This is a genomic window from Pseudomonas sp. PLB05, assembly GCF_021106615.1.
Lineage (GTDB): Bacteria > Pseudomonadota > Gammaproteobacteria > Pseudomonadales > Pseudomonadaceae > Chryseomonas > Chryseomonas benzopyrenica.
Window position 1 is genome coordinate 672,036 of record NZ_JAJOHO010000003.1, and the last position, 56,338, is coordinate 728,373.

Here is a 56,338-nt window from a genome sequence, read left to right on the forward strand (position 1 = left end):
TATCCAGGATCAGGTGGGAGCAGCCGCGATCCAGGGCTTCGCTGCGGACCGCCGCCAGCAGCCGTCCACCCAGGCCGTCGCGCTGACGGGCCGGCTGCACGACCAGATCATCGACATAGAGGAAGCGGCCGTAGAGCAGATTCTCCAGCTCGCGATACCCGGCCAGGCCGACCACCTCGCCCTCCTCCAGGGCGGCCAGCAGCCGGTAGCCCTGGGCCGCCTGGCGCTGGAGTTGCGCCTGGTAACGTTCGGCATCGTCCAGATGCGGGCGCAATATCCGCATCAGCGTCAGGCTGGCCAGGCACAGCGGATGATCGGGCAACAAAGGCTGGAAGGTCAGGGGCATGACGGCTGTCTCCGGGAAAGATGACCCCACTTTAGGCAGCCGATGGCCTAGGCTATAGAGCCAAGAAAGATACAAACGACCAGGCCATGACCCTCACCGCTGCCCTCGACAGTCGCCTCGCCCTGCCGCTTTACCGGCAGCTCTATCAGCGCTTTCGCCAGGCGCTGGACGAAGGGCGCCTGCGACCCGGTGACCGGGTGCCTGCGATGCGCGCCCTGGCGGCGGAGCTGAACGTGGCCCGGGGAACGGTGGAGATGGCCTACCAGCAGCTGATCGCCGAAGGCTTTCTGCTGCCGCGCGGTCCGGCCGGGACCATCGTCTCGCCCCAGTGGCGTTGCCCGGCCGCTCCAGCACCGGCCGTACCCTCCTCACCGGACGCCGCGGCGATCCATGCCGGTGGCGCGCCGCTGCCCCTGCAGCTGGGCCTGCCGGCGCTGGACGCCTTTCCACGCAAAGGCTGGACGCGCCTCGCCGCGCGGCAGTTGCGCAGCCAGGGCCTGGAAGGACTGGTCTATCCCGATGCCCGGGGTCACGCCGGTCTGCGCGCCGCCATCGCCACCTACCTGGGCCTGTCCCGCGGGATCGCCTGTCGTCCGGAGCAGGTGTTCGTCTGCGCGGGCTATCGCGCCTGCCTGGACCTGGTCGTCCAGACGCTGCTGGCACCTGGCGACGCCTGCTGGTTCGAGGAGCCCAGCTATTTCATCGCCCGCCAGGCGCTGCAGGACGCCGGCCTGGATCTGGTGCCGGTGCCCGTGGACGCGGCGGGACTGGACGTCGCCGCCGGTCTCGCCCGGGCCCCGGCCGCCCGGTGCGCCCTGGTCACCCCCAGTCACCAGAGTCCGCTGGGCGTGTCCCTCGCCCTGCCTCGGCGGCTGGCACTGCTGAACTGGGCGATGCGGCAGAACACCTGGATCATCGAGGACGACTACGACAGCGAATACCGCTACCAAGGCAAGCCGCTGCCCGCGCTCAAGAGCCTGGATGACGGCGGTCGGGTGCTCTACACCGGGACCTTCAGCAAGGTGCTGTTTCCCGGTCTGCGCCTCGCCTACCTGGTGGTACCGCCCGCGCAGGTCGCCGCCTTCGGTCGCAGCGCCGACCGGCTGCACAATCATGCGCCCCTGCTGCTGCAGGCCACGGTGGCGAGCTTTCTGGAAGAAGGGCATTTCGCCCGCCATCTCAACCGTATGCGCAGTCTCTACCGACAGCGCCGCCAGTGGCTGGCCGAGGCGCTGGCGAACAGCCTGGGTGACGCGGTGCGGATCGACCTGCAGGCCGGCGGGCTGCACCTGCTGGCGCGCCTGCCGCAGGGCGGTGATCGCCGCTGGGCGGAGGCCGCCCGGGCCGACGGCCTGGGGGTCCAGGCCCTGTCGCGCTGGTATCTGGAAACGCCCCAGGCCCAGGGGCTGCTGCTGGGGTTCACCAATGTCGCCAGCGCGGCGGAAGCCGGCGAACTGGCTCGCCGGCTGGCCCGCCTGGAACGCTGACGGCACCTTCTTCGCGCCTGTCCTTCGCGGCGGACCGTCCACCGGCACCTCTCCAAATCGCAAAAATGCTTATTGCGTCACACAAAACTTTTTCAGGAGTGACCGCTCAAAGACCAGGCTCGGAGGCTCTAGCCTGCCACTCTTGCGTGTATATCGGCCTTTTTCGGCCTGCATTCCGGCTTGGCGCGGCGCGAATGGAGTCATCCGCGGTACCTGCACTACCAGGAGTCACGCTTCCCCCGCCGTCAACGCAAGACACGGATCAGTCGCGTTCCCCTCCGCTAGCTCGCCATAACCCCTAACCTTGCCCCCCTGGGCGTGAGTCGACTACCTAGCGCTTGAGGTTTTCCCATGCTGCAACAGCTGACCATCTCGAACAAACTCAGACTCGGCTTCGGCGCGATCCTGGTCATCATCCTGGCGCTGATCCTGGCGGCCAGTCATGGCTTCACCCAAGTCAACCTGGCCGTCCGGCAGAACATCCACTCCTACCATGTGCTGCAGGATTCCGATGCCGCCCTGCTGGCGTTGGTCAACATGGAAACCGGCATGCGTGGCTTCGCCTTGACCGGCAAGGACGAGTTTCTCGAACCCCTGAACAAAGGCGAACAACAGTTCGCCGATCAGTTGCAGGACCTGACCCAGCTCACCCGCGACAATCCCGAGCAGCAGGCCGGTCTGGCCCAGCTGGGTCAGGCCAAGCAGCAATGGAACAACGAGTCCGTGCAGCAGATCCTGGCGCTACGCCGGCAGGTCAACGCCGGTACCCAGCCACTGGACACTCTCACCGCCCGCATCACCACTGCCCAGGACAAGGGCAAGATGGACGCGATGCGCGAACTGCTGGGGCAGATCAAGACCCGGGAGAATCGGCTACTGGACAGCCGTACCCAGTCGATGGACGACGCCAAGCAGCAGGCCATGCTGATGCTGATCAGCGGTGGCATCCTCGCCGCGTTGCTGGCGCTGGGCATCGCCTGGTCGCTGTCGCGCACCATCGTGGGCCGACTGGCCCAGACCGTCGCCATCGCCCGGGCCATCGCCGCCGGCCGACTCGATTCGCCGATCCCTGCCGGCGGACATGACGAGCTGGGTCAGCTGCTGACCGCCTTCGGCCAGATGCAGGACAGGCTGCGCGACATGATCCAGGGGATCAAGCAGGGCACCGACCGACTGGTCGCCGCCTCCCACAGCATCTCCGCCAACTCTCAGCAGCTGTCCACCGCCGCCCAGGAGCAGTCCAGTGCCGCCTCCAGCATGGCGGCCACCGTGGAGCAGCTGACCGTGAGCATCAACCACGTGTCCGACAACGCTGGGGAAGCCCACGACCTCTCCAGCCAGTCGGGTCGCCTGGCCCAGGACGGCGGCCAGACCATCCAGGCCTCGGTGGACAGCATGAAATCCATCGCCGGCACGGTGCAGTCCTCGGCCACCCGCATCGGCGAATTGGGCGAGCACTCGGAACGGGTGTCGTCCATCGTCAGCGTGATCAAGGGCATCGCCGACCAGACCAACCTGCTGGCGCTCAACGCCGCCATCGAGGCGGCGCGGGCTGGCGAACAGGGGCGCGGCTTCGCCGTGGTGGCCGACGAGGTGCGCCAGCTGGCGCAACGCACCACCAACTCCACCCAGGAGATCGCTGCCATGATCGAGAAGATCCAGGCGGCGACCCAGGCGGCCATGAGCGACATGGAGGTGGGCGTGCGCCAGGTCAACGGCGGGGTCGATCTGGCCAATCAGGCCGGCGAGGCGGTAGTCAGCATCAACAATTCCTCGGACAAGGTGGTACGGGTGGTCAACCAGATCTCCCTGTCCCTGCGCGAACAGACCGCCGCCAGCCATGACGTCGCCCGTACCGTGGAGCGCCTGGCGCAGATGGCCCAGCAAAACAGCGAGGCCATCGACGAAACGGTCAAGACCGCCGTCTCCCTGGATGCCCTGGCCAATGACCTGAATCGGCAGATCGGCCAGTTTCGCTGCTAGCGCTGACCTGCGGTCTTCGCCACGCGATCCCGACCTCTCCCACCGCCTGGCCCTGGCAAGCGGTGGACTGCTGACACAAACTGAAACATTCCCCTAGCGCAACGGTCACACAGACGTCTCCCCCAAGGCCTGCGCCCTGCATGAAAACCCCGCGTCCCGTCGATCGTCTGCCTCGCCTCAACCAGCTGCGCAATCTGAAAATGGCCCGTTCCGCCCACGCCTATGTGCGGGGCAGTACGGTGCACTTCTACGAGTGGCTGCACAGCCAGCCCGGTCGCAGCCTGCCCAATGGGCCGGCGGTGTGGATCTGCGGCGACTGCCATGCCGGCAACCTCGGCCCCACGGGCGATCTGCATGGCACCACCGACGTCAATATCCGCGATCTGGACCAGACCGTGGTCGGCAATCCGGCCCACGACCTGGTGCGCCTGGCGCTGTCGCTGGCCACGGCGGCACGCGGCTCCGACCTACCGGGCGTGACCACGGCGCGGATGCTCGAAGAGATGATGCGCGGCTACGAGATAGCCTTCGAGGACGACCTCGAGCGCGAGGTGCCGCGCCCGGCCCAGGTCAAGGCCGGGATGCGCAGCGCGGTGCAGCGCACCTGGAAGCACCTGGCCCGCGAACGCATGGAAAACACCCGCCCCAAGCTGCCGCTGGGCAAGCACTTCTGGCAGCTGAGCAAGGCCGAGCGCCAGGCCATCGCCGAGCTGTGCGAGACCCCGGGCATCCACGCCCTGGTGACCTCGCTCAAGGGCCGCAGCCACGGCAGCCGCGTCGAGCTGCTCGACAGCGCCTACTGGGTCAAGGGCTGTAGCTCCCTGGGCCTGCGCCGCTACGCCGTGTTGCTGGGCGTGGACGACGGCGACGACCAGGACTACTGCCTGATCGACGTCAAGCAGGCGGTGGCCGCAGCGGCCCCGCGGGTGGCCCACGCCACCATGCCCCGGGACAACGGCAAGCGCGTGGTGGAAGGGGCACGCCAGCTCTCCCCGGCACTGGGCAATCGCATGCTGGCGGTGCGCCTGCTGGATCACTCCTTTTTCATCCGCGAACTGCTGCCCCAGGATCTCAAGCTGGAGCTGGACGAACTCAGCGCCCGCGAGGCCATGAGCGCCGCGGCCTACCTGGCCCGGGTGGTCGGCCGCGCCCACGCCCGGCAGATGGACCTGGCCACCCGCGTCGAGTGGATGAGCGATCTGCAACGCAATCGCACCCGCACCCTGGATGCGCCCTCCTGGCTGTGGAGCAGCGTGGTGCAACTGGTAGGCGCCCACGAGATGGGCTACCTGGCCCACTGCCGCGCCTATGCCCTGGAGCATGCGCAGGACTGATCAGGTAAGGGCTAAATCTCCAGACAGGCGCTCCACGTGGCCACTTTCGGACCACGACTTGAGGTCCTTGTACCGTAAGTGAGCCAAGAGAATGGTAGCGAGACCTTTGGCACTCGCTACCATTCTTCCCCTCCTTTTGCCCATCCTGCCAATTTCTGCGGCAGACAATGCCATGCGGCACTTAAACTTCTATTTTTACAAGGAGGTTTCAGTGAAAAGGACGGTCATTCTCTTGGCTGCTTTGCTTAGCGGCTGCAGCATAAAACAGCAGGTGGCCCCGGCCGAGCTGTCTGGGGCAAGCTCTTCTGAGATCTGTACTATCCCTGCGGCAGGGCTCAGATCGGGCTTCAATACGACCTATGTCGATGCCCTGCAACAGAAAGGATTCAAGGTCAGGCCACTACCTGCTGGTTCGAATCCCGCCGAGTGCGACCTTTCCACCACCTATACCGGAACGTGGGGTTGGGATCTGGCGCTATACATGAAGTTCGTGGATATCCGCGTGTTTCAGAATGGGCGTCAAATTGGCCAGGCTATATACGACTCACGCTGGGGCTCGGGCCGACCGGACAAGTTCATCAACGCCGAAAACAAAATCAACCAGCTTGCAAACGAGTTGTTTCCTCGCGGTGCCGGCGAGCTCGTCCGCAAGTATCAGGAACCCTCTTCCGTATCGGCGCCTAGCACCTCGTCCAAGGAGGCCCGGATCCAGGCTCTTCAAGGTCAGGGGTTGTCTTATGAGGAATACTCGAAACGTTATCGGGAAATCATGGCCCAGTGATACTTCGTACTCTGTCATTGCTCAATCAGAAAGGCACCTTGATTAGATGTCGGGCGAGATGCGGGTAGTGACCATGAAACGCTGCTTTCGCCTGCCCATTCCTGCGCTCTTCGATGTCGCACGCTATCTAGACGCTGCGGTATCCGCACACCACGCGGGTTATGCAATGGATGCTGCAAGGTTGTTCACGCTCGCTGATTGTCAGCTTTCGCGGCAATGGCTGGAGTCCATCTGGGGCCGAGCCAGCCCCTACGTGACGGTGACCAAGTTGCCGCCCTTACCTATCACGATGCCTGTCCAAGCCAGGATGCCCACTAACGCCCAGATCCGTAGCCTTCATGACCGCGACGGCTTTCATTGCCGTTTCTGTGGACTACCTGTAATTCGCGCGGAAATTCGGAAGAAGGCGGTCGCGCTGTATCCCGAAGCCGTCGGCTGGGGCAGGACCAATGCCTCCCAGCATGCGGGCTTCCAGGCGTTATGGGCTCAGTACGATCATGTCGTGCCCCACTCCGCAGGCGGTACCAACGAGCTGGATAATCTGGTCGTGACCTGTGCTGCCTGCAACTTTGGCAAGATGTCATATCGTCTGGAGGAAATTGGCCTGCTGGACCCTAGAGAGTTTCCCATCGTGGTCAGCCATTGGGACGGACTGGAGCGATTCGAGGCTTTCCCGGACCATAAATTCGAGTTGAGCGGAGACTCTTACTAACTCGCAAGGTCCGATTCTGCACGTTCCTGAACAAGGCTGTACTTCGCCCATGCCCTCCTCCCCCCGTCCCGGTTTCGTCTCCGTCCGCGGTGCTCGCGAGCACAATCTGAAGAACGTCGACGTGGATATCCCCCGCGATGCCCTGGTGGTCTTTACCGGGGTGTCCGGCTCGGGCAAGTCGTCGCTGGCCTTCGGCACCCTCTATGCCGAGGCCCAGCGCCGCTACTTCGAATCGGTGGCGCCCTATGCCCGACGGCTGATCGACCAGGTGGGGGTGCCCCAAGTGGAGGCCATCGAAGGCCTGCCCCCGGCGGTGGCCCTGCAGCAGCAGCGCGGCCAGCCCAACAGTCGCTCGTCCATGGGCAGCGTGACCGGGCTCTCCAGCCTGGTGCGGATGCTCTACTCCCGCGCCGGCCGCTACCCCGCCGAGCAGCCGATGCTCTATGCCGAGGACTTCTCGCCCAACACGCCCCAGGGCGCCTGTCCCGAGTGCCACGGCCTGGGTCGGGTCTACGAGGTCACGGAAGCCTCCATGGTGCCGGATCCGTCGCTGACCATCCGCCAGCGCGCCATCGCCGCCTGGCCCACCGCCTGGGGCGGGCAGAATCTGCGCGATATCCTGGTCACCCTCGGCTATGACGTCGACATCCCCTGGCGCGACCTGCCACAAAAGCAGCGCGACTGGATCCTTTTCACCGAGGAGCAGCCCACCGTCCCGGTCTATGCCGGCCTCACCCCCGAACAGACCCGCGCCGCGCTCAAACGCAAGGCCGAGCCTAGCTATCAAGGCACCTACACCGGAGCGCGGCGCCATGTGCTGCACACCTTCGCCAATTCCCAGAGCGCCAAGATGAAGCAACGCGCGGCGCGCTTCATGATCGGCCAGACCTGCCCGCTGTGCCATGGCAAGCGGCTGACCCGGGCGGCGCTCTCGGTGACCTTCGCGGGCCTGGACATCGGCGAGTTGTCGCGGCTGCCGCTGGACGACCTGAGCGTGCTGCTGCGCCGGGTGGCCGCGGGGGATTTTGACGAGGCGAAGGATGCCCGCGTGCTGGACGCCAAGGCCGGTAAGCAGGATCGCGCCCGGCGCAAGGCCGCCGGCGGCAGCGATCACGCCAGTGCCCCGGACGTGCGCCGTACCCCCGATCTCTCGCCGGAGAAACGCCTGGCCGCCCAGCGCATGGCCAGCGAATTGCTGGAACGGCTGCAGACCCTCACCCGCCTGGGCCTTGGTTATCTGGCCTTGGAGCGCAGCACCACCACCCTCTCCTCCGGTGAATTGCAACGCCTGCGGCTGGCCACACAGCTGGCGTCCCAGCTGTTCGGCGTGGTCTATGTGCTGGACGAGCCTTCCGCTGGCCTGCACCCGGCCGATGGCGAGTCGCTGCTGGAAGCCCTCGACGGCCTCAAGGCCCAGGGCAATTCGCTGTTCGTGGTGGAGCACGACCTGGCCACCATGAAGCGCGCCGACTGGCTGGTGGATGTCGGCCCCGCGGCCGGCGAAGGCGGTGGCCGGGTGCTCTACAGCGGCCCCCCTGCGGGCCTGGCCGAGGTCGCGGAGTCGGTGACGGCGCGCTACCTGTTCGCCGTGCCGCAACGCGAGACCCGACCACCCCGCGAACCCCAGGGCTGGCTGCGGCTGGCCGGGGTCACCCGCAACAATCTCAAGGGGCTGGACGCCGCCTTTCCGCTGGGCTGTCTGACCGCGGTGACCGGCGTCTCCGGTTCGGGCAAGTCCAGCCTGGTCAGCCAGGCGCTGCTGGAACTGGTAGGCGCCGAACTGGGCCAGCGCGCCGCCGAGGACGGCGACGAAGCCCCGGAACTGGACGGCGATGCCCTGCCCGCCACCACCGGCCAGGTGGTTGGTGGCCTCGGTGGTATCCGCCGGCTGGTACCGGTGGACCAGAAGCCCATCGGCCGCACACCGCGCTCCAACCTCGCGACCTACACCGGGTTGTTCGACGGGGTGCGCAAGCTGTTCGCCGCCACCCCCGAGGCCCAGGAACGCGGCTTCGATGCCGGGCGCTTCTCCTTCAATGTCGCCAAGGGCCGCTGTCCGACCTGCGAAGGCGAGGGCTTCGTCAGCGTCGAGCTCCTGTTCATGCCCAGCGTCTACGCCGCCTGCCCCACCTGCCAGGGCGCGCGCTACAACCCCGAGACCCTGGAGGTGCGCTGGCAGGGCAAGACCATCGCCGAGGTCCTGGGCCTGACGGTGGACGAGGCCCTGGCCTTCTTCGCCGAGGAAGCCCCGGTGGCGCGAGCGCTGCGGGTGCTGGCCGACATCGGCCTGGGCTATCTGCGCCTGGGCCAGCCGGCCACCGAACTCTCCGGCGGCGAAGCCCAGCGCATCAAGCTGGCCACCGAGCTGCAGCGCACCAGTCGCGGTACCACCCTCTATGTGCTGGACGAGCCCACTACCGGCCTGCATCCGGCCGACGTGGAGCGCTTGATGCGCCAGCTGCACGGCCTGGTCGACGAAGGCAATACCGTGGTGCTGGTGGAGCACAACCTGCAGGTGGTGGCCGGCAGCGACTGGCTGATCGACATCGGCCCCGGCGCCGGCACGGCGGGTGGCCGCATCGTCGCCAGTGGCACGCCGCGGGCAGTGGCGGAGGATCCCGCCAGCCCCACGGCGCCCTATCTGCGGCCCCTGTTCGACTAGCCTGCCGGCGGTGCCACGCTGCGGCGGCAGGCCGCCAGCACCAGCAGCGTCAGCGTCGCCGCCAGGGCACCGAACTGGAAGGTGGCGGCGGAGCCGAGGAAGTGCCAGAGCGCGCCGGCGATGGTGCTGGCCAGCAACAGGGCGATGCCACTGACCAGGTTGAACAGGCCAAAGGCGGTGCCGCGCAACTCGGCCGGCGCGGTCTTGGCGACCATGGCGGCGAGCAGGCCCTGGGTCATGCCCATGTGCAGGTCCCAGAGCAGGATGCCCAGGGCCAGCCCGATCCATCCGCTGCTGAAGGCCAAGGCCAGGTCGGCCAGGATCAGCAGCACCAGGCCCCAGGCCAGCAGCGCGCGATGGCTGACCCGGTCGGACAGCGCCCCCAGTGGATAGGCCGACAGTGAGAACACCAGTGCATGCCCACCATCACCAGCGGCACCAGCGCCAGGGGCACGCCCACCTGCTCGGCCTTGAGCACCAGGAAGGCCTCGCTGAAGCGCGCCAGGGTGAAGACGCCGCCGAGCAGCGCCACTTGCCAGAAGGCTGCCGGCAATTTGCGCAGCTGGCTGCGGGTGAGCGGATTGGTGCGCGCCTGGACGATGGCCGCCTTGGGTTCCTCCAGGCCGAAATACAGCAAGGCGACGGCGATGAAGGCGGGGATCACCGCCACCCAGAACACCGCACGGAAATCGTTGGCCCAGAGCAGCATCAGCGCCACCGCCAGCAGCGGGCCGAGAAAGGCACCGAGGGTATCCAGCGACTGGCGCAGGCCATAGGCGGCACCGCGGATCTCCGGCGGCGTGACGTCGGCCACCAGGGCGTCGCGCGGTGCCCCGCGGATACCCTTGCCGATGCGATCCAGGAAGCGCGCACCGAACACCAGGCCGGCACCACTGGCCAGGGCGAACAGCGGCTTGCTCAGGGCGCCCAGGCCATAGCCCAGCACCGCCAGGCCCTTGCGCTTGCCCAGGTAGTCGCTGAGTACGCCGGAAAAGATCTTGGTGATGAGCGCGGTCGCCTCGGCCACCCCTTCGAGGATGCCGATATAGAGCACGCTCAGGCCCAGGCCGGTAGACAGGAACAGCGGCAACAGGCTGTGGATCATCTCCGAGGAGATGTCCATGAACAGGCTCACGCCACCCAGAATCCAGACCCCGCGGGGTATCCGTCGCCAGGTCGCCGTCATCGTCATCCCTATCCCTCCGTCCCTGCCTGTAAGCGGGCAAACCGGTCGAACCTAGCATGACGCTCACGGACGGCTCTACCGAAGAGACATCCCTGGTTACACTGGGCGCTGCTCCTTCCATCGAGGCCACCCCATGAAAACCCTGCTGGTCATCGGCATCGGCGCCGGCGATCCCGACTACCTCACCCTCCAGGCCATCGCCGCCCTCAATCGCGCCAGTACCTTCTTCCTGTTCGACAAGGGCACGGAAAAGGACAGCCTGATCCACCTGCGCGAGACCATCTGCGCCCGGCACATCCGCCAGGCGGACTATCGTTTCGTCACCGCGCCCATCCCCGAGCGCCGCCGCGAAGGCGACTATCGCCAGGCGGTGGACGACCTCAATGCTGCCAAGCAGGCGTTGATGGAACAGATGATCGAGCACGAGCTGGCGGACGACGAATGCGGCGCCTTCCTGGTCTGGGGCGATCCGGCGCTGTACGACAGCACCCTGCGCATCCTGGCGGCGATCCGGCGCGACGGCCGGCTGAACTTCGACTATGAGGTGATCCCCGGCATCTCCAGCGTCCAGGCCCTGGCCGCGCGCCATCGGGTGCCGCTCAATCGCATCGGCCAGGCCCTGGAGATCACCCCCGGCCGGCGCCTGGAGCGCTTTCCCGCGCACCTGGACAGCCTGGTGGTGATGCTCGATTCCCACGAAGCCTATCGCCGCCTGGACGAGCCCGGCCTGCACATCTACTGGGGCGCCTACGTCGGCACGGCGGACGAGATCCTCATCGCCGGACCACTGCAGGAGATGGCTGAAGAGATCCACCGGGTGCGCAGTGCCGCGCGCGAAGAACACGGCTGGATCATGGATACCTATCTGCTCTGTCGCGGGCCGGCGGACGCCTGAGGGCTGTCCAGCCGTCGATCCAGATGGATGGTCTGCCAGGGCAGGGTCGTCTCCCGTTCGACGACCCGGAAGCCCTGGCCGAGCCAGAAAGCCTCGGCCCCGGGCAGGAAGGGGTGGGTGTGCAGATAGAGGCGGTCGACCGCCTCCTGCCGCGCCTGGGCCAGCAGCGCCCCGAACAGCCGTCGCGCCAGGCCCTGGCGACGCTGCTGCGGCGCCACATACAGCCGCACCACCTCCACCGCCCGCTCGCCAGGATAGGTCAGCTGCGGAAAGCGCCGGTCGTAGGGCCGGTAGGCGATGCTGCCGAGGGGCTCTCCAGCGGCACCCCGGGCGATCAGCAGGCAGCCGCGACCTGCCCCATAGTGGTCGGCGAAGCCCTGTAGATCCGGGGGCAGGGTCGTCGCCTCGATCCGGCTACCGAACAGCTCGCAATAGCTCGCCTGCAGGAAGCCCAGCGTCTCGTCATCCGCGGCGGTGATCCGTTCCAGGCTGATGGAAGGCGCTTGGCTCATGGCGGTGTTTGGTCTCTTCGGCAGCAGGCGGGGCGCGACATTTCGGCGCAGGGCCGCGCCGGCCGGGCTGTGCGCCGCTCGCGACGATGATACAGTCCCAGCCATGAAAACCGTCCGTTTCCCGCGCGCTTCGCTCGCCTGGATACTGCTCGCCTGCATCCTGTTGAACGGACTCGTCTGCGCCCTGGGCCATGGTCAGATGCTGGCACGTCTCACCCTGCCGGTCCTGCCATCCCTCGGCCAGGTGCACGAGCACCATCACGGTCTGCACGCTCAGGCCGTCCAGGGTGATGACATGGCCGGCATGCACGCGGGCCTCCCGGGCGGCAGCGTGACGACCCTCTCGCCCACGGGTGATTGCGTCTTCGCCGCCACCCTGTTCCTCGCCACCCTGCTGGCCGTCGCCCTGCAATGGCTGCTGCGTCCTGGCGATCCCCATTGCCGACGCTACCAGAGCGCGCTGCCGCCCCCACCCCGCGCGCGACGCTCCACGCTCCATCCCCAGGCGCCCTGACACCTCGGCGACGAAAGACGGCTGTCCTCTCTTTTCGTAATCCCGCGCGTGGCCCCTCGCTGGTCGCGCGTCGCTCCGTGGTGAACGCTATGACTTCGCACCCCTCCGCTCCGGCCGCCAAGGCGCCGGGGCCGCTGCTGCAGCTGCTGGCGCGGCTGCATTTCCTCATCGGCCTGTTCGTCGGTCCCTTCCTGCTGGTGGCCGCCGCCAGCGGGCTGCTCTATGCCCTCACGCCGCAACTGGAAGCGCGCCTCTATGCCGAGGCCCTGCACACCCCCAGCCGTGGCGAAGCCCTGCCACTGGCCGAGCAGATCCGCGCCGCCCAGGCCGTCGCCGGTCCGGCCCTGACCCTGGGCGCGGTACGTCCCGCCCCTGCGGCGGGCGACACCACCCGGGTGATGTTCAACGATCCGTCCCTGGGCGAATCGGCCCATCGCGCCCTCTTCGTCGATCCGGTCACCGGCGCCATCCGTGGCGACCTGACCGTCTATGGCACCAGCGGCATCCTGCCGCTGCGCACCGCCATCGATCAGTTCCACCGCAGCCTGCTGCTGGGCGAACCCGGTCGCCTCTACAGCGAGCTGGCCGCCTCCTGGCTGTGGGTCGCGGCCCTCGGCGGTCTCACGCTGTGGCTGGTGCGGCGCCGCCAACGCCGCCCGGCCCGAGGGCTGCGCGGTCTGCACGCCAGCACCGGCGTCTGGCTGCTGGGCGGACTGCTGTTCCTCTCCGCCACCGGCCTGACCTGGTCGCGCTTCGCCGGCGACAACATCGGCGTGCTGCGCGCCCACTATGGCTGGTCCACGCCCAGCGTGAAGACCGCCCTGGGCAGCGCGCCGGCACCGGCCATGGCCCACGACGAGCACGCTGAGCACCACGGCCATGGCGCCATGCACATGACCATGGCGCCGCCGCTGGATCCAGCCACCTTCGATCGGGTACTGGCCAGCGCCCGCGCCGCCGGCATCGACGCGGGCAAGCTGGAGATCCGTCCGGCCCGTAGCGCCGACAAGGCCTGGACGGTCAGCGAGATCGACCGCCGCTGGCCGACCCAGGTGGACGCCGTCGCCGTCGATCCGACCAGCCTCCAGGTGGTGGACCAGGTGCGCTTCGCCCAGTACTCGCTGCCGGCCAAGCTGACCCGCTGGGGGATCGATGCCCATATGGGCGTGCTGTTCGGTCTGGCCAACCAGCTGGTGCTGGTGGCCATCGCCCTTGGCCTGCTGGTCATGACCGCCTGGGGCTATCTGCTCTGGTGGCGCCGTCGTCCTACTCGCGATCCGGGGCAACCGGGCCTGGTCGCCCTCTGGCGGCAGCTGTCGCCCCTGCCGCGCCTGCTGGTCCCGGCGACGGCCGTGCTGCTCGGCCTGTGCCTGCCGGTGCTCGGCGGCAGCCTGCTGCTGTTCCTGCTGCTGGACACCCTGCTCGGCCTGCGCGGCTCGGCCCTGCGCACGGAAGCCGGTTCGGCCTGAGGTGGGGATGGGACAGTTGTCGGGCTTCGCCCAACCTACGAGTGAAGGATGGTCGCGTAGGTTGGGTTGAGCACCAGCGAAGCCCAACGGGGCTGGCACGACGTTGGTTGTCGGGCTTCGACGGTGGAGCTGTCTCAGCCCAACCTACGTAGTCGCCCCGTCGCCCCCGCCCTGACCGAGGCTGCGTCCTTGTCCACCCTATGGCGCACGCGGCCTCCCACTCGCACCCAACCACCCCCTCTCCCCCTGGGAGAGGGCTGGGGTGAGGGCCTGCCCAATACCAATCGTCACGCCGAAAATCGCTTTCGAGACCATCCATCGGCCCGCCTCGCTTCAGACTGGCGCACCCCGTCGACGGGATTATAGTTATCGCAATCCCCATCCTTCGAGGATCTGCCCATGCCCCGCCTGTTGCACGTGATAGGTTCGCCCCGCCAGGATCGCTCCGCCTCGCTGGACGTCGCCAACGCCTTCATCCAGGCCTGGCAAGGCAAACATCCCGACGCCGAGGTGGATACCCTCGATGCCTGGCATTGCGACCTGCCGGAATTCGACGGTCCCATCCTCGACGCCAAGTACGCCGGCATCCAGGGCGAGTCCCTCAGCGCCGAGCAGGCGCACGCCTGGACGGTCGCCAAGGCGCTGGCGCAGCGCTTCAAGGCGGCCGATGTGCTGGTGTTCGGCGTGCCCTGCTGGAATTTCGGCATCCCCTACAAGCTCAAGCAACTGTTCGACGTGGTCAGCCAGAAGGACCTGCTGTTCACCTTCGACGAGCGCGGCCTCAATGGCCTGCTCGGCGGCCGCCAGGCCCTGGTGATCGCCGCCCGCGGTGCGGCCCTGGATCGCCAGGAGCACCAGGAATCCTATCTGCGCACTTGGTGCGAGATGGTCGGCATCGACCGGATGCACACCGTGGTGGTGGAAAAGACCCTGTTCGGTGCCGAGGTCGACCAGGCTTCGCGCGGCCAAGCCAAACAGGACGCCGTGGCGCTGGTGGACAAGTTCTGATCTCTACCTGCAAGGGCTGCCCTCACCCCAGCCCTCTTTCTAAGGGAGAGGGGGCGGTTCGAAGCAGGCGATATCCTCGTAGGTTGGGCTGAGCACAGCGAAGCCCAACATCCATGCCGAGTCCCCTCATCCCAACCCTCTCCCAGAGGGAGAGGGGGCAGTCTCGTAGGTTGGGCTGAGCGCAGCGAAGCCCAACACCCCTCCTCACTCCACGCCTTTCAACGATGCCGGGTCGTCGAACTCAGCTTGTACCTGTCGCCCGGATGCAGCAGCCGCACATAGCTGACCAGGTGCTCGTCCGACCAGGTCCGGCGGATCATCGACAGGCAGGCCGCTCCCTCGGCGATGTCCAGCCAGCGAGCGGTCTGGGCATTGGCTAGTACCGCCTCGACGATGTGCTCCACATCGCTGATCGGACAGCTGGCCACCAGCACCTCGTTGGGGGTCTGGCGGCTGAAGTCGCTCTCCAGATAGTGCGGTACCCAGCGCGGATTGACGTAGCGGTCTTCCAGCTGGATGGGCAGGCCGTTCTCGCGATGCACCAGGATGCTGTGAAACACCTGGCTGCCGATCCGCAGGCCCAGGCGCAGCGCCACCTCGTCATCGGCGGCGATGGCCTCGCTGCGCAGCACCTCGTTGGAATACACATGGCCGCGAGCGCGCACCTCGGCGGCGATGTTCATCACCTCGTGCAGCGAGGATTCGGCCTTGCGCTCGATGACGAAGGTGCCGAGCCCCGCCTGGCGCATCAGGTAACCCTGCTGCACCAGGCGGGTGATGGCCTTGTTGGCGGTCATGCGGCTGACGGCGAAATCCCGCGCCAGCTGCTCCTCGGTGGGGATCTGGTGATGCACCGGATAGGCACCCCCCTGGATGCGTTCGAGCAGGAAGTCCTCGATCACCTTGTAGCGCGGGGGTGTCGTGCTGCTCACGCGAACTCCAGGCCGGAAAATGGGAAGCCGATGATAACGCGCGGTCCGGCGTTCTGGCTGCCAAACCGCGTCCGTCTCAGAGACTTGGCAGCAGCCGCGGCGTGACCAGCGCGTTCAGGCAGCCGCTGGCCAGCAGAGCGCTGGCTGCTTCTATGTCCGGGGCGAAGAAGCGGTCCTCCTGGTAGTAGGGCACCTGCTCGCGCAAGAGGGCGCGCGCCCTTTCCAGCCGCTCCGAACTCTTCAGGCAGTGACGGAAGTCCAGGCCCTGGCAGGCGCCCAGCCACTCGATGGCGAGGATGCCACGCACATTCTCGGCCATGGCCCACAGTCGCTTGCCGGCATTGGGCGCCATGGACACGTGGTCTTCCTGGTTGGCCGAGGTGGGCAGGCTGTCGACGCTGGCCGGATGGGCCAGCGCCTTGTTGTCGCTAGCCAGGGCCGCGGCGGTGACCTGGGCGATCATGAAGCCGGAATTGACCCCGCCGTTCTCCACCAGGAAGGGTGGCAGCTGGGACATGTGCCGGTCCATCATCAGCGAGGTGCGCCGCTCCGACAGGGCACCGATCTCGGCCAGCGCCAGGGCCAGGTTGTCGGCGGCCATGGCCACCGGCTCGGCGTGGAAGTTGCCACCGGAGATGACGTCGCCCTCCTCGGCGAATACCAGGGGGTTGTCGGACACGGCGTTGGCTTCCACCTCCAGGACCTCGGCGGCCTGGCGCAACTGGGTCAAGCAGGCACCCATCACCTGGGGCTGGCAACGCAGCGAATAGGGATCCTGGACCTTGTCGCAATTGGCATGGGAGCGGGAGACCTCGCTGCTGTCAGTGAGCAGCTCGCGGTAGGCCGCAGCCACGTCGATCTGGCCGCGCTGGCCCCGCGCGGCATGGATGCGCGCATCGAAGGGCGCCCGGGAGCCGAGCATGGCCTCGACGCTCAAGCCGCCGCAGACCGTGGCCGCGGCGAACAGGTCTTCCCCTTCGAACAGCCCGCGCAAGGCATAGGCGGTGGACACCTGGGTGCCATTGAGCAGCGCCAGGCCCTCCTTGGCGGCCAGGGTTATGGGTTCGAGACCGGCCACCGCCAGCGCCTCGCCGGCCGGCAGCCACTGGCCCCGGTAGCGCGCCTTGCTCTCGCCGATCAGCACCAGGGACAGGTGCGCCAGTGGCGCCAGGTCCCCCGAGGCGCCCACCGAGCCCTTGAGCGGAATGTGCGGATAGACCTCGGCATTGATCAGGGCAATCAGGGCTTCGATGACCTGGCGGCGGATGGCGGAAAAGCCACGGGCCAGGCTGTTGACCTTGAGCAGCATGATCAGCCGCACCAGGTCGTCGTCCAGCGCCTCGCCCACCCCGGCGGCATGGGACAGCACCAGGGAGCGCTGCAGCTTTTCCAGATCCGCCGGCGCGATCCGCGTCGAGGCCAGCAGGCCGAAGCCGGTGTTGATGCCATAGGCGGTTCGGCCTTCGGCCAGGATGTTTTCCACGCAAGCCACGCTGGCATCGATGGCCGGGTAGGCTGCCGGATCCAGCTCGACGCGCAGCGGCTGCTGATAGGCCTGGCGCAGCTGGGCAAGATCGAGGGTGCCGGGTTTCAGGGTCAGGGTGTGCATCGATCAGACTCCTTTGCCGATCATGGGCAGATTCAGGCCCTGGGCGCGGGCACAGTCGATGGCGATGTCGTAGCCGGCATCGGCGTGACGCATCACCCCGGTGGCCGGATCATTGTGCAGGACCCGGGCGATACGGGCCGCGGCGGCGTCGGTGCCGTCGCAGACGATGACCATGCCGGAGTGCTGGGAGAAGCCCATCCCCACCCCGCCACCGTGGTGCAGCGAGACCCAGGTGGCGCCACTGGCGGTATTTAGCAGGGCATTGAGCAGCGGCCAGTCGGAGACGGCATCGGAGCCGTCCTGCATGGCCTCGGTTTCGCGGTTGGGGCTGGCCACCGAGCCGCTGTCCAGGTGGTCGCGACCGATGACGATGGGCGCCTTGAGTTCGCCGCTGCGCACCATCTCGTTGAAGGCCAGGCCCAGCCTGGCCCGCTGGCCCAGGCCGACCCAGCAGATGCGTGCCGGCAGGCCCTGGAAGGCGATGCGCTCGCGGGCCATGTCCAGCCAGCGGTGCAGGTGGGCATCGTCGGGGATCAGCTCCTTGACCTTGGCGTCGGTGCGCTGGATGTCCTCGGCATCGCCCGACAGCGCGGCCCAGCGGAAGGGGCCGATGCCGCGGCAGAACAGCGGGCGGATATAGGCCGGGACGAAGCCCGGGAAGGCGAAGGCATCAGCGACGCCGGCGTCTTGGGCCATCTGACGGATGTTGTTGCCGTAGTCGAAGGTGGGAATACCCTGGCGCTGGAAGGCCAACATGGCCTGGACGTGCACGGCCATCGACTGCTTGGCCGCGGCCACCACTGCGGCCGGATCGGTCTGGGCACGATCGCGGTATTGCTCCCAGCTCCAGCCAGCCGGCAGGTAGCCGTTGAGCGGATCGTGGGCGCTGGTCTGGTCGGTGACCAGGTCCGGACGCACGCCGCGGCGGACCAGTTCGGGCAGGATCTCGGCGGCGTTGCCCAGCAGGGCCACGGAGACCGCGTCCCCGGCGGCGGTGTGCCGAGCGATGCGCGCCAGGGCGTCGTCCAGGTCAGTGGCCTGTTCGTCCACATAGCGGGTCTTGAGGCGGAAGTCGATGCGGCTCTGCTGGCACTCGATGGTCAGCGAACAGGCGCCGGCCAGGGTCGCGGCCAGCGGCTGGGCGCCGCCCATGCCGCCGAGACCGGCGGTGAGCACCCAGCGGCCGCGCAGGTCACCCTGGTAGTGCTGACGCCCGGCCTCGACAAAGGTCTCGTAGGTGCCCTGGACGATGCCCTGGCTGCCGATGTAGATCCAGCTGCCGGCGGTCATCTGGCCGTACATGGCCAGGCCCTTGGCATCCAGTTCGTTGAAGTGCTCCCAGCTGGCCCAGTGCGGTACCAGGTTGGAGTTGGCGATCAGCACCCGCGGGGCGTCGGCGTGGGTCCTGAATACCCCGACCGGCTTGCCCGATTGCACCAGCAGGGTCTCGTCGTCGCCCAGTTCCTTGAGAGTGGCGACGATGCGGTCGTAGCTTTCCCAATCGCGCGCCGCCCGGCCGATGCCACCGTAGACCACCAGCTCCTGGGGATTTTCCGCGACCGCGGGATCGAGATTGTTCATCAGCATGCGCAGTGGCGCCTCGGTCAGCCAGCTCCTGGCATTGAGCTGGGTGCCGCGGGGGGCGCGGATCTCACCTTCACGAAAGCGGGTCATGGAATCTTCCTCTCTTGTTGTTCGCGGCAGGCCCTAGAGGTCCAGTGCCAGGGTATGGATCAGCCGCGCCGCGACCCGGGCCGTGCGGCCGTCCTGATCGAGCGCGGGATTGAGTTCGGCCACGTCGGCCAGGCGCAGCTTGCCGCTGGCCTTCAGCCGGCGGATCAGAGGTTCCATCAGTGAGAGGCTTACGCCATGGGCGGCGGGGGCACTGACGCCGGGTGCATCGCCTGCGGGCAGCACATCCAGGTCGAAGGTGAGATAGAGGGCGTCGCAGCTGGCGGCGAAGGCGTCCAGCTCGGCGCCGATCCGTTCCAGGTTGCCCTCGCGAATCTCGTGGTCTTCGCGGATCAGCACGTCCAGCTCGGCGGCACGCCTGAGCAGCGTGCGGGTATTGGCCGCCTGACTCAGCCCCAGGCAGGCATAGTGGAAGGACCAGCCATGGCGGGCGCAGTGAGCGGCGATCTGGGCGAAGGGCGTACCGGAGGTGGCGCCCCACGCCGGATCGCGCAGGTCCAGGTGGGCATCGAAATTGACGATGCCGATGCGTGGCTTGGGTACGGTCCTGGCCAGGTGCAGCGCCAGGCCCGACCAGCTGGCCCAGGCCACCTCGTGACCGCCTCCCACCACCAGGGGCAGATGGCCGGCGTCGAGCAACTGGCGTACGCCATCGGCCAGGCGCGCCTGGGTGCCTTCCAGATCGCCGTCAGTACAGCAGACATCGCCGGCGTCATAGGCAGGCCCCTGCCGCTGCCAGGCCACATTGGCCAAGGCACGCCGCAGGGCGACAGGACCCTCGGCAGCGCCCACCCGCCCCTGGTTGCGCCGCACGCCCTCGTCACAGGCGAAGCCCAGCAGGGCCACGCCGGGCGCGCTGTCCGCGGCGAGTGGCTGGATGCACTGATGCCAGCGCAGGGCATCGGCTTCAGGATCGGTACGACCGGTCCAGAGCTCCAGGGTCTGGCGATCAGCGAACACGCTGCACCTCCCCAGCGAAGACGCGCTGCCGCAAGCGACCCGGACGCACCTCATAGGCCAGCTCCGCCGGCTGATCGACGTCCCACAGGCAGAGATCCGCCAGGGCGCCCACCTGGATACGACCCAGCTCCGGGCGCCCCAGGGCCTGGGCGGCGTGGGCGGTCATGCCGGCCAGGGCCTCGCGGGGCGTGAGGCGAAACAGGGTGCAGCCCAGGTGCGCGATCAGGGTCGGCAGATAGAGCGGCGAGGTTCCGGGATTGGCGTCACTGGCCAGTGCCATGGGCACCCCATGGCGACGCAGCAGTTCGACGGGTGGATGTTGCGTCTCGCTCAACATCAGGAAGGCGCCGGGCAGCAGCACGGCGACGGTGCCGGCGGCCGCCAGGGCGCGCACCCCGGCTTCGTCGAGGTATTCCACATGATCCGCCGACAGGGCCCCCAGCCGCGCAGCCAGCGCGCTGCCGCCCAGGTTGGACAGCTGCTCGGCATGAGCCTTGATCGGCAGGCCGTGCGCCCGTGCCGCCTGGAAGACCCGCTCGCACTGGGCCGGCGAAAAGGCGATCCCTTCGCAGAAGACGTCCACCGCATCGGCCAGCCCCTCGGCCACCGCCGCCGGGATCATCGCCTGGCAGACCAGCTCGACGTAGCCCTCGGCATCGCCCTGGAATTCCGGCGGCACGGCATGGGCACCCAGCAGCGTGGTGATCACCCGTACCGGCAGCGCCTCGCCCAATTGCCGCGCGACCCGCAACAACTTGAGTTCGTCGGCCACCGTCAGGCCGTAGCCGGACTTGATCTCCACGGTGGTGACGCCCTCGTCGATCAGCGCCTGCAAGCGCGGTCGGGCGACGGCGAATAATTCGGCCTCGCTGGCTGCCCGCGTCGCGCGCACCGTGCCGAGGATGCCACCACCGGCACGGGCGATCTCCGCGTAGCTCGTCCCTTCCAGCCGCTGCTCGAATTCCCCCGCACGCTGGCCGGCATGGACCAGGTGGGTATGGCAATCCACCAGGCCGGGCGTCAGCACCCCGCCCTCCCCGGCCAGCTCGGCTCCCTCGCCCAGCGCGGTGTGGAAGTGGGCTTCCGGCCAGAGCCCAGCGATACGGCCCGCTTCTACCCGTACCGCCATGGGCGTGGGCCAGGTCTGCAGGCCGTCGAACAGGGTGACGTGGCGCCAGAGCAGCGGTTGGGTAGCGGCGGACATAAGGGCTCTCCGATTAATGTATATACATTTAATCCAGAGCCAAGCGATCGTCAAGCACGTGGAGCCACTCTATAACTATGGCCCCAGCCTAACGCCGAAACCAATGCAACGGAGGCTCAGTACTAGGAAAGACGCCATCCACCTTGTATAGACAATAAGAAATCAGCGGAGACGCAAGCGCTAGTCGCCTGTTGCCACAACCAGGCGAAGGCCGGCCGCATCTATGGCGCTCTCTTGAAAATCGCCACGGTCAGTGTCGCTTCTACAAGCGGGCGCGACAGTTGATCGCGATCCTGCCAAGACTGATAGAGCTGAACGCCTGCTCGGACAACCCCCTCTCCCCCTGGGAGAGGGTTGGGGTGAGGGCGCCCCTCGCCATGCAATCACAGTGAAAAAGGCTGCGCCGTTTTCCACGCGACGGTGCTGCAGCCAGGCGTTTCATAGCTGGAATGCTTGCCAAGCCAAACACGCTACAGCGGCGTCACCGTCACCTCCACCAGCGGATCGTGGTGGCCACCGCCGAGGATCACCCCGCGCAGTGGCGAGACATCGGTGAAGTCGCGGCCCCAGGCCAGGGTGATGTGTTCCAGGTCCGGCAGGACGTCGTTGGTGGGATCGAAATCGACCCAGCCCAGCCGCGGGCAATGCACGCTGACCCAGGCATGGGAAGCGTCGGCGCCGATCAGCCGCGGCTTGCCGGGTGGTGGACGGGTCAGCAGATAGCCGCTGACATAGCGCGCCACTAGCCCCAGGGCGCGGAGGCAGGCCAGCATCAGGTGGGCGAAGTCCTGGCAGACGCCATGGCGGTGCTCCAGCACCTCACGCAGGGGCGTCGCCACCTGGGTGGCGGTGGCGTCGAAGCGGAATTCGCGGTGGATCTTTTCCATCAGCGCCCGACAGCCCAGCAGCAGCGGCCGACCCGGTGGAAAGCAGTCCTCGGCGAAGCGGGCGAAGATGCCGTCCAGGGGCACCGCCGGCGATTCGAAGCGGAAGTGGTGGACGTCCAGGGGGACCCGGGCGGCGGGATAGCGCAAGCCGTCGCGCACTTGCTCCCAGGGGGGCGAATCCGCCAGCCTGAGGCCGGCGCGGGAGTCCACCTCCACTTCCAGCTCGGTGCCGACATAGAGTTCGTCGTGGGGGCGCTCGAAGGATAGCCGCGTCAGCGGATTGCCAAAGGCGTCCCAGGCGTCCTGGCGCTGGGTCGGTTGCGGCAGGATCGCCAGTTGCCGGGACAGGCAACGCTGCCAGGCGCAGTCGCGTGGCAGCAGGTGCAGCAACTGCTGGGAAAGCGACACCGGCGCCTCGTAGCGATAGTGGGTGTCGTGCTGGATGCGATAGCGGACCTGGTTCATCACATGGACACCGTGCGCTGGCTGACGGCATCGACATGGGCGAAGCAGCGATAGATGACCCGCTCGGACAGCTGGCTGCTGGCCTCGGCGATCTGTCGCAGCAGGCGCGCCAGGCCCTGCTGCACCTCGATCCGGCCGGCGTCGCCGAACAGGGTGTTCTCCAGGGTCGCGAGGTCGAAGCGGCGCAGCCGGTCGTAGGCATCGTGCAGCGCCGGGTCGCGTGGCAGGCCGTAGTAGCGTTCCAGGTGCTCCACGGCGTTGATCAGCGCATGCAGCTGGAAGCGGATCGAATAGGGGTTGTGCTCGTGCAGCATCAGCAGGTCCAGCACCGGGATCAGCTGGGGCGCCGCCTGGTAGCGGGAGCGATAGGTGATGATGCTGTTGCCCAGCTCCAGCAGCCATTCCAGGCCCGCCGCGTCCCAGGTGGCGCCCCCTTCGAGAAAGTGCGCCAGGCTGCCGGCGAGGAATTGCACCCGTTCGATGCGCCGGCCGATCATCAGAAAGCGCCAGCTCTCGTCGTGGGTCATGTCGTCGAAGGTGAAGCCGGCCACCGCCGCCAGCGCCATCACCAGGCGGTTGAGACTCTGCAACGCTTCGCCCGGCTCGCTGCCCACCTGGCCCAGGCCATGGGCCTCGCGCTCCACCTCGCGGATGGCGCGCCAGTTCTCCGGCGACAGCCGTCCGCGGACCTGGGCCGCGGCCCAGTGCAGCCGTTGCAAATTGGCGCCCAGGCCGCTGGGAAAGTCCCCCGGCCCCAGGGCGGCGTGCAACTGCTCGGCCAGCCGGCCACCCGCCGGCAGCAACTCCAGGGCCATGGCCAGATCGATGGCCGACTGCACCGCCGGCCCGCCGTCGTCGGCGTCCAGGTAGCGACTCAGGACGATCCGTAGAAGGCGCGCGGCATCCTCGCAACGTTCGCTGTAGCGACCGTACCAGAACAGGTTTTCGGCGGTGCGCGAGGGCAGAAAGGGATCCTTGCGCACCAGATCGCGCACCCCCAGCACCCGCGCCCCGGGCACCTCGGCGGCGGCACGGCTGCCACCCAGCACCCAGGTGTCCTTGCTCGACCCGCCGCGCTGCATGGACACCACCGCGGCGCCCTCGTGGGCGACCCGGGTCAGGCCGCCGGGCATCACCCAGTAGCCGTCTTCGCTGGCCACCGCATAGACGCGCATGCCGATGGCGCGCGACTGCAGACTGCCGCCCTGCCAGACCGGCGCCTGGGACAGCTGGATACGCTCCTGGGCGACATAGGCATGGGGCGTGGCCAGGATGCGCGCGCGCAATTCGGCCAGTCCCTCGGTATCCAGCGCCTTGCCGAACACCGGCTCGAAGCCCTGGGCCGGATAGGCCGGCTTGATCACCAGCTCCGCCAGGCGTGCCAGGGCCGCTTCCCGTACCGGCGTCTCGCCGCACCACCAGGTGGCCACGGAGGGCAGCGCCAGGGTCTCGCCGAGCAGGGCCTGGCAGACGCCGGGCAGGAAGCCCAGCAGACCGGGCGATTCCAGCAGGCCGCTGCCCAGGGCATTGGCCATGATGACGTTGCCCTGGCGTACCGCTTCCAGCAGACCGGGCACGCCCAGCGCCGAATCGGTGCGCAGCTCCAGCGGATCGCAGAAGTCGTCGTCCAGCCGGCGGAAGACCGCATGGACCCGTCTCAGCCCGCTCAGGGTCTTGAGATAGAGGCAGGCATCGCGCACCGTGAGGTCCTGGCCTTCCACCAGCGGAAAGCCCAGTTGGCGGGCCTGGTAGAGGTGCTCGAAGTAGGTCTCGTTGTAACGCCCCGGCGTCAGCAGCACTGCCAGCGGCGCCTCCTCGCCGATGTCCAGCCCGGTGCTCAGGGTGCGTTGCAGGGCCTGGAAATAGCCGTTGAGCGGCTGGACCTGCAGGTCGCGGTGCAGGTCGGGAAAGGCCCGCGCCACGATGTGGCGGTTCTCCAGGGCATAGCCGGCACCGGAGGGCGCCTGGGTGCGATCGGCCAGCACCCACCAGCGGCCATCGGGCGCGCGGGCCAGATCCACCGCATAGACGTGCAGCCAGGTATCGCCCGGCGGGCGCAACCCCTGGCAGGCCCAGAGAAAGTTGTTGTGACCGAACACCAGCTCCGGCGGCAGCAGCCGCTCGTGCAACAGGCACTGCTCGCCATAGAGATCGCCCAGCACCCGGTTCAGCAGGCGCGCCCGCTGCGCCACGCCGGCGGCCAGGGGCGCCCACTCCTCCGCCGAGATCAGCTGCGGCAGGAGGTCCAGCGCCCAGGGCCGGTCGCTGCCCTTGGGATCGGCGTAGACGTTGTAGGTGACGCCGTTTTCCTGGATCTGCCGGGCGATCAATGCCTGGCGCTGGTCCAGCTGCGCCGGTCGCAGTCCGGCCAGATGGCCGTAGAAGCGGCGCCAGGGCGGCCGCACGCCACCCCGCGGGCTCCAGAGTTCGTGGTAGCTGCCGGTCATGTCGCTGGCATTGCGGGAAGCGTTCGGGGGCATGGTCGGAGGACGGCTGACAGGCTACGAAAGCGGGTTCGAAAAGGTCGAGTCGGCAGGCACGGCAAGGCAGGCGTGCCGGTCTCGCCGGTAACCTAGGGTAGTGGCGTCGCTCGGGATGCGCCACCGCAAACACGGGCCGCCGCAGCCAGCGGGGCGCAGTCCGGTCCGGGGACCTATCCTAGAGCCCTCGCCGGCGGTGCCAGGCGACGAACAACCCGGAACTCCAGGGTCGAGCCGCTCTACTAATTCGCTAGCAAGACGCCGGCGCTCCGCCGGCGTCCGACGCGGCCGCTCTCGCCAGGTATTAGCCCCATGCGCAATTTTCTCGGAAGCTACAGCTCGAATCGTCAGCAACGCAACGCCCTGCGCGCCCTGCCCGTCCAGCGCAAGGTCGCCAACTGCACCTGCGGCCAGGCCATCTTCTTTCCCAACAGCGAGTGCCTGGCCTGCGGCAACGCCCTGGGCTACGCCCCGGACCTGGGCACGCCGACGGCGCTGCTGCCAGGCGAAGGCGGCCTCTGGCAACTGCCCGAGGCGACCAGCGCGCTCTATCGCCGCTGCGCCAACTTGGACATGCCCGCCGCCTGCAACTGGCTGGTACCGGCCGACTCGGGAGAAAACTTCTGCGTGGCCTGCCAGCTCAATCATACCATCCCGGACCTGTCCTTCGACGGCAACGGCGAGCGCTGGCGCAAGCTGGAGCTGGCCAAGCGGCAACTGGTCGCCCAGTTGCTGGGCCTGGGCCTGCAGGTGATCCCCCAGAGCCAGGATGCCGAGCGCGGACTCGCCTTCGACTTTCTCGCCCCTGACGCCACCGGTACCCCCACCACCGGGCACGCCAATGGCCTCATCACCCTGAACATCCTCGAAGCGGACGATGCCCACCGGGAAAAGGTCCGCGCCGACATGCACGAACCCTATCGCACCCTGCTCGGCCATTTCCGCCATGAAGTGGGTCACTACTACTTCGATCGCCTGGTCGCCGGCACTGCCTGGGAGGAGCCCTTCCGTGCCCTGTTCGGCGACGAGCGCGCCGACTATGGCGAGGCCCTGCAGCGCCACTACGAGCAGGGCGCGCCGGCTGGCTGGGAAAGCCAGTACGTCAGCGCCTATGCCACCATGCACCCCTGGGAAGACTGGGCGGAGACCTGGGCGCACTACCTGCACATGATGGACACCCTGGCCACCGCCGCCAGCCTGGGCATGAACGCCGGCAGCCTGCAGCTGGATTTCCAGCCCTTCACCCGCGAGGCGCTGTACGAGGCCGAGGACCGCAGCGATGATGAATTCCTTGGCTTCGCCAATGCCTGGATCGAACTGGCGGCCATGCTCAACGAACTGTCCCGCAGCATGGGCCAGCCGGACTTCTATCCGTTCGCCCTGCCCGCGCCGGTGATCGCCAAGCTGCACTTCATCCACAAGGTCATCCATTCGGCCCAGCCCAGCCTGTTGGAACAGGGCCTGGCCGCGGACGACACGGCAGCGGGTGCCACCCTGGGCGCTACCGTCTGATCATCGTCCTGCTCAACCGAGCAGGACGATGCCCCAGACCACGGCGATGATGATCATGGCCACGAACTGCGCAGCGCTGCCAAGGTCCTTGGCGTTCTTCGACAGTTCGTGCCAGTCCAGGGAAATTCGATCCACCACCGCCTCGATGGCGGCATTGAACAGCTCGACCACCAGCGACAGCAGGCAGACCGCCACCAGCAGTGCCCGTTCGCCGCGACTCACCTCCAACCAGAACGCCAGCGGTACCAGCACCAGATTGAGCGCCACTAGTGAGCGAAAGGCCGCTTCCTGGCGAAAGGCCGTGCGCAGCCCAGCCAGGGAATAGCCCGTGGCGTTGATGACCCGGCGCAAGCCGGTCTTGCCTTTGTAGGGAGAGATCACCGAAAGCTCCATCCAGCAGGGGCGAACCGCCGATCCGGGTGGACGGCAGCTGCAAGAAAGTGAAAGTCGACGGTCGCGCCCGGTTCAGGCGCCGAGAGCGCCTGAGTCAGCTGGAGGTGCTCTCCAGCTGTTGCAGCAGCAGGGCCGCCTGGGTGCGGGTGCGGACGCCGAGCTTGCGAAAGATGGCCGTGGCATGGGCCTTGACCGTGGCTTCGGAGACATTGAGCTCGAAGGCGATCTGCTTGTTGAGCAGCCCTTCGCAGAGCATGGTCAGCACCCGGAATTGCTGCGGGGTGAGACTGGCGAGCCCGGCGCTGGCGGCCTTGGCTTCCTCGCTCAGGGCGGCGGCACCTTCCACCTGTGGCGGCCACCAGGTATCGCCATCCAGTACCTGGCTGACCGCCTGCTGCAGGGTAGTCAGATCGCTGGACTTGGGAATGAAGCCACTGGCGCCGAATTCCCGGGCGCGTTGCACCACCGCCGGTTCTTCCTGGGCCGAGATCATCACCACCGGCACCTGGGGATACTGACCGCGCAGGAGGACCAAGCCGGAAAAGCCATAGGCCCCGGGCATGTTGAGGTCGAGCAGGACCAGATCCCAGTCGGTGCGCTCGGCCAGGCAGGCCTGGAGCTCGGCGATGTCGGCCACCTCGGTGAGCCGTGCCTGGGCGCCCAGGCCGAGGGTCAGGGCCTGCTGCAGGGCGCTGCGAAACAACGGATGATCGTCGGCGATCAGTATCTGGTAGGCAGCCGCCATGGTGTAGCTTTCCTTGTTTTCGTGAGCGCCCGCATCGACCAGGTACCTGGCACCCGGGCTGCGTGCAAGCATGCCCAACGGCGCGGACGGGAGCAAGGCCGGGCGGACCGCGGACGGTAGGCAAGACCCGGCGGTTTGCGGCACAGTTGCCGTTTTGCCCAAGAGACGCCCATGCCCAGCGCCGCCCTGCGTGCCGATCTGCTCATGCTGCTCACCGCCCTCATCTGGGGCAGCGCCTTCATCGCCCAGACCGGCGGCATGGAGCACATCGGCCCCTTTCTCTATACCGGCCTGAGATTCGCCCTGGGTGCCCTCACCCTTCTTCCGCTGCTGCTGTACCTGCGCCGCCATGGCCGCCAGCGGCGCCTGACCCGCGACACCTTCAAGGGCGGCCTGTTGATGGGCCTGGTGCTGACCCTGGGGATCAATCTGCAGCAGGTCGGCCTGCTGTTCACCAGCGTGACCAACTCCGGCTTCATCACCGGTCTCTATGTCATCGTGGTGCCGCTGCTGGGACTGCTGCTCGGCCAGCGCAGCCATCTGGGCACCTGGATCGGCGCCAGTCTGGCGGTGGTGGGCATGGGGTTGCTGAGCATCGGCGACAACTTCCAGGTGGCGTCCGGCGATCTGCTGCAACTGGCCGGCGCCCTGGCCTGGGGCGTCCATGTTCTGCTGGTGGGACACTATTCCAGTCGTCACGACGCCACGGTGCTATCGATCCTGCAGTTCGGGGTCTGCGCGATCCTCAGCCTAGCGTTGGCGTTGGCCTTCGAGCCGATCCAGTCGACCGGGATCGTCCTCGCCCTACCCGAGTTGCTCTATGGCGGCGTGATCGCTGCCGGCATCGGCTACACCCTGCAGGTGTTCGCCCAGCGCGGCGCCATCGCCTCCCATGCGGCGGTGATCTTTTCCCTGGAGGCGGTATTCGCCGCCTTCTTTGGCGCCTGGCTGCTGGGCGAGGCCCTCAGCGGCCGTGGCTACCTCGGCTGCGTGCTGATGTTCGCCGGCATGCTGGCCGCCCAGCTCTGGCCGCGCCAGGTGCCGGTGGAGATCAAGCCGGTCAACTAGCGCGCAGGGCCTTCAGTTGCCTACTGGCTGGGCTGTCCGCCGCCAGCGGCAGATGATGCTTGGCATCCAGGTAGCGCTCGCTGAACACGTCCAGATAGGCCTCCAGCAGTCGCCCGGCCGGCGCCTCGCCGGCCAGTTCCAGGCACAGGGCGGCGACCTCGGCGGTGCAGAGGTGCTCGCCACGGGTGGAGCGCCGCAGGCGGTAGCGCGACAGGGCAGTGGGCTGAAAGCTCAACACCGGCAGGCGGTCCAGGTAGGGACTCTTGCGAAACATCTTGCGCGCTTCGGTCCAGGTGGCATCCAGCAAGACGAACAGCGGTCGTTGGCCGGGCGCCAGCGGCAGGGTCTCGACCACCCGCTCGGGGGCGGCGTATTCACCGGGAAACACCAGCAGCGGTTGCCATTCTGGCTGCGCCAGCAGCTCCGGCAGCCCCGGGTCCACCGTCGTGCGACTCCAGCCGAAGGCGTGGGTATCGGCCACCACGTCGGCGATCAGCCAACCGGTGTTGCTCGGTTTGAGCGGCTCGACATCGTGCATCAGCAGGCACATGCCGGCGTGGGTCTGGCGCAGGGGGCGCAGGTCGCAGAGGCAATGACTGGGGGCCAGGCGGCAATTCGGGCAGCGCGCCATGCGCGAGCCCCGGGCGATGAAGGGCTTGATGCTGCGCGCCAGGCGCTCCTGGCGCAGACGGGCCACGGCATGCAGAGGGGTATCGCTGATCGGGGTCATGCCGGGCTCGCGGGTAAAAGCGCAGTTTACCAGAGCGATCGGGATGCCCGCGGCGGCCAGGCAGGTTACCCTGCGTAGACGCCTTGCGAACCCCCGCCCGCGACCACGGTCGAAACGGGCTCCTCTACGCTGGAGAACACGATGCCTCGTTTTGCTTTGCTCGCCCTGACCCTCGCCCTGCCCTTCACCGTCCAGGCCGCCGAGTCGCTCAAGGACCACGAGCTCAACCAGATGCTGCGCAAGGTCGCCACCGAGAGCAGCCAGGGCACGCCACGCGCCATCAACGAGGACATCCTCGACCGCGGCTACACCGTGCAGGGCAAGCAGTTGGTCAACAACCTCAGCGTGCGCCCGGCGCATGCCGCCCGCATGCGCGAGAATCCGGCCACGGTACGGGTGCAGCTCGCCGAGAGCGTCTGCCAGAACAACGGCTATCGCCAGTTGCTGGCCCGTGGCGCCACCCTGGTCTATGACTTCACCGAATACCAGACCAACAAGCCGGTCATGGTCGAGCGCTTCCAGGCTGCCGACTGCGGCCTGGGCAAGTAGGCGGAGACCGCGACCATGACCGAGGACAGCGACGACAGCTACCTGGCCCGCCATGTGGAGCCCAGCGCCGCCGATCTCGGTCAGCGCATCGACGAATTGCTGGAGCACGCCCTGCCGGGCGGCAGTCCCAACCTGAGTCTCTATCGCGAGATGCTGGTGACGGTGGTGCGCATGGCGCAGACCAATCCGGCGCGCTGGGACGCCAAGATCATGTTGCAGACCCTCAAGGAGCTGGAGCAGGCCTTCCGCACCCTGGAGCGCTTTCGCCGGCGGCGCAAGGTCACGGTATTCGGCTCGGCGCGGACCCGCATCGACCACGGTCTCTACACCCTCGCCCGCGAACTGGGCAGCGCCCTGGCCCGCCGCGACATGATGGTCATCACCGGCGGCGGCGCCGGCATCATGGGCGCCGCCCACGAGGGCGCCGGGCCCGAGGCCAGCCTGGGCTTCAACATCACCCTGCCCTTCGAACAGCGCGCCAATCCCACCATCGAAGGCACGGATCACCTGCTGTCCTTCCACTTCTTCTATGTGCGCAAGCTGTTCTTTCTCAAGGAGGCGGACGCTCTGGTGCTCTGCCCCGGCGGCTTCGGCACCCTGGACGAGACCTTCGAGGTGCTCACCCTGATCCAGACCGGCAAGAGCCCGCTGGTACCGCTGGTGTTGCTGGATACCCCCGACGGCCACTTCTGGGACGATACCCTGGCCTATCTGGAGCGCAATCTGCTGGACGAAGGCTACATCCTGCCCGCCGATCTCAAGCTGGTCCGGCTGGTACGCTCACCGGAGGCCGCCGCGGCCGAGATCGAGCGCTTCTATGGCAACTACCACTCCACCCGCCGGCGTGACGGCCTGCTCCATATCCGTCTCAAGCACGCCGTGACCCCGGCCTGCCTCGAGCAATTGGCCAGGGATTTCGGCGACCTTTGCCGCACCCCGGGCTTCACCCAGCTGGCCCCAGGCGAAGGCCAGGCCGACGAAGCGGAATTCGCCCACCTGACGCGCCTCACCTTCGACTTCCACGGCCGCCACTACGGCCGCCTGCGCGAACTGGTGGACGAACTCAATCGCCCTGAGCATTGGGTATCCCCGTAGGTTGGCGCTGAGCACAGCGAAGCCCAACAGACCCTGGAGCCCGTGTTGGGCTTCGACGATAAAACCGTCTCAACCCAACCTACCTAACTGCCCCGTAGGTTAGCGCTGAGCGCAGCGAAGCCCAACGCATCCAGACCTCGGAGTCTCTGTTGGGCTTCGACGATGGAGCCGTCTCAACCCAACCTACCTAACTGCCCCGTAGGTTGGCGCTGAGCACAGCGAAGCCCAACAAAACAGGCTGCCTACCGCCGACTCAACACCCGGTTGATCCCATCCATGGCATAGCCCCGATAGGCCAGGAAGCGACCCTGCTTGGCGCGTTCCTTGGCATCAGCTGGGGGCGTACCGAACTTCCTGCGCCATACGTCTTCGAGGTGCGCCTGCCAGTCCACGTCCGCTTCACGCAGCGCGGCTTCCACCTGATCCCGCTGCAAGCCGCGCTGACCCAGTTCTTCGCGAATGCGCATGGGTCCGTAACCGGAGCGCGCACGGCTGGCGATATAGCTTTCCAGATAGCGACTCTCGTCGAGCAGGCCATCTTCGGCCAAGCGATCCAGCACCGGACCGAGCAAACTTTCCTCAGCCCCGCGCCGCCGCAGTTTGCGCGATAGCTCCTCGCGACCATGTTCGCGACGGGCCAGCAGATCCATGGCGGCGAAACGAATGGCAGCGGTGGTATCCAGTGGATTGCCCAAGGGTGATCCTCCTTATGCAAAAACCCCCGCACGAGGCGGGGGTTGTGTCAAACGTGGCACCCGATCACAGATCGATGTCAGCGTCTTCTTCGGCGGCCACTTCGGCCTTCTGGTTGGTCGGCTGGCTCAGCAGCTTTTCGCGGATCGCCTTGTCCACGGCGCCCTTGATCTCAGGATTGTCTTCCAGGAACTTGGCGGCATTGCCCTTGCCCTGGCCGATCTTGCTGCCCTGGTAGCTATACCAGGCGCCCGACTTCTCGATCAGACCCAGCTGCACGCCCAGATCGATGATCTCGCCGTTCAGGTAGATACCCTTGCCATAGAGAATCTGGAACTCGGCCTGGCGGAACGGCGGTGCCACCTTGTTCTTGACCACCTTGACGCGGGTTTCGCTGCCGATCACCTCGTCGCCTTCCTTCACCGCGCCGATGCGACGGATGTCGAGACGGACCGAGGAGTAGAACTTCAGGGCGTTACCGCCGGTGGTGGTCTCGGGGTTGCCGAACATCACGCCGATCTTCATGCGGATCTGGTTGATGAAGATGACCAGGCAGTTAGCGTTCTTGATGTTGCCGGTGATCTTGCGCAGCGCCTGGGACATCAGACGCGCCTGCAGACCCACGTGCATGTCACCCATCTCGCCTTCGATCTCGGCCTTGGGCACCAGGGCCGCTACCGAGTCGACGATGATGACGTCGACCGCGTTGGAGCGCACCAGCATGTCGGTGATTTCCAGGGCCTGTTCGCCGGTATCCGGCTGGGACACCAGCAGGTCGTCGACGTTGACGCCCAGCTTGCCGGCGTAGTCCGGATCGAGCGCGTGCTCGGCGTCGACGAAGGCGCAGGTAGCGCCCTGCTTCTGCGCCTGAGCGATGACCGACAGGGTCAGGGTGGTCTTACCCGAGGATTCGGGACCGTAGATTTCGACGATCCGGCCCTTGGGCAGACCGCCGATGCCAAGGGCGATGTCTAGACCCAGGGAGCCGGTGGAAATCGCCGGAATGGCCTGGCGCTCGTGATCGCCCATGCGCATCACGGTGCCCTTGCCGAATTGCTTTTCGATCTGTCCCAAGGCCGCGGCCAGGGCACGCTTTTTGTTGTCGTCCATTAGATTCCTCTCGGAGAAAGAAGGGCCAGACGGCCGTGGATACCTGTATAAGTGAACAGTATTAAACCATAGTCGCCCTCTGGTTGCTACACCCGAGGGCCTTTTTCCTCGGCCAGCAAGGTCAATAAAACCTGCAGGGCACGGACCTGGGTCTGCTGGCGGACCGCGGCGCGATCGCCAGCAAAGACCTGCCGTTCGGTGCGCAAATTTTCTCCATCGCGCCAGGCCAGCCAGACAGTGCCGACCGGCTTGCCCGGCACTGCACCGCCCGGCCCGGCAATACCGCTTACCGCGACCGCGAAGCGGGCACCGGCGCGCTGTTGCGCACCCAGCGCCATGGCCGTCACCACCTCTTCGCTGACCGCGCCGACCTGCTCGAACAGCGCCTCGGGCACGTCCAGCTGCAGGGTCTTCTGCCGGTTGGAATAGGTGACGAAGCCGGCCTCGAACCAGGCCGAGCTGCCGGCGACGCGGGTGATCGTCTCGGCGATGCCGCCGCCGGTGCAGGATTCGGCGGTGGTCACTTGGGCACCAGCCGCCTGCAGGGCGTCGCCCAACCGCTGGGCGAGACTGTCGAGGGAATCCATCGAGACCTTCCTGTGCGAAAGAGAACATAAGAGGTGACCGCGGCAAGCGAGCGCCTGCAGCGACCACTGGTCGGCCTGCACCTTAGACAGGCTTGCCGGCCCGCGTGAGAAAAGATTTACTGAAACCGGTTTCAGGCACCTACAAAATCCTAACAGCGGTACGCCATGAACGATGTCTTCATCCCCGGTCCGCGCGCTACCCGTGCGACCATCGCCGAAGTGGCCGCCGTCGCCGGCGTGTCCAAGGCCAGCGTGTCCCGCTATATCAGCGGCGATCGTCGCCTGCTGTCAGACGCCCTCGCCACGCGCATCGAGCAGGCCGTGGTCGCCCTCGATTTCCAGCCCAACCAGATGGCCCGTGGCCTCAAGCGCGGTCGCAGTCGCCTGATCGGCATGTTGGTGGCCGACCTGCTCAACCCCTACTCCACCGCGGTGATGCACGGCGTGGAAACCGCCTGCCGCCAGCAGGGCTATTCGCTGCTGATCTGCAACACCGATCAGGACGCCCGCCAGGAGCGCCAGCAACTGGCCGCGCTGCAGTCCTACAGCATCGAAGGCCTGATCGTGAACACCTTCGGCCAGCACGCCGCCGATCTGCAGCACCTGGGCAGCCGCCTGCCGCTGGTCCTGCTGGATCGCGAATTGCCGGGCGTCGAGGCCGATCTGGTCGGGCTCGACAACCACCAGGCCATCGCCACCGGCGTGGCGCACCTGCAACGCCAGGGCTATCGCGACCTGCTGCTGGTCAGCGAACCCCTGGATGGCACCAGCTCCCGCCGTCAGCGCCTGACGGCTTTCGACGCGGCCCTGGCCGCACACCCCGGCTGCCGCGGCGGGCATTGCGCCCAAGCCGACAACGCCCTGGCGCTGCAGACCGCCCTCGCCGCCTTCCTGGCCAGCCCCGGCCCCGGTCCCAAGGCGCTGCTCACCGCAAACGGTGTGGCGACCCTGGCCACGACCCTGGCGCTGCAGGCCCTGGGCGAGCCCCTGTTCGAGCGCCTCGGCCTGCTCGCCCTGGACGATCTGGACTGGTTTCCGCTGGTGGGTGGCGGCATCAGCGCCCTCGCCCAGCCTACCCATGCCCTGGGCGTGGCCGCCTTCGAACGCTTGCAGCGGCGCATCGACGGGGATCGCAGTGCACCGATGCAGCAGACCTTCGGAGCGGAATTGCACATCCGTCAGTCGACTCGCGCTAGAACCTAGGGGCACCTTTCGCCTTTTTGCCCGTCTTTTGATGAAACCGGTTTCAGGAGAACAACAATGCCACCGGAGATCGCCATTACCACCTCGGCCTTTGGCGCCGACGGGGTCCGTACCCAAGGCCAAGCTGCCTGGCTCGACCTGATCGCCGCCGCGGGGGCCAGCCATGTGGAAATCCGCGCCGAGCTGTTCACCGATGCCCCCGATTTCGCTGCCCTAGGCGCCGCCATCCAGGCGGCTGGTCTGGGCTGTGTCTATTCGGTTCCCCTCGAACTCTGGCCCGAGGCCGGAGCGGCCCTGTCGCCGCGCCTGCCTGCAGCCCTGGCCGAAGCCCGCCTGCTGGGCGCCGATACCCTCAAGGTGTCGCTCGGACACTATCGCGCGGCGGCCGATCTTTCGGCGCTTGGCCACGTGCTACAGGACGGTGGTCCTCAGCTGCTGGTGGAAAACGACCAGACCGCCCAGGGTGGCCGGGTCGAACCGTTGCGCGCCTTCATCCAAGCGGTCCGGGCAGCAGGCCTGCCAGTAGGGCTGACCTTCGATGTCGGCAACTGGCGCTGGCAGGACGAAGATCCGCTGCAGGCCGCTCGCCTGCTCGGCCCGGACGTCCGTTACCTACACTGCAAGGCGGTCCGTCGCCGCGCGGGTGGCCTGCACGCCGTGCCGCCGGAAGCCGCCGATCTGCTGGCCTGGCAAGGCCTGATGACCTATTTCCCCCGCGGCTTGCGGCGCGCCATCGAATTTCCCCTGATGGGTGCGGATCTACTGGCCGAGACCCGCCGCCAGGTGGCGGCGCTGCGCACCCTGGATGGCCATGCCCAGGAGGAACGCCGGCATGGCTGAAGTCGATATCCTCGCCTTTGGCGAAACCATGACCATGTTCGTCGCCGAGACGCCGGGTGACCTGGCCACGGTCGGCCAGTTCGGCAAGCGCATCGCCGGTGCCGACAACAATGTGGCCATCGGCCTGAGCCGCCTGGGCTTCAGGGTCGCCTGGCTGTCGCGCGTCGGTGACGACTCCTTTGGCCGCTTCGTGCGCGCCAGCCTAGAGGCCGAGGGGCTGGACTGCAGCCGCCTCAAGGTCGATCCGCAGCACCCCACCGGCTTCCAGCTCAAGTCTCGCGCCGCCGATGGCAGCGATCCGGTGGTGGAGTACTTCCGCCGCGGTTCGGCGGCCAGCCACCTCAACATCAATGAGGATTTCGACCCGAGTCTGCTGCAGGCGCGTCACCTGCATGCCACCGGTATCCCGCCGGCACTGTCGCCCAGCGCCCGCGCCTTCAGCCGCCACCTGCTGCAGGCCATGCGCGACGCCGGTCGCAGCATTTCCTTCGACCTCAATCTGCGGCCCTCTCTCTGGGACAGCGAAGAGCAGATGCGCCGCGAGCTCAACGACCTCGCCGCCCTCGCCGACTGGGTGCTGCCCGGCCTGGCCGAGGGCAGGCTGCTGACCGGCTACCACACCCCGGCGGACATCGCCGCCTTCTACCTCGACCGCGGCGCCAAGGCGGTGGCCATCAAGCTCGGTCCCGAAGGTGGCTACTGGCGCACCCCTGAGGCCGAGGGTGAGGTCCCCGGCGTGCCCGTGGCCGAGGTGGTGGACACCGTTGGCGCCGGTGATGGCTTCGCCACAGGCTTCGTCAGCGCCCTGCTCGATGGCCTCGATGTCGCCGCCGCCGTCGCCCGCGGCAACTGGATCGGCGCCCGCGCCGTGCAGGTGGTCGGCGACATGGAAGGACTGCCCTACCGACACGAACTGCCCTGATCTACACCTTTACAAGAACAATCAAGCAGGTGACCCCATGAACGCCTCTTCTCTCGCTCCACGCCGCTGGTGGTATCTGATGCCGGTGGTCTTCATCACCTACAGCCTGGCCTACCTCGACCGGGCCAACTATGGCTTCGCCGCCGCCTCGGGCATGGCCGACGACCTGGGCATCACCCCGGCGATGTCCTCGCTGCTCGGTGCGCTGTTCTTTCTCGGCTACTTCTTCTTCCAGGTACCCGGCGCCATCTATGCCGCGAAGCGCAGCGTCAAACGGCTGATCTTCTGGAGCCTGATCGCCTGGGGCGGCCTGGCCACCCTGACCGGCATGGTGCCCAACGTCACCCTGCTCATCGCCATCCGCTTCCTGCTCGGCGTCGTCGAAGCGGCAGTGATGCCGGCGATGCTGGTCTATCTCTGCCACTGGTTCACCAAGCGTGAGCGCTCGCGGGCCAATACCTTCCTGATCCTCGGCAACCCGGTGACCATTCTCTGGATGTCGGTGGTCTCGGGCTATCTGATCCATGCCCTGGACTGGCGCTGGATGTTCATCATCGAAGGCCTGCCGGCGGTGATCTGGGCCTTCATCTGGTGGCGCCTGGCCGCCGAGCGGCCCAAGGATGCCACCTGGCTCGCCGCCGAGGAAAAGGCCCGCCTGGAGGAGGCGCTGAAGGCCGAACAACAGGGCATGAAGCCGGTCAAGAACTACGCCGAAGCCTTCCGTTCGCCCAAGGTCATCCTGCTGTCGCTGCAGTATTTCTGCTGGAGCATCGGCGTCTATGGCTTCGTCCTCTGGCTGCCATCGATCCTGCGCCAGGGCGCCCAACTGGACATCGTCCAGGCCGGCTGGCTGTCCTCCCTGCCCTATCTGGCCGCCGTGCTGGCCATGCTCGGCGTGTCCTGGGCCTCGGATCGCATGCAGAATCGCAAGCTGTTCGTCTGGCCGCCGTTGCTGATCGCCGCGCTGGCCTTCCTCGGCTCCTTCGCCCTCGGCCCTCACCACTTCTGGTGGTCCTATGCGCTGCTGGTGGTGGCGGGGGCCTGCATGTACGCCCCCTACGGCCCCTTCTTCGCCATCGTCCCGGAGATCCTGCCCGTCAACGTCGCCGGTGGCGCCATGGCGCTGATCAACAGCATGGGCGCCCTGGGCTCCTTTGCCGGCTCCTACCTGGTGGGCTATCTCAACGGCGTGACCGGCGGTCCCGGCGCGTCCTTCGGCTTCATGGGTGGTGCCCTCCTGGTGGCCGTGGTCCTGACCCTGCTGTTGCGCCAGGAACCGGTCGCTCGCGCCGCGGCGCTCAAGCCCGCCACCAGTCACTAGAGGAAGACTCGTCCATGAAAAAGAAGGTGATCCACTACAAGGCCCTGTCGCCGGTGCTGACCGCGCGATTGAGCGAGGCCTTCGACCTGGAGTACATCGACGTCAAGGCGCCGAGCGGCGAAGCCCGACTGCGCGAACGCCTGCCCGAGGCCCAGGGCCTGCTCGGCTCCAGCTTCAAGCTGACGCCCGAACTGCTGGATTTGGCGCCCCGGCTGGAAGCCATCGCCAGCGTCTCGGTGGGTTTCGACAGCTACGACCTGCCCTATCTGCAGCGGCGCGGCATCCTGCTCTGCAATACCCCGGATGTGCTCACCGAAAGCGTCGCCGATGCCGCCTTCGCCCTGCTGCTCGCCACCGCGCGGCGCATCGTCGAGCTGGCCGACTGGGTCCGCGCCGGCCAGTGGCAGGCCAGTCTGACCGAGGACCATTTCGGCTGCGACGTCCATGGCAAGACCCTGGGCCTGGTGGGCATGGGCCGCATCGGCCAGGCCATCGCCCGCCGCGCCCACCTGGGCTTCGGCATGCAGGTCAACTACACCGCCCACGCCGCCAAGCCGGAGGTGGACGAACGCTTTGGCGCACGCTTCCTGGCGCTGCCCGAGTTGCTGGCGAGCTGCGACTTCCTCTGCGTCACCGTGCCCCTGAGCGACGAGACCCACCACCTGCTGGGCGCTGCCGAACTGGCGCGGTTGCCGGCCCATGCCATCCTGATCAATGTCTCGCGCGGCCCGGTGATCGATGAAGCCGCGCTGATCGCCGCCCTGCAGCAAGGCCGTCTGCGTGGCGCCGGGCTGGATGTCTTCGATCGCGAACCCGTGGCGCCGGACTCACCCCTGCTGCGGCTGCCCAACGTGGTGCCGACGCCACACCTGGGCTCGGCGACCCAGGAGACGCGCGAGGCCATGGCCCGCTGCGCGGTGGACAACCTGCTGGCCGCCCTGGACGGTCGCCGGCCGCCGAATCTGGTCAACTCGGAGGTCTGGCAGCACCGCGAGTGAGCCTTGGCGCTCATTTGTGGTCAGACCATTATCAGCCCAACGGAGAACGCCCCATGACCGCCTTCGACGATCCCCAAGCCTTCGTCAACCGCGTGCGCGAGCAGGCCGCCGATGCCGAGCGCAGCGGCGACATCCCCCGCCTGCTGCAACTGGTCAACGAACTGGCCACCGCCTTCGAGCGCCAGGCCCGCAGCACGGCGGCGGACAACGCCGAGGTGGCGCGCGCCGTCGAGGAGTTCGAGCGGCACGAGGGCACCTGAACCGCCGGTCCGCCCGCCTTTCGGTCGTGCGCCCTTTCGGTACCGTGACGGACCAGCGTCCCGAGGTCTAGCTCTAGTGCCCATCGCCACCCACACCCTGCTCGGCCGGCTACTCAAGCTGGTCCCGCGGGACGCTCCCGCCCCCTGGCGCTATCTGGGTGCCGCCCTGCTGATCGGCATCGCGGCCGGGATCCGGTTGAGCCTGGGCATCGACAGCCTGCCCTATCTGCTGTTCATCCCCTTCATCATGGCCGCGGCCTTCTGGTTCGGCCTGGGTCCCGGTCTCTGTGCCATCCTGCTGTCAGTGCTGCTGGCCGAGACCCTGTTCGTCAAGGCGCCGGCTTATTTCGCGCTGTTCTCCGAACGCTGGGTGTCCCATGCCCTGTTCGTGCTGGTCAATATCATCATGGCGACGGTCTGCGCGGCCCAGCGCCGCAGCCTGGAGTCCCTCTATCGCTTCGCCGGCAATCTCGGCGAACAGGTCACACTGCGCACCCGTCAGCGCGACCTGATCTGGCAGGCCAGCCCCGACCTGCTCTGTACGGCGACCCTGGAAGGCCAGCTGCTGGACCTCAATCCAGCCTGGACCCATACCCTGGGCTGGAGCGAAGAGCAGTTGCGCCATGAGCCCTTCATGGCCTTCGTGCACGTCGAGGATCGCGCCCGCACCGAGGCGGCCCTGGAGCGCCTGGCGCTTGGCGAACCGGTGTTCGGCTTCGAGAATCGCTATCGGCATCGCGAAGGCGGCTATCGCTGGCTGTCGTGGAATTCGGTGCTGCAGGAGGGCCTCATCTATTCCGCGGTGCGCGAGGTCACCGCCATCCGCGAACAACAGGAAGCCCTGCGCCAGACCGAAGAGCAACTGCGCCAGAGCCAGAAGATGGAAGCCGTCGGCCAGCTCACCGGCGGGATCGCTCACGATTTCAACAATCTGCTGACCGGGGTGATCGGCAGTCTCGACATGCTCAGTCTGCGCCTGGCGCAGGGTCGCTTCACCGACCTCGAACGCTATGCCACGGGTGCCAAGGGCGCCGCCGAACGCGCCGCGGCCCTCACCCACCGCCTGCTGGCCTTTTCCCGTCGCCAGGCGCTGGATCCCTCGGCCACCCAGACCAACGCCCTCGTGCAGGGCATGGAAGAGCTCATCCGCCGCTCGGTCGGCCCCCAGGTCGAGATCCATATCGAACTGGCCGAGGCGCTCGACCTCACCTTGTGCGATCCCCACCAGCTGGAAAACGCCCTGCTCAATCTGTGCATCAATGCCCGGGATGCCATGCCCGAGGGAGGGATGCTGCGCATCGTCACCGCCAATCGCCGCCTCAACGACGCCCAGGCCGCCGCGCTGGAATTGCCGGCTGGCGACTACGTGACCCTGGCAGTGCTCGACACCGGTTCCGGGATGCCGCCCGAGGTCCTGGCGCGCGCCTTCGATCCCTTCTTCACCACCAAACCGGTAGGCATGGGCACCGGCCTGGGCCTGTCGATGATCTATGGCTTCGCCAGGCAGTCCGGCGGCGTTGCCCATATCGTCTCGGCTCCGGACCGAGGCACTACCGTGACGCTCTATCTGCCACGCCTGGTGGAAGTCCCACCGCCGTCGGTCGAGACGATGCGTACTTCGCCGTTGCGCTATCCCGCTGGCATGACGGTGCTGGTGGTGGACGACGAACCCCTGGTGCGGACGCTGGTGGACGAGGCCCTGCGCGAACACCGCATCCGCACCCTGGAGGCGACCGATGCCGCCACCGCGTTGCAGGTGCTGGAATCGGATACGCCGCTGGATCTGCTGATCGCCGACGTTGGCCTGCCAGGCGGGTTGAGCGGCTGCCAGCTCGCCGCCCTGGCCCGGGAGCGTCGCCCGGGTCTGATGACCCTGCTGATCACCGGCTACGCCGAGGCGGAGCTACCCGGCGAACCCCTGCCCGCCCCTGGCGTCGAGGTGCTGGCCAAGCCCTTCACTCTGGAAAGGCTCATGACCCAGATCGATCTGCTGCTGGCCGCCCGCGAACAAAAGCCGCAGGCCTGATGCCGCTCCCTTGAGCCGAGTGGGGCCGACAAACGCCACAAGTTGGTGGACAATACGCGGCTATCCAAAGGCAACCGGATCGAAACACCCGCATGAGCGATCTCTCCGCGCACACGCCCATGATGCAACAGTATCTCAAGATCAAGCATCAGCACCCCGAACAGCTGCTGTTCTATCGCATGGGCGATTTCTACGAGCTGTTCTATGACGATGCCCGGCGTGCCGCCAAGTTGCTCGACATCACCCTGACCGCCCGGGGCGCCTCGGCCGGCAAGTCCATCCCCATGGCCGGCATCCCCTTCCATTCCGCCGAGGGCTACCTGGCCAAGCTGGTCAAGCTCGGCGAATCCGTAGTGATCTGCGAGCAGATCGGCGACCCGGCCACCAGTAAGGGCCCGGTGGAACGCCAGGTGGTGCGCATCATCACCCCGGGCACCGTCAGCGACGAGGCGCTGCTCGACGAGCGCCGCGACAACCTACTGACCGCTGTGCTGGGTGACGAGCGCCTGTTCGGCCTGGCCGTGCTGGACATCGCCAGCGGCCGCTTCACCGTGCAGGAACTGGCCGGCTGGGAGACCCTGCTGGCGGAGCTGGATCGCCTCAACCCCGCGGAACTGCTGATCCCCGATGACTGGCCCGCTGGCCTGCCTGCCGAGAAGCGCCGCGGCGTGCGTCGTCGGGCGCCCTGGGATTTCGACTGCGATTCGGCGCTCAAGAGCCTCTGCCAGCAATTCGGCACCGGCGACCTCAAGGGCTTCGGCTGCGACAAGCTGGGCCTGGCCCTCGGCGCCGCCGGCTGCCTGCTGGCCTATGCCAAGGAAACCCAACGCACCGCCCTGCCCCATCTGCGCAGCCTCAGGCACGAGCGTCTGGACGACACCGTCATCCTCGACGGCGCCAGTCGCCGCAACCTGGAATTGGACGTCAACCTGGCCGGTGGTCGCGACAACACTCTGCAATCGGTGGTGGACCGCTGCCAGACCGCCATGGGCAGTCGCCTGCTGACCCGCTGGCTGAATCGCCCGCTGCGCAATCGCGCGGTGATCGAGGCGCGTCAGGACGCCATCACCTGCCTGCTGGAAGGCTATCGCTTCGAGACGCTGCAGCCGCAGCTCAAGGACATCGGCGACCTGGAGCGTATCCTCGCCCGTATCGGCCTGCGCAACGCCCGCCCGCGTGACCTCGCCCGTCTGCGCGATGCCCTGGCCGCGCTGCCGGCGCTGCAGGACGGGCTGACGCAGATGATCGCCCCGCACCTGCTCGATCTGGCCAAGAGCATCCAGACCTATCCGGAACTGGCCGCGACCCTGGCCCGCGCCATCATCGACAACCCGCCGGCGGTGATCCGCGACGGCGGCGTCATCAAGCGCGGCTACGACAGTGAGCTGGACGAGCTGCAGACCTTGAGCGAGAACGCCGGCCAGTTCCTCATGGACCTGGAGGCCCGGGAAAAGGCCCGTACCGGCCTGCAGGGGCTCAAGGTCGGCTACAACCGCGTCCACGGCTACTTCATCGAGATCCCCAGCCGCCAGGCCGAATCGGCACCGGCCGACTACATCCGCCGCCAGACCCTCAAGGGCGCCGAGCGCTTCATCACCCCGGAACTCAAGGCCTTCGAGGACAAGGCCCTGTCGGCCCAGAGTCGCGCCCTGGCGCGGGAAAAGGCCCTCTACGAGGCGCTACTGGACGAACTCATCGGCCACCTGGCGCCGCTGCAGGACAGCGCCGCCGCCCTGGCCGAGCTGGACGTCCTGGCCAACTTCGCCGAGCGCGCCCTCAACCTGGACCTCAACAAGCCGCGCTTCGTCGCGGAGCCCTGCCTGAAAATCGGGCAGGGGCGCCACCCGGTCGTGGAGCAGGTGCTGGAAACCCCCTTCGTCGCCAACGACGTCACCCTCGACAACGACACCCGCATGCTGGTGATCACCGGTCCGAACATGGGCGGCAAGTCCACCTACATGCGCCAGACCGCGCTGATCGTGCTGCTGGCCCATGTCGGCAGCTTCGTCCCGGCGGCCAGTTGCGAACTGTCCCTGGTGGACCGCATCTTCACCCGCATCGGCTCCAGCGACGACCTGGCCGGCGGCCGCTCCACCTTCATGGTGGAGATGAGCGAGACCGCCAACATCCTGCACAACGCCAGCGAACACAGCCTGGTGCTAATGGACGAGGTGGGTCGCGGTACCAGCACCTTCGACGGCCTGTCCCTGGCCTGGGCCGCCGCCGAGCAACTGGCGCGGCTGCGCGCCTGGACGCTGTTCGCCACCCACTACTTCGAGCTGACCGTGTTGCCGGAAGGCCAGCCGAGCGTGGCCAACGTCCACCTCAACGCCACCGAGCACAACGACCGCATCGTCTTCCTGCACCATGTGTTGCCCGGCCCCGCCAGCCAGAGCTATGGCCTGGCCGTGGCGCAACTGGCCGGGGTACCGGAAGACGTCATCCTGCGCGCGCGCGAACACCTCGCCCGCCTGGAGGCGGCCAGTTTCAACGGTGAGGTGGGTACGCCACTGCCGATAAGTGTCCCTTCCAAGGACCGCCCCTTGCAGGCCGATCTGTTCGCCAGCGCCGCCCATCCTCTCATCGAGGAACTGGAACGCCTGCAGCCGGACGACATCACACCCAGACGGGCCCTGGAGCTTATCTACGAATGGAAAAAGCGTATCTGAGTTAACGGATACGAGGGTTCCGGCAATGCTGCTAGAATCCGCCGCCTTAGCCTGAGGAGAACGAGCAGATGACCTTCGTCGTCACTGACAACTGCATCAAATGCAAATATACCGACTGCGTGGAAGTCTGCCCGGTGGACTGCTTCTACGAAGGCCCCAACTTCCTGGTGATCCACCCGGACGAGTGCATCGACTGCGCTCTGTGCGAACCCGAATGCCCGGCCCAGGCGATCTTCTCGGAAGACGAGGTGCCGGCGGGACAGGAAGCCTTCATCGAACTCAACAGTGAGCTGGCCAACATCTGGCCGAACATCACCGAGAAGAAGGAAGCCTTGCCTGACGCCGCCGAGTGGGATGGCAAGCCCAACAAGCTCCCCCAGCTCGAACGCTAGGCCTTGCCTGGAATCTCCAGGCAATAAAAAAGGGGGCGGATCGCTCCGCCCCCTTCGTCCCTGTCCCTGTAATCCTGCCACCGTCCTGGTGAACCTCGTCCTGAGGTGATCCCGATCCGCTTCCTGCCGATCCGTGTCGTCCCAGACACAGAGCCGATAGTACTCTCCTCCCGAGCAATGGCAATCTGCCACAAGCCGCCCTCTCAGGCCGCTTCGCTGCTCCGCCCTAAACAAAAAATCGTTATGCGGCAATCACTTGAAGATTGGCCATACTGATCAAGCGATGCTTTCCGGCAGTCTCAAGCGATTCATGCTTACGCGGCCTGTAAGCCGAGGCTTACAAGAACACGCAGAAAAAAGCCCGGATGAATCCGGGCTTCGTTTGGCTGATATTCAGCTAGGGCTGGTCAGAACAGCGAATCACTGGACAGGCCATTGCGCTCGAAGATCTCGCGCAACCGCTTGAGTGCCTCGACCTGGATCTGCCGCACCCGCTCGCGGGTCAGTCCGATCTCCTGCCCGACCTCTTCCAGGGTGCAGGCTTCATGACCCCGCAGGCCGAAGCGGCGTACCACCACTTCGCGCTGCTTTTCCGGCAGTTCCAGCAGCCACTGGTCGATGCTCTGGTTGAGATCCGAATCCTGCAACAATTCACAGGGGTCGGTGGGGCGATCGTCGGTCAGGGTATCGAGCAGGGTCTTGTCGGAATCGGGACCGAGCACCATGTCTACCGAGCTGATCCGCTCGTTGAGGCCCATCACCCGCTTAACGTCCGCCACCGGTTTTTCCAGCAGCGCGGCGATCTCCTCGGGCGAAGGCTCGTGGTCGAGCTTCTGGGTGAGTTCGCGTGCCGCGCGCAGATGCAGGTTGAGTTCCTTGACCACGTGGATCGGCAGGCGAATGGTGCGGGTCTGATTCATGATCGCCCGTTCGATGGTCTGCCGGATCCACCAGGTGGCATAGGTGGAGAAGCGGAAGCCCCGTTCGGGGTCGAATTTCTCCACGGCGCGAATCAGGCCCAGATTGCCTTCCTCGATCAGATCGAGCAGCGACAGGCCGCGATTGATGTAGCGGCGGGCGATCTTAACCACCAGGCGCAGGTTGCTTTCGATCATGCGCTTGCGACCGGCGGGATCACCGCGCTGCGCGAGACGCGCGAAATGCACCTCTTCCGCCGGTGACAGCAGTGGCGAGAAGCCGATTTCGTTGAGATAGAGCTGAGTGGCGTCGAGTGCTCGGCCATAATCGGCCAGCTTGGCGCCGCGCAAGACCTGGTTACCGCGCCCGGAGAGCGCCTTGGTCATGGCGGATTCGGCGGATTCCTCACCGAAGGGATTGGAATCGAGAAGCAGGACATCGTCGCCGAGATCGTACTCGGTTTCTTGTTTGTTCTGGATCATCTTGAGTAACCCTTGCTCGTCTGTGCTTCGAACCAGGGCGTATCGATACGTTGCCGATGCGCCATGACTCGCCCCCAAAGAGCTGCGGGATCGAGCCGGCGCCTAGCGAATCAGCGATTGGGCAAAAACTGCAAGGGATCCACCGGCTTGCCCTGACGGCGAATCTCGAAATGAAGCTTGACCCGGTCGGTCCCGGTCGAACCCATCTCGGCAATCGTCTGCCCTATCTTGACACGCTCACCTTCCCGAACCAGCAACTTACGATTGTGACCGTAGGCACTGACGTAGGTTTCGCTGTGTTTGACGATAACCAGTTCACCATAACCCCGCAGACCGTTTCCGGCATAGACCACGGTGCCGTCGGCAGCCGCCATCACGGGCTGGCCTTCCTGGCCGGCGATGTCTATTCCCTTGTTTAGACTGCTGCTGGCGGAGAAGCGACTGATCAAGGTGCCTTTCGTCGGCCAGGCCCAACCGGAGGCCGATTGGGGGACGTCACGGGTCGGCGTCTGGGCTGGCGTCACCGGGGTCGGCGGTGGCGCCGTGGGCAGATTCGGGGTCACCACCGGGGTGGCGGCGGTGGGACTGGAGGTGACGGGCGGCGGGATGGGTACCGGGGTGGCCACCGGACTGCCCGGTGCCGGAGCGGAAGCTACCGTGGCCGGTCGACGGATGATGCGACTGGAACCACTGGCGCTGGAACCGTTGCCGAAACGGATGACCTGGCCGACATGGATGACATAGGGCGCACTGAGACCATTCTGGGCCGCCAGGGCACGCCATTCCCAGCCGTTGCGGGAAGCGATGGAAAACAGGGTGTCACCGCGCTTGACGCGATATTGCCCGGAAGTGACCTGGGGCACGCTGCCGCGACCATCGCCGCGGTCGACCACCGGCGCTCGCGAACCGTTGCTCGAACAACCCGTCAGCAGCAGGGCCACGAGCACTGTCGCCAGCCAGCCTGATCGCCCTCGTCCTGGAAATCCTTGCGCTCGGGCCTTCACCCGTTCCTCCCGCAGAGTCTGATCATCTACCGTCCGGCCATCCCGCCGGCCTCAAGCGGCCAAAGCCGCCAGGCAGCCTTGGAGCGTGGCGCCGGGGTAACGTTCCCTATCGCTCACTGGGCCAGAGGTCCGTTGAGCAGGGGCACGAAACGGACGGCGTTGAGTTCGTGGCGGACGAAGCCGTCGTCTTCGCGCACGATCAGCAGGAGCTTCTGCTCCTCGTCGACGCCCACCGGGATCACCAGGCGCCCGCCGGGTGCCAGCTGGTCGAGCAGCGCCTGGGGGACTTCCCGCGCGGCCGCGGTGACGATGATGCCATTGTAGGGCGCCAGCGCCGGCCAGCCCTCCCAGCCATCGCCCCAGCGGAACACCACGTTGCGCAGGTTGAGTTCGAGCAGCCGCTCCTTGGCTCTATCCTGCAGCGACTGGATCCGCTCCACGGAAAACACCCGCTCCACCGTCTGCGCCAGGATGGCGGTCTGGTAGCCGGAGCCGGTACCGATTTCCATGACCTTGTCCAGCGGCCCGCCGGCGAGCAGGAGCTCGGTCATGCGCGCCACCATGAAGGGCTGGGAGATGGTCTGGTTGTGGCCGATGGGCAGCGCCGTGTCTTCGTAGGCGCGATGGGCCAGGGCCTCGTCGACGAACAGATGACGCGGCGTACGGCGGATCACCTCCAGCACCTGGGCGTTGGACAGCCCCTCTTCGTAGAGGCGCTGGATGAGGCGCTCCCGGGTGCGCTGGGAGGTCATGCCGATGCCGTGTCTTTGCATATGCTCTTGCCCCTGAGTCATGTCAGCAGCTCCGTCAGGGCCGACAGGCCGGCGAAACCCTCGCGGAAGGTGCGATCGAACTGCAGCGGCGTCACCGACACATAGCCTTCCAGCACGGCATGGAAATCGGTACCTGGTCCGCCATCCACGGCATCGCCGGAGACCGAGATCCAGTAGCCGGCCTTGCCCCGCGGATTGATCTCGCGCACCGGCGGCTTGGCCTGGGCACGGTGCCCTAGACGGGTCAGCTGCAGGCCCTTGATCTGCTCGAGCGGCAGATCCGGGATGTTGACGTTGAGCACGGTGCGCGGCGGCAGGTCGAAGCGCTCGTGCAGGGCGACGATGCGGGTCGCGATCTCGGCCGCCACCGCCATGTTGTCGGGACTGCGCGAGACCAGCGAAAAGGCCAGCGCCGGACGATTGAGGAAACGCCCTTCCATGGCCGCGGCCACGGTGCCGGAATAGAGGACGTCGTCGCCAAGATTGGCGCCCAGGTTGATCCCGGCCACCACCATGTCCGGCGTCTCTTCCAACAGGCCATTGAGGCCGAGGTGAACACAATCGGTAGGCGTGCCGTTGACGCCCAGGAAGCCGTTGGGCAGGCGCTGCGGATGCAGGGGGCGGTCCAGCGTCAGGGCACTGCTCACGCCGCTCATGTCATAGAGCGGCGCGACTACCTGGCACTCGTAGTCCGCACGGGCGGAGAGCGCGGCATGCAGCGCGGCGATACCGGGGGCCAGCACCCCATCGTCGTTGGCGATCAGAAGTCGCATGGATGTTCCGTCTGCCCTGCCTCGCCAAGCGTTACCAGCTCGCGAACCACTGCGGTGGCGAAACAGCCGGCCGGCAGGACGAATTCGAGTTGCAGAATGTCAGGAGCGGGATAATGCCACGTCAGGCCGCCGATGGGGAGGCGCAGGATGCGCCGTTCATGCGAGAGGCCGGCACCGGCCAGCCAGGCGGGCAGCTCTCCGGCGGCCTTCGCCACCGCCTGTTCCAGGGCGGCGGCCGGACCCTGCACCGGCGACTCGCCGGCGCCCCACAGGGGGCCGGTGGGGTGCAGATCGAGCGCCGCCAGGCGCGGATCCTCTAGATCGGCGGTGGTCGCTGGAAAGTGGCTGCGGCTGTCGGTGAAGGCCAGCAGGTCGCCCTCCTGCGCCCGCTGCCACGAGCCATCGGCGACACGACCGGCCAGCACCTGATTGAACAGCCAGCTGCGCGCGGCGGACAGGGTCCGCGAACGCCGGTTGCGTTGCTCGGGCAGGCGCTGGTCGCGAGCGCACGCTTGAGCGTCGGCCAGATTGCCGCCCTCATGGCCGAAACGCTGCGGACCGAAATAGTTGGGTACGCCCTCGGCGGCGATGGCTTGCAGCCGCGCCTCCAGCGCCGCGGCATCGGCCTTGAGCCCGGTCAGGCGCAGACGGAAGCCATTGGCCGCATGGGCGCCGCGTTGCAGCTTGCGTCGGTGCCGTCCCTGCTGGAGGATCACCAGCGTCTCGTCGCAGGCGGCCGCGAGGTTCGGATCGGCCTTGCCGGGCAGGTGCAGACTGAACCACTGGCGGGTCAGCGCCTGGCGATCCTTGAGACCGGCGTAGCTGATCGCCCGCTGGGGCACGCCAGCGGCACGGGCGAGGCGGCGCACGGCCTCCTCAGTGTTGAGGCCACGCTTCTCGACCCATAGCCAGAGGTGCTCGCCATCACCGCTCAGCGGGATGTCCAGTACCTCGTCCACCTGGAAGTCCTCGGCGCTGGCCTTGAGGATCGCCTGGCCACAGGGCTCGCCATGGGCGCGCGGCCCGAGCAGCTGGTCTTCGGTCATAGCGGCAGCAACAGGGCCACAGCGTGCACGGCGATGCCCTCTTCGCGCCCGACGAAACCCAGACGCTCGGTGGTGGTGGCCTTGACGTTGACCTGGCCCAGTTCGACCTGCAGGTCCTCGGCGATGGCCTGGCGCATGGCCTCGATGTGCGGCGCCATCTTCGGTGCCTGGGCGGCGATGGTGCCGTCGACGTTGCCGACCTGCCAGCCCTGCTCGCGCACCAGGCCGACCACATGACGCAGAAGCACCCGGCTGTCGGCGCCCTTGAAGCGCGGATCGGTATCGGGGAAATGCTTGCCGATGTCGCCCAGGGCGGCCGCGCCCAGCAGGGCGTCGGCCAGGGCGTGCAACAGCACGTCGCCGTCGGAGTGGGCGACCAGGCCATGGTGGTGGGGAATGCGAATGCCACCGAGGGTGATGAAATCGCCCTCGCCGAAGGCGTGAACGTCGAAACCGTGACCTATGCGCATGAAGAGAGACGCCCTGGAAAATGACAGGGCGTCGATTCTACCGGCTGGCAACAGCTTCCGTCGCCCTTAGGCTCTGTACCAAAAGTGCCTGCGCTCGGTAATGCTTCGTTGAAAAACGCTTCGGAATGCTCATTTACCGCTCGTAAACTCCGCTTCCTCAGCGCTTTTCGCCTCGCCTTACCTTCGCTCGGCAACTTCTCGTACAGAACCTATGGGGTCGACAGGGCGGCCGCGTGATGCCGCAGATGGTCGTCGATGAAGCTGGCGACGAAGAAATAGCTGTGGTCGTAGCCGGGTTGCAGCCGCAGCTCGAGCGGATGACCCGCGGCTTCCGCCGCCCGCTGCAGCGCCTGGGGCTTGAGCTGTTCGGCGAGGAAGCTGTCCTGTTCGCCCTGGTCGACCAGCAGCGGCAGCCGCTCCTCGGCCTTGGCCAGCAGCGCGCAGGCATCCCATTCCGCCCAGGTACTGCGGTCTTCGCCCAGATAGTTCGAGAAAGCCTTGTGCCCCCAGGGGCAATCCAGCGGATTGACGATGGGCGAGAAGGCAGACACCGAGCGATAGCGGCCCGGATGGCGCAGGGCGCAGATCAGGGCCCCGTGGCCACCCATGGAATGACCGCTGACGCCGCGGCGGTCTGAGACCGGGAAGTTGGCCTCGATCAACGCCGGCAGTTCTTCCACCACATAGTCGTGCATGCGGTAATGCTTGGCCCAGGGCTGCTGGGTGGCATTGATGTAGAAGCCGGCGCCCAGGCCGAAGTCCCAGGCCTTGTCGGGGTCGTCCGGTACGCCTTCGCCGCGCGGACTGGTGTCCGGCGCCACCAGCACCAGGCCCAGCTCGGCGGCCAAGCGCTGGGCACCGGCCTTCTGCATGAAATTCTCGTCGGTACAGGTCAGGCCCGACAGCCAGTAGAGTACCGGCAGATCGCTGCGGGCTTCCGCCTGGGGCGGCAGATAGACGGCGAAGGTCATGTCGCAGTCGAGGCTGCGGGCGCGGTGGCGATAGCGCTTGTGCCAGCCGCCGAAACTCTTGTTGCTGGAGAGCAGTTCGAGACTCATGGTCATCTCCCTCGGAAAGAAGGCGCCCGTGGGCGCCCTCTCGGCGATCAGTAGTGGACGACGGTGCGGATGCTCTTGCCTTCGTGCATCAGCTCGAAGGCCTCGTTGATCTGCTCCAGGCCCATGGTGTGGGTGATGAAGGTGTCCAGCGGGATCTCGCCGCTCTGGGCCTTGCGCACGTAGCCGGGCAGCTCGCTGCGGCCCTTGACGCCACCGAAGGCGCTGCCGCGCCAGACGCGACCGGTCACCAGCTGGAACGGCCGGGTGCTGATCTCCTGGCCAGCACCGGCCACGCCGATAATCACCGACTCGCCCCAGCCCTTGTGGCAGCACTCCAGCGCCGCCCGCATCAGGTTGACGTTGCCGACGCACTCGAAACTGTAGTCGACGCCGCCATCGGTCAGCTCGACGATGACCTCCTGGATCGGCTTCTGGTGATCCTTGGGATTGACGAAGTCGGTGGCGCCCAGCTCACGGGCGATGTCGAACTTGGACGGATTGATGTCGATGGCGATGATGCGGCTGGCCTTGGCCATCTTGGCGCCGATGATGGCCGCCAGACCGATGCCGCCCAGGCCGAAGACGGCCACGGTCGCGCCCTCTTCCACCTTGGCGGTGTTGAGCACGGCGCCGATGCCGGTGGTGACGCCACAGCCCAGCAGGCAGACCTTTTCCAGGGGCGCCTCGGCGGGGATCTTGGCTACCGAGACTTCCGGCAGCACCGTGTACTCGGAGAAGGTCGAGCAGCCCATGTAGTGATAGATCGGCTCGCCATTGTAGGAGAAGCGGGTGGTGCCATCGGGCATCAGGCCCTTGCCCTGGGTCGCGCGCACCGAGCTGCAGAGGTTGGTCTTGCCGGATTTGCAGAATTTGCACTGGCCGCATTCGGCGGTATACAGCGGGATGACGTGATCGCCGACGGCGACCGAGGTTACGCCCTCGCCCACCGCTTCGACGATGCCACCGCCCTCGTGACCGAGGATGCAGGGAAAGACGCCCTCGGAATCCTGGCCGGACAGGGTGTAGGCATCGGTGTGGCAGACGCCGGTGGCGACGATGCGGATCAGCACCTCACCGGCCTTGGGCGGCTCGACGTCCACTTCGACGATCTTCAGAGGCTCATTGGGCGCGAAGGCTACGGCGGCGCGGGACTTGATCATGGTCGACTCCAGAGGGACGAAAAAACGAGGTGACCAGTTTAGACGCCAGAAATTCTGGAACAATCGGGCATACTGGAATTCATTTTTGCCATAGGGAAACAATCATGGGTTGGGAAGGCATCGACGAATTCGTCGCCGTGGCGAGCACCCTGCACTTCGGCCAGGCGGCTGATCGTCTCGGCACCTCGACTTCCCATGTCAGCCGTCAGGTCGCCCGCCTGGAAGAACGCCTGCAGGCGCGGCTGCTCTATCGCAGCACCCGCAGCGTGGCCCTCACCGAAGCCGGCCACACCTTTCTGCAGCACTGCCGCCGTCTGCAGGAGGCGCGCGACGAAGCCCTGCGCGAGGTCAGCGATCTCTCCAGCCAGCCCAAGGGACTGATCCGCATGACCTGCGCCGTGACCTATGGTGAGCGTTTCGTCGTGCCCCTGGTCAACGACTTCCTCGCCCGCCATCCCGAGGTGAGTCTGGAGCTGGACCTGACCAATCGCACCGTCGACCTCTTGCACGAAGGCTACGACCTGGCCATCCGCCTGGGCCGTCTGGCCGATTCCCGCCTGGTGGCGACCCGGCTGGCGCCGCGAGAGCTCTATCTGTGCGCCGCACCCAGCTATCTGGAGCGCTTCGGCGCGCCTCACACCCTGTCGGAACTCGCTCGCCATCGCTGCCTGGTCGGCACCAGCGACATCTGGAGCTTTCGCGAAAACGAGCGTGAGGTGCTGCACCGGGTCCAAGGCTCCTGGCGCTGCAACAGCGGCCAGGCGGTATTGGACGCCGCGCTGCGCGGCTTCGGCTTGTGCCAGCTGCCTGACTACTATGTGCTGCCGCATCTGGCCTGCGGCGAACTGCGTGCCCTGCTGGACAACCGCCAGCCGCCCAACAGCGCGGTCTGGGCCCTCTATCCGCAGCGGCGCTTTCTCTCACCGAAGATTCGCCTGCTGGTGGAACACCTCAAGCAGGGCCTGGGCACCCCGCGCTCAGGCGCTCGCCACCCAGCGGGCTGAGCGCAGCGAGCGAGTCTTTTAAGCGATGGGCCACTGCGGGCCTGGATCCTAGGCCTCGGCGAAGACCACTTGCAGCCGCTGCAGGTCTTCGGGGGTGGTGACCTTGATGTTGTCCACCCGGCCTTCCACCAGGCGCGGCGCATGGCCGGCCCATTCCATGGCCGAAGCCTCGTCGGTAATGGCGGCGCCCGCCGCCAGACCAGCGCTCAACGCATCACGCAAGGCACCGAGGCGGAACATCTGCGGCGTATAGGCCAGCCAGACCTGACTGCGATCCACGGTTTCGCTCACCCGGCCGTCGCGCCCGACGCGCTTGAGGGTATCCCGCGCCGGCACGCCCAGGAGGCCACCCACCGGGTCCTGGGCCAGTTCGGCCAGCAGCCGATCCAGATCGTCGCGGCGGAGATTGGGTCGCGCGGCATCGTGCACCAGCACCCAGTCGCCGTCAGTGGCGCCCTGTTCGGCTAGCAGCAGCAGGCCGCCCAGTACCGAGTCGGCGCGCTCGCGGCCGCCCGGTGCGCGCAGGATGCGGGTATCGCCGGCGCACGCCAGGGTCGGCCACCAGGGATCTTCCGCGGCCAGGCTCACCGCCAGGCCGCGCAGGCGCGGGTGGTCGAGGAAACAGTCGAGGGTGCGCTCCAGCAGACTGCGGCCACCGAGATCGAGGTATTGCTTGGGGCGGTCGGCACGCATCCGCGCGCCCACACCCGCGGCGGGAATGACCGCCCAGAAGGAAGGCAGAAGGGACATTATTTGGATTGCAGGAAGAGGGTTTCGCCTTGTTTGACCATGCCGAGTTCGTGGCGGGCACGCTCCTCGACGGTCTCCATGCCTTTCTTGAGCTCGACGACCTCGGCTTCGAGGATCTCGTTGCGCTCCAGCAGGCGCTTGTTCTCGCCATTCTGGTCGGCGATCTGCTGCTTGAGTTCGCGCACCTGGGCGAAGCTGCCATCACCGACCCACAGGCGATACTGGAGACCGCCGAGCAGCAGGAGCAGGAAGGGGAACAGCCAGTAGGGACTTCGCATGGGAGGTAACGGATTCGCGGACGGCGGATGCCGCAAGGACGGCGGCAGAGACGAAAACAGGATAGAAGCCCAGCTCTACGCTTGTAAACTGGGCATCTATCCTGTGGTCCGTCGGACGTGGTGGGAGGTGACGACCTAGGTCATCGCCTCCCGGTCACACAGATTTTAGCTGCGGAACTCGGCACGACCACGGTAAGGCGCCTTGGCACCCAGCTGCTCTTCGATGCGCAGCAGCTGGTTGTACTTGGAGACGCGATCGGAACGGCACAGCGAACCGGTCTTGATCTGACCGGCGGCGGTGCCCACGGCCAGGTCGGCGATGGTGGAGTCTTCGGTCTCGCCGCTGCGGTGGGAGATCACCGCGGTGTAGCCGGCGGCCTTGGCCATCTGGATGGCTTCCAGGGTCTCGGTCAGGGAGCCGATCTGGTTGAACTTGATCAGGATCGAGTTACCGATGCCCTTCTCAATGCCTTCCTTGAGGATCTTGGTGTTGGTGACGAACAGGTCGTCGCCCACCAGCTGCACCTTGCTGCCGATCTTGTCGGTCAGGGCCTTCCAACCGGCCCAGTCGGACTCGTCCATGCCGTCTTCGATGGAGATGATCGGGAACTGCTCGGTCAGCCCGGCCAGGTAGTCGGCGAAACCGTTGGCGTCGAAGGCCTTGCCCTCGCCGGACAGGTCGTACTGACCGTCCTTGTAGAACTCGCTGGAGGCGCAGTCCAGGGCCAGGGTCACGTCGGTGCCCAGCTCGTAGCCGGCGTTCTTCACCGCTTCGGCGATGGCGGCCAGGGCGTCGGCGTTGGAGGCCAGGTTCGGCGCGAAGCCGCCTTCGTCACCCACGGAAGTGCTCAGACCACGGGCCTTGAGCACGGCCTTGAGGTGATGGAAGATCTCGGCGCCCACGCGCAGGGCGTCGGCGAAGCTCTTGGCGCCGACCGGCTGGACCATGAATTCCTGGATGTCGACGTTGTTGTCGGCATGCTCGCCGCCGTTGATGATGTTCATCATCGGTACCGGCATGGAGTACTGACCGGGGGTGCCGTTCAGGTTGGCGATGTGGGCGTAGAGCGGCAGATCCTGGTCTTCGGCGGCAGCCTTGGCGGCGGCCAGGGACACGGCCAGGATGGCGTTGGCGCCCAGCTTGGCCTTGTTGTCGGTGCCATCCAACTCGATCATGGCACGGTCCAGCGCCTTCTGGTCGCTCGGATCCTTGCCCAGCAGCAGGTCACGGATCGGGCCGTTGATGTTACCCACGGCCTTCAGCACGCCCTTGCCCAGGTAGCGGCTCTTGTCGCCGTCGCGCAGCTCCAGTGCCTCGCGCGAACCGGTGGACGCGCCGGACGGCGCGGTGGCGCGACCGACGATACCGTTGTCCAGGATCACGTCCGCTTCAACGGTGGGGTTGCCGCGGGAATCCAGGACTTCACGTCCCTTGATGTCGACGATGTTAGCCATTTTTGTATCGATCTCCATGTTACCGGTCATTGACGGATCAGCCTTCGGCTACCCGCGAGCCTTTTGGTTCAGCCGCCGCTCAGGCAGTTTCGATCGGCGTGAACGACTTCACCAGCTCGTCCAGCGCCTTGAGCTGGGCCAGGAAGGGCTCCAGCTTGTCCAGGCGCAAGGCACAGGGGCCGTCGCACTTGGCGTGTTCGGGATCCGGATGGGCTTCCAGGAACAGACCGGCCAGGCCCTGGCTCATGCCGGCCTTGGCCAGGTCGGTGACCTGGGCGCGGCGGCCACCGGCGGAATCGGCACGCCCACCCGGCATCTGCAGGGCATGGGTCACGTCGAAGAACACCGGGTAGCCGAAGCTCTTCATGATGCCGAAGCCGAGCATGTCGACCACCAGGTTGTTGTAGCCGAAGGAGGAGCCGCGCTCGCAGAGGATCAGCTGGTCGTTACCGGCTTCTTCGCACTTGGCGAGGATGTGCTTCATCTCCTGGGGCGCAAGGAACTGCGCCTTCTTGATGTTGATCACGGCGTCGGTCTTGGCCATGGCCACCACCAGATCGGTCTGCCGCGAGAGGAAGGCCGGCAGCTGGATGATGTCGCACACCGCCGCCACCGGAGCCGCCTGGTAGGGCTCGTGGACGTCGGTGATCACCGGCATGCCGAAGGTGGCCTTGAGCTCTTCGAAGATGCGCAGGCCGGCTTCCATGCCCGGGCCGCGATAGCTGGTCACCGAGGAACGGTTGGCCTTGTCGAAGCTGGCCTTGAAGACATAGGGGATGCCCAGCTTCTCGGTCACCTTGACGTATTGCTCGCACACCTGCATGGCCAGGTCACGGGATTCCAGCACGTTCATGCCGCCGAACAGCACGAAGGGCTTGTCGTTGGCGATCTCGATGTTGCCGACGCGGACGATCTTCTGAGCGGTCATGATCAATC

52 protein-coding genes and 1 pseudogene (2 of these 53 only partly in view) are annotated in these 56,338 nt (G+C 66.8%); 24 read left to right on the plus strand and 29 right to left on the minus strand.

What is annotated here, in order from left to right; genetic code table 11:
• Positions 1-346 carry the 5' portion of a GNAT family N-acetyltransferase gene (locus tag LRS53_RS15950; protein ID WP_133859761.1) on the minus strand. It extends 104 nt beyond the left edge of the window, so the window shows 346 of its 450 coding nt (coding positions 1-346); the start codon lies at positions 344-346; the stop codon falls past the left edge of the window.
• 86 nt (positions 347-432) lie between these two features.
• Between LRS53_RS15950 and pdxR the strand changes: the two genes are divergently transcribed.
• The 6 genes from pdxR to LRS53_RS15980 all read left to right on the plus strand — a co-directional run bounded on the left by pdxR (position 433) and on the right by LRS53_RS15980 (position 9,305).
• On the plus strand, positions 433-1,833 hold the full coding sequence (gene pdxR, locus LRS53_RS15955) for a MocR-like pyridoxine biosynthesis transcription factor PdxR (RefSeq protein WP_231356553.1): 1,401 nt from the start codon (positions 433-435) through the stop codon (positions 1,831-1,833).
• Positions 1,834-2,184: 351 nt separating this feature from the next.
• The gene (locus LRS53_RS15960) at positions 2,185-3,816 is read left to right on the plus strand and encodes a methyl-accepting chemotaxis protein (RefSeq protein ID WP_231356554.1); all 1,632 of its coding nucleotides are present in this window, start codon (positions 2,185-2,187) and stop codon (positions 3,814-3,816) included.
• Between the two features lie 140 nt (positions 3,817-3,956).
• The gene (locus LRS53_RS15965) at positions 3,957-5,150 is read left to right on the plus strand and encodes a DUF2252 domain-containing protein (protein WP_231356555.1); all 1,194 of its coding nucleotides are present in this window, start codon (positions 3,957-3,959) and stop codon (positions 5,148-5,150) included.
• A 172-nt stretch (positions 5,151-5,322) separates the two neighbouring features.
• Entirely contained in the window at positions 5,323-5,931 is a 609-nt protein-coding gene (locus LRS53_RS15970; RefSeq protein WP_231356808.1) for an Sbal_3080 family lipoprotein, read from the plus strand.
• Between the two features lie 73 nt (positions 5,932-6,004).
• Complete coding sequence (locus tag LRS53_RS15975; protein ID WP_231356556.1) at positions 6,005-6,643, plus strand: HNH endonuclease; 639 nt, start codon at positions 6,005-6,007, stop codon at positions 6,641-6,643.
• A gap of 49 nt (positions 6,644-6,692) precedes the next feature.
• Positions 6,693-9,305 (plus strand): excinuclease ABC subunit UvrA, encoded by a 2,613-nt coding sequence (locus LRS53_RS15980; RefSeq protein ID WP_231356557.1) that lies wholly within the window; start codon positions 6,693-6,695, stop codon positions 9,303-9,305.
• Here LRS53_RS15980 and LRS53_RS15985 read toward each other — a convergent pair.
• Positions 9,302-10,497, minus strand: a pseudogene (locus tag LRS53_RS15985) (MFS transporter). The gene LRS53_RS15980 and the pseudogene LRS53_RS15985 sit on opposite strands and share 4 nt — an antisense overlap.
• A gap of 127 nt (positions 10,498-10,624) precedes the next feature.
• Between LRS53_RS15985 and cobF the strand changes: the two are divergent.
• Complete coding sequence (gene cobF / locus LRS53_RS15990; RefSeq protein ID WP_231356558.1) at positions 10,625-11,386, plus strand: precorrin-6A synthase (deacetylating); 762 nt, start codon at positions 10,625-10,627, stop codon at positions 11,384-11,386.
• Here the strand turns inward: cobF and LRS53_RS15995 are convergent.
• Entirely contained in the window at positions 11,353-11,898 is a 546-nt protein-coding gene (locus LRS53_RS15995; protein ID WP_231356559.1) for a GNAT family N-acetyltransferase, read from the minus strand. The genes cobF and LRS53_RS15995 overlap by 34 nt on opposite strands.
• Before the next feature lie 103 nt (positions 11,899-12,001).
• Here LRS53_RS15995 and LRS53_RS16000 point away from each other — a divergent pair, with 103 nt between their 5' ends.
• From LRS53_RS16000 to LRS53_RS16010, 3 genes are all read left to right on the plus strand, one after another.
• Positions 12,002-12,412, plus strand: a complete 411-nt coding sequence (locus LRS53_RS16000; protein ID WP_231356560.1) for a hypothetical protein — start codon at positions 12,002-12,004, stop codon at positions 12,410-12,412.
• A gap of 89 nt (positions 12,413-12,501) precedes the next feature.
• Positions 12,502-13,881, plus strand: a complete 1,380-nt coding sequence (locus LRS53_RS16005; RefSeq protein ID WP_231356561.1) for a PepSY-associated TM helix domain-containing protein — start codon at positions 12,502-12,504, stop codon at positions 13,879-13,881.
• Between the two features lie 399 nt (positions 13,882-14,280).
• Positions 14,281-14,889, plus strand: a complete 609-nt coding sequence (locus tag LRS53_RS16010) for an FMN-dependent NADH-azoreductase (protein WP_231356562.1) — start codon at positions 14,281-14,283, stop codon at positions 14,887-14,889.
• A 218-nt stretch (positions 14,890-15,107) separates the two neighbouring features.
• Here the strand turns inward: LRS53_RS16010 and hutC are convergent, their stop codons facing one another.
• From hutC to LRS53_RS16045, 7 genes are all read right to left on the minus strand, one after another.
• On the minus strand, positions 15,108-15,821 hold the full coding sequence (gene hutC, locus LRS53_RS16015) for a histidine utilization repressor (protein ID WP_231356563.1): 714 nt from the start codon (positions 15,819-15,821) through the stop codon (positions 15,108-15,110).
• A gap of 76 nt (positions 15,822-15,897) precedes the next feature.
• Complete coding sequence (gene hutH, locus LRS53_RS16020) at positions 15,898-17,430, minus strand: histidine ammonia-lyase (RefSeq protein WP_231356564.1); 1,533 nt, start codon at positions 17,428-17,430, stop codon at positions 15,898-15,900.
• Between the two features lie 3 nt (positions 17,431-17,433).
• Positions 17,434-19,104 (minus strand): urocanate hydratase, encoded by a 1,671-nt coding sequence (gene hutU / locus LRS53_RS16025; RefSeq protein WP_231356565.1) that lies wholly within the window; start codon positions 19,102-19,104, stop codon positions 17,434-17,436.
• Between the two features lie 33 nt (positions 19,105-19,137).
• Positions 19,138-20,082, minus strand: coding sequence for a formimidoylglutamase (gene hutG, locus LRS53_RS16030; RefSeq protein ID WP_231356566.1), 945 nt, complete (start codon positions 20,080-20,082; stop codon positions 19,138-19,140).
• A complete protein-coding gene (hutI, locus tag LRS53_RS16035; RefSeq protein WP_231356567.1) occupies positions 20,072-21,286 on the minus strand; it encodes an imidazolonepropionase in 1,215 nt (404 codons plus the stop codon). Before hutI ends, hutG begins: the two co-directional genes overlap by 11 nt.
• A 470-nt stretch (positions 21,287-21,756) precedes the next feature.
• Entirely contained in the window at positions 21,757-22,638 is an 882-nt protein-coding gene (locus LRS53_RS16040) for a transglutaminase family protein (RefSeq protein ID WP_231356568.1), read from the minus strand.
• Positions 22,638-25,118, minus strand: coding sequence for a circularly permuted type 2 ATP-grasp protein (locus tag LRS53_RS16045; protein WP_231356569.1), 2,481 nt, complete (start codon positions 25,116-25,118; stop codon positions 22,638-22,640). Before LRS53_RS16045 ends, LRS53_RS16040 begins: the two co-directional genes overlap by 1 nt.
• A gap of 312 nt (positions 25,119-25,430) precedes the next feature.
• Here LRS53_RS16045 and LRS53_RS16050 point away from each other — a divergent pair, with 312 nt between their 5' ends.
• Positions 25,431-26,630, plus strand: coding sequence for a zinc-binding metallopeptidase family protein (locus LRS53_RS16050; protein ID WP_231356570.1), 1,200 nt, complete (start codon positions 25,431-25,433; stop codon positions 26,628-26,630).
• Between the two features lie 12 nt (positions 26,631-26,642).
• On the opposite strand, the gene LRS53_RS16055 is transcribed toward LRS53_RS16050, so the two are convergent.
• Positions 26,643-27,023 carry a diacylglycerol kinase gene (locus LRS53_RS16055; protein WP_231356571.1) on the minus strand — a complete coding sequence of 127 codons (381 nt, stop codon included), beginning with the start codon at positions 27,021-27,023 and terminating at the stop codon, positions 26,643-26,645.
• Positions 27,024-27,117: 94 nt separating this feature from the next.
• Positions 27,118-27,768: a response regulator transcription factor ErdR gene (gene erdR / locus LRS53_RS16060; protein ID WP_231356572.1), complete on the minus strand. Its 651-nt coding sequence runs from the start codon at positions 27,766-27,768 to the stop codon at positions 27,118-27,120.
• 171 nt (positions 27,769-27,939) lie between these two features.
• Here erdR and LRS53_RS16065 point away from each other — a divergent pair, with 171 nt between their 5' ends.
• Positions 27,940-28,836, plus strand: coding sequence for a DMT family transporter (locus LRS53_RS16065; protein WP_231356573.1), 897 nt, complete (start codon positions 27,940-27,942; stop codon positions 28,834-28,836).
• Here LRS53_RS16065 and LRS53_RS16070 read toward each other — a convergent pair.
• Complete coding sequence (locus LRS53_RS16070) at positions 28,829-29,566, minus strand: tRNA-uridine aminocarboxypropyltransferase (protein ID WP_093249918.1); 738 nt, start codon at positions 29,564-29,566, stop codon at positions 28,829-28,831. The two genes, LRS53_RS16065 and LRS53_RS16070, sit on opposite strands and share 8 nt — an antisense overlap.
• A gap of 141 nt (positions 29,567-29,707) precedes the next feature.
• Here LRS53_RS16070 and LRS53_RS16075 point away from each other — a divergent pair, with 141 nt between their 5' ends.
• Both LRS53_RS16075 and LRS53_RS16080 read left to right on the plus strand, forming a co-directional pair.
• On the plus strand, positions 29,708-30,115 hold the full coding sequence (locus LRS53_RS16075; RefSeq protein ID WP_017639016.1) for a quorum-sensing-regulated virulence factor family protein: 408 nt from the start codon (positions 29,708-29,710) through the stop codon (positions 30,113-30,115).
• 15 nt (positions 30,116-30,130) lie between these two features.
• Complete coding sequence (locus LRS53_RS16080; protein ID WP_231356574.1) at positions 30,131-31,210, plus strand: TIGR00730 family Rossman fold protein; 1,080 nt, start codon at positions 30,131-30,133, stop codon at positions 31,208-31,210.
• A 242-nt stretch (positions 31,211-31,452) separates the two neighbouring features.
• On the opposite strand, the gene recX is transcribed toward LRS53_RS16080, so the two are convergent.
• The 3 genes from recX to LRS53_RS16095 form a co-directional block, all read right to left on the minus strand.
• On the minus strand, positions 31,453-31,905 hold the full coding sequence (gene recX / locus LRS53_RS16085; protein WP_082900344.1) for a recombination regulator RecX: 453 nt from the start codon (positions 31,903-31,905) through the stop codon (positions 31,453-31,455).
• 64 nt (positions 31,906-31,969) lie between these two features.
• Complete coding sequence (recA, locus tag LRS53_RS16090; protein ID WP_017639019.1) at positions 31,970-33,013, minus strand: recombinase RecA; 1,044 nt, start codon at positions 33,011-33,013, stop codon at positions 31,970-31,972.
• Positions 33,014-33,099: 86 nt separating this feature from the next.
• Positions 33,100-33,600 (minus strand): CinA family protein, encoded by a 501-nt coding sequence (locus LRS53_RS16095; protein ID WP_231356575.1) that lies wholly within the window; start codon positions 33,598-33,600, stop codon positions 33,100-33,102.
• A 165-nt stretch (positions 33,601-33,765) separates the two neighbouring features.
• Between LRS53_RS16095 and LRS53_RS16100 the strand changes: the two genes are divergently transcribed.
• From LRS53_RS16100 to fdxA, 9 genes are all read left to right on the plus strand, one after another.
• Positions 33,766-34,803, plus strand: a complete 1,038-nt coding sequence (locus LRS53_RS16100) for a LacI family DNA-binding transcriptional regulator (RefSeq protein WP_231356576.1) — start codon at positions 33,766-33,768, stop codon at positions 34,801-34,803.
• A 57-nt stretch (positions 34,804-34,860) separates the two neighbouring features.
• Positions 34,861-35,643, plus strand: a complete 783-nt coding sequence (locus LRS53_RS16105) for a sugar phosphate isomerase/epimerase family protein (RefSeq protein WP_231356577.1) — start codon at positions 34,861-34,863, stop codon at positions 35,641-35,643.
• Entirely contained in the window at positions 35,636-36,565 is a 930-nt protein-coding gene (locus LRS53_RS16110; RefSeq protein ID WP_231356578.1) for a sugar kinase, read from the plus strand. Before LRS53_RS16105 ends, LRS53_RS16110 begins: the two co-directional genes overlap by 8 nt.
• A gap of 37 nt (positions 36,566-36,602) precedes the next feature.
• Complete coding sequence (locus LRS53_RS16115; RefSeq protein WP_231356579.1) at positions 36,603-37,886, plus strand: MFS transporter; 1,284 nt, start codon at positions 36,603-36,605, stop codon at positions 37,884-37,886.
• 14 nt (positions 37,887-37,900) lie between these two features.
• Positions 37,901-38,884 (plus strand): 2-hydroxyacid dehydrogenase, encoded by a 984-nt coding sequence (locus LRS53_RS16120; RefSeq protein ID WP_231356580.1) that lies wholly within the window; start codon positions 37,901-37,903, stop codon positions 38,882-38,884.
• 53 nt (positions 38,885-38,937) lie between these two features.
• A complete protein-coding gene (locus LRS53_RS16125) occupies positions 38,938-39,144 on the plus strand; it encodes a hypothetical protein (protein ID WP_007159388.1) in 207 nt (68 codons plus the stop codon).
• A gap of 76 nt (positions 39,145-39,220) precedes the next feature.
• Positions 39,221-41,170, plus strand: a complete 1,950-nt coding sequence (locus LRS53_RS16130; protein ID WP_231356581.1) for an ATP-binding protein — start codon at positions 39,221-39,223, stop codon at positions 41,168-41,170.
• A 92-nt stretch (positions 41,171-41,262) separates the two neighbouring features.
• Positions 41,263-43,839: a DNA mismatch repair protein MutS gene (gene mutS / locus LRS53_RS16135; RefSeq protein WP_231356582.1), complete on the plus strand. Its 2,577-nt coding sequence runs from the start codon at positions 41,263-41,265 to the stop codon at positions 43,837-43,839.
• Positions 43,840-43,907: 68 nt separating this feature from the next.
• Positions 43,908-44,231, plus strand: coding sequence for a ferredoxin FdxA (gene fdxA / locus LRS53_RS16140; protein ID WP_017639028.1), 324 nt, complete (start codon positions 43,908-43,910; stop codon positions 44,229-44,231).
• A 407-nt stretch (positions 44,232-44,638) separates the two neighbouring features.
• On the opposite strand, the gene rpoS is transcribed toward fdxA, so the two are convergent.
• The 8 genes from rpoS to LRS53_RS16180 all read right to left on the minus strand — a co-directional run bounded on the left by rpoS (position 44,639) and on the right by LRS53_RS16180 (position 51,915).
• On the minus strand, positions 44,639-45,631 hold the full coding sequence (gene rpoS / locus LRS53_RS16145; RefSeq protein WP_231356583.1) for an RNA polymerase sigma factor RpoS: 993 nt from the start codon (positions 45,629-45,631) through the stop codon (positions 44,639-44,641).
• A gap of 110 nt (positions 45,632-45,741) precedes the next feature.
• A complete protein-coding gene (locus LRS53_RS16150; protein WP_442968517.1) occupies positions 45,742-46,578 on the minus strand; it encodes a peptidoglycan DD-metalloendopeptidase family protein in 837 nt (278 codons plus the stop codon).
• 170 nt (positions 46,579-46,748) lie between these two features.
• Positions 46,749-47,387, minus strand: a complete 639-nt coding sequence (locus tag LRS53_RS16155; RefSeq protein ID WP_160923793.1) for a protein-L-isoaspartate(D-aspartate) O-methyltransferase — start codon at positions 47,385-47,387, stop codon at positions 46,749-46,751.
• 38 nt (positions 47,388-47,425) lie between these two features.
• Positions 47,426-48,181 carry a 5'/3'-nucleotidase SurE gene (gene surE / locus LRS53_RS16160; RefSeq protein WP_231356585.1) on the minus strand — a complete coding sequence of 252 codons (756 nt, stop codon included), beginning with the start codon at positions 48,179-48,181 and terminating at the stop codon, positions 47,426-47,428.
• Positions 48,169-49,227: a tRNA pseudouridine(13) synthase TruD gene (gene truD, locus LRS53_RS16165; RefSeq protein ID WP_231356586.1), complete on the minus strand. Its 1,059-nt coding sequence runs from the start codon at positions 49,225-49,227 to the stop codon at positions 48,169-48,171. Before truD ends, surE begins: the two co-directional genes overlap by 13 nt.
• Positions 49,224-49,697: a 2-C-methyl-D-erythritol 2,4-cyclodiphosphate synthase gene (gene ispF / locus LRS53_RS16170; RefSeq protein ID WP_017639034.1), complete on the minus strand. Its 474-nt coding sequence runs from the start codon at positions 49,695-49,697 to the stop codon at positions 49,224-49,226. The genes truD and ispF overlap by 4 nt, the downstream gene beginning before the upstream one ends.
• Before the next feature lie 209 nt (positions 49,698-49,906).
• Complete coding sequence (gene fghA / locus LRS53_RS16175) at positions 49,907-50,761, minus strand: S-formylglutathione hydrolase (RefSeq protein WP_231356587.1); 855 nt, start codon at positions 50,759-50,761, stop codon at positions 49,907-49,909.
• Between the two features lie 41 nt (positions 50,762-50,802).
• Positions 50,803-51,915, minus strand: a complete 1,113-nt coding sequence (locus LRS53_RS16180) for an S-(hydroxymethyl)glutathione dehydrogenase/class III alcohol dehydrogenase (RefSeq protein ID WP_017639036.1) — start codon at positions 51,913-51,915, stop codon at positions 50,803-50,805.
• Positions 51,916-52,019: 104 nt separating this feature from the next.
• On the opposite strand from LRS53_RS16180, the gene LRS53_RS16185 reads away from it, so the two are divergent.
• Positions 52,020-52,919 (plus strand): LysR substrate-binding domain-containing protein, encoded by a 900-nt coding sequence (locus tag LRS53_RS16185; RefSeq protein WP_269216739.1) that lies wholly within the window; start codon positions 52,020-52,022, stop codon positions 52,917-52,919.
• Between the two features lie 48 nt (positions 52,920-52,967).
• Here the strand turns inward: LRS53_RS16185 and ispD are convergent, their stop codons facing one another.
• The 5 genes from ispD to LRS53_RS16210 form a co-directional block, all read right to left on the minus strand.
• A complete protein-coding gene (gene ispD / locus LRS53_RS16190) occupies positions 52,968-53,669 on the minus strand; it encodes a 2-C-methyl-D-erythritol 4-phosphate cytidylyltransferase (protein WP_231356588.1) in 702 nt (233 codons plus the stop codon).
• A complete protein-coding gene (locus LRS53_RS16195; RefSeq protein WP_007159473.1) occupies positions 53,669-53,947 on the minus strand; it encodes a septum formation initiator family protein in 279 nt (92 codons plus the stop codon). Before LRS53_RS16195 ends, ispD begins: the two co-directional genes overlap by 1 nt.
• Before the next feature lie 165 nt (positions 53,948-54,112).
• Positions 54,113-55,402 (minus strand): phosphopyruvate hydratase, encoded by a 1,290-nt coding sequence (eno, locus tag LRS53_RS16200; protein ID WP_007159474.1) that lies wholly within the window; start codon positions 55,400-55,402, stop codon positions 54,113-54,115.
• Positions 55,403-55,481: 79 nt separating this feature from the next.
• Positions 55,482-56,330, minus strand: a complete 849-nt coding sequence (kdsA, locus tag LRS53_RS16205; protein WP_017639039.1) for a 3-deoxy-8-phosphooctulonate synthase — start codon at positions 56,328-56,330, stop codon at positions 55,482-55,484.
• A 2-nt stretch (positions 56,331-56,332) separates the two neighbouring features.
• A protein-coding gene (locus tag LRS53_RS16210) for a CTP synthase (RefSeq protein ID WP_160923743.1) crosses the window boundary here: on the minus strand, positions 56,333-56,338 show its 3' end. 1,623 nt of this gene lie beyond the right edge of the window; 6 of the gene's 1,629 nt are visible here — the last part of the coding sequence; its start codon lies beyond the right edge, outside the window; it ends in the stop codon at positions 56,333-56,335.

Excerpts from the sequence above, each read along its gene's own strand:
- surE (WP_231356585.1), bottom strand. The coding sequence starts at position 48,181 with ATGCGACTTCTGATCGCCAACGACGATGGGGTGCTGGCCCCCGGTATC.
- erdR (WP_231356572.1), bottom strand. The coding sequence starts at position 27,768 with ATGGCGGCTGCCTACCAGATACTGATCGCCGACGATCATCCGTTGTTT.
- LRS53_RS16115 (WP_231356579.1), top strand. The coding sequence starts at position 36,603 with ATGAACGCCTCTTCTCTCGCTCCACGCCGCTGGTGGTATCTGATGCCG.
- LRS53_RS16005 (WP_231356561.1), top strand. The coding sequence starts at position 12,502 with ATGACTTCGCACCCCTCCGCTCCGGCCGCCAAGGCGCCGGGGCCGCTG.
- LRS53_RS15970 (WP_231356808.1), top strand. The coding sequence starts at position 5,323 with ATGCGGCACTTAAACTTCTATTTTTACAAGGAGGTTTCAGTGAAAAGG.
- LRS53_RS15980 (WP_231356557.1), top strand. The coding sequence starts at position 6,693 with ATGCCCTCCTCCCCCCGTCCCGGTTTCGTCTCCGTCCGCGGTGCTCGC.
- cobF (WP_231356558.1), top strand. The coding sequence starts at position 10,625 with ATGAAAACCCTGCTGGTCATCGGCATCGGCGCCGGCGATCCCGACTAC.
- LRS53_RS16055 (WP_231356571.1), bottom strand. The coding sequence starts at position 27,023 with ATGGAGCTTTCGGTGATCTCTCCCTACAAAGGCAAGACCGGCTTGCGC.
- LRS53_RS16010 (WP_231356562.1), top strand. The coding sequence starts at position 14,281 with ATGCCCCGCCTGTTGCACGTGATAGGTTCGCCCCGCCAGGATCGCTCC.
- LRS53_RS16180 (WP_017639036.1), bottom strand. The coding sequence starts at position 51,915 with ATGATCAAGTCCCGCGCCGCCGTAGCCTTCGCGCCCAATGAGCCTCTG.
- fghA (WP_231356587.1), bottom strand. The coding sequence starts at position 50,761 with ATGACCATGAGTCTCGAACTGCTCTCCAGCAACAAGAGTTTCGGCGGC.
- LRS53_RS16195 (WP_007159473.1), bottom strand. The coding sequence starts at position 53,947 with ATGCGAAGTCCCTACTGGCTGTTCCCCTTCCTGCTCCTGCTGCTCGGC.
- LRS53_RS16045 (WP_231356569.1), bottom strand. The coding sequence starts at position 25,118 with ATGCCCCCGAACGCTTCCCGCAATGCCAGCGACATGACCGGCAGCTAC.
- rpoS (WP_231356583.1), bottom strand. The coding sequence starts at position 45,631 with ATGATCCAGAACAAACAAGAAACCGAGTACGATCTCGGCGACGATGTC.
- hutI (WP_231356567.1), bottom strand. The coding sequence starts at position 21,286 with ATGTCCGCCGCTACCCAACCGCTGCTCTGGCGCCACGTCACCCTGTTC.
- pdxR (WP_231356553.1), top strand. The coding sequence starts at position 433 with ATGACCCTCACCGCTGCCCTCGACAGTCGCCTCGCCCTGCCGCTTTAC.
- LRS53_RS16110 (WP_231356578.1), top strand. The coding sequence starts at position 35,636 with ATGGCTGAAGTCGATATCCTCGCCTTTGGCGAAACCATGACCATGTTC.
- recA (WP_017639019.1), bottom strand. The coding sequence starts at position 33,013 with ATGGACGACAACAAAAAGCGTGCCCTGGCCGCGGCCTTGGGACAGATC.
- ispD (WP_231356588.1), bottom strand. The coding sequence starts at position 53,669 with ATGTCCCTTCTGCCTTCCTTCTGGGCGGTCATTCCCGCCGCGGGTGTG.
- LRS53_RS15965 (WP_231356555.1), top strand. The coding sequence starts at position 3,957 with ATGAAAACCCCGCGTCCCGTCGATCGTCTGCCTCGCCTCAACCAGCTG.
- hutU (WP_231356565.1), bottom strand. The coding sequence starts at position 19,104 with ATGACCCGCTTTCGTGAAGGTGAGATCCGCGCCCCCCGCGGCACCCAG.
- LRS53_RS16120 (WP_231356580.1), top strand. The coding sequence starts at position 37,901 with ATGAAAAAGAAGGTGATCCACTACAAGGCCCTGTCGCCGGTGCTGACC.
- LRS53_RS16040 (WP_231356568.1), bottom strand. The coding sequence starts at position 22,638 with ATGAACCAGGTCCGCTATCGCATCCAGCACGACACCCACTATCGCTAC.
- fdxA (WP_017639028.1), top strand. The coding sequence starts at position 43,908 with ATGACCTTCGTCGTCACTGACAACTGCATCAAATGCAAATATACCGAC.
- hutH (WP_231356564.1), bottom strand. The coding sequence starts at position 17,430 with ATGCACACCCTGACCCTGAAACCCGGCACCCTCGATCTTGCCCAGCTG.
- LRS53_RS15995 (WP_231356559.1), bottom strand. The coding sequence starts at position 11,898 with ATGAGCCAAGCGCCTTCCATCAGCCTGGAACGGATCACCGCCGCGGAT.
- ispF (WP_017639034.1), bottom strand. The coding sequence starts at position 49,697 with ATGCGCATAGGTCACGGTTTCGACGTTCACGCCTTCGGCGAGGGCGAT.
- eno (WP_007159474.1), bottom strand. The coding sequence starts at position 55,402 with ATGGCTAACATCGTCGACATCAAGGGACGTGAAGTCCTGGATTCCCGC.
- LRS53_RS16050 (WP_231356570.1), top strand. The coding sequence starts at position 25,431 with ATGCGCAATTTTCTCGGAAGCTACAGCTCGAATCGTCAGCAACGCAAC.
- LRS53_RS16075 (WP_017639016.1), top strand. The coding sequence starts at position 29,708 with ATGCCTCGTTTTGCTTTGCTCGCCCTGACCCTCGCCCTGCCCTTCACC.
- LRS53_RS16080 (WP_231356574.1), top strand. The coding sequence starts at position 30,131 with ATGACCGAGGACAGCGACGACAGCTACCTGGCCCGCCATGTGGAGCCC.
- LRS53_RS16185 (WP_269216739.1), top strand. The coding sequence starts at position 52,020 with ATGGGTTGGGAAGGCATCGACGAATTCGTCGCCGTGGCGAGCACCCTG.
- LRS53_RS16000 (WP_231356560.1), top strand. The coding sequence starts at position 12,002 with ATGAAAACCGTCCGTTTCCCGCGCGCTTCGCTCGCCTGGATACTGCTC.
- mutS (WP_231356582.1), top strand. The coding sequence starts at position 41,263 with ATGAGCGATCTCTCCGCGCACACGCCCATGATGCAACAGTATCTCAAG.
- LRS53_RS16065 (WP_231356573.1), top strand. The coding sequence starts at position 27,940 with ATGCCCAGCGCCGCCCTGCGTGCCGATCTGCTCATGCTGCTCACCGCC.
- kdsA (WP_017639039.1), bottom strand. The coding sequence starts at position 56,330 with ATGACCGCTCAGAAGATCGTCCGCGTCGGCAACATCGAGATCGCCAAC.
- LRS53_RS16070 (WP_093249918.1), bottom strand. The coding sequence starts at position 29,566 with ATGACCCCGATCAGCGATACCCCTCTGCATGCCGTGGCCCGTCTGCGC.
- LRS53_RS16095 (WP_231356575.1), bottom strand. The coding sequence starts at position 33,600 with ATGGATTCCCTCGACAGTCTCGCCCAGCGGTTGGGCGACGCCCTGCAG.
- LRS53_RS16125 (WP_007159388.1), top strand. The coding sequence starts at position 38,938 with ATGACCGCCTTCGACGATCCCCAAGCCTTCGTCAACCGCGTGCGCGAG.
- LRS53_RS16100 (WP_231356576.1), top strand. The coding sequence starts at position 33,766 with ATGAACGATGTCTTCATCCCCGGTCCGCGCGCTACCCGTGCGACCATC.
- LRS53_RS16155 (WP_160923793.1), bottom strand. The coding sequence starts at position 47,387 with ATGACCTCCCAGCGCACCCGGGAGCGCCTCATCCAGCGCCTCTACGAA.
- truD (WP_231356586.1), bottom strand. The coding sequence starts at position 49,227 with ATGACCGAAGACCAGCTGCTCGGGCCGCGCGCCCATGGCGAGCCCTGT.
- LRS53_RS15975 (WP_231356556.1), top strand. The coding sequence starts at position 6,005 with ATGAAACGCTGCTTTCGCCTGCCCATTCCTGCGCTCTTCGATGTCGCA.
- LRS53_RS15960 (WP_231356554.1), top strand. The coding sequence starts at position 2,185 with ATGCTGCAACAGCTGACCATCTCGAACAAACTCAGACTCGGCTTCGGC.
- LRS53_RS16105 (WP_231356577.1), top strand. The coding sequence starts at position 34,861 with ATGCCACCGGAGATCGCCATTACCACCTCGGCCTTTGGCGCCGACGGG.